Source organism: Algibacter lectus (genome assembly GCF_004368925.1).
GTDB classification, from domain to species: Bacteria; Bacteroidota; Bacteroidia; order Flavobacteriales; family Flavobacteriaceae; genus Algibacter; species Algibacter lectus.
Genome location: NZ_SORL01000008.1, coordinates 346,028 through 403,698, shown reverse-complemented (window position 1 = coordinate 403,698; position 57,671 = coordinate 346,028). Strand labels below are relative to the sequence as shown.

Annotated in this window: 51 protein-coding genes and 1 tRNA gene (1 of these 52 cut by a window edge); 32 read left to right on the top strand and 20 right to left on the bottom strand. The window is 33.5% G+C overall.

Annotated elements, in window-relative coordinates; all coding sequences use genetic code 11:
- The first annotated feature begins 417 nt into the window (after positions 1-417).
- The 6 genes from DFQ06_RS10140 (at position 418) to DFQ06_RS10115 (ending at position 7,355) form a co-directional block, all read left to right on the top strand.
- A complete protein-coding gene (locus tag DFQ06_RS10140) occupies positions 418-771 on the top strand; it encodes a hypothetical protein (RefSeq protein WP_133967527.1) in 354 nt (117 codons plus the stop codon).
- A gap of 280 nt (positions 772-1,051) precedes the next feature.
- Positions 1,052-1,843: a type IV toxin-antitoxin system AbiEi family antitoxin domain-containing protein gene (locus DFQ06_RS10135; RefSeq protein ID WP_133967525.1), complete on the top strand. Its 792-nt coding sequence runs from the start codon at positions 1,052-1,054 to the stop codon at positions 1,841-1,843.
- Positions 1,840-2,631: a nucleotidyl transferase AbiEii/AbiGii toxin family protein gene (locus DFQ06_RS10130; RefSeq protein WP_133967523.1), complete on the top strand. Its 792-nt coding sequence runs from the start codon at positions 1,840-1,842 to the stop codon at positions 2,629-2,631. Before DFQ06_RS10135 ends, DFQ06_RS10130 begins: the two co-directional genes overlap by 4 nt.
- Positions 2,632-2,635: 4 nt before the next feature.
- Positions 2,636-4,828 carry a type I restriction-modification system subunit M gene (locus tag DFQ06_RS10125; RefSeq protein WP_133967521.1) on the top strand — a complete coding sequence of 731 codons (2,193 nt, stop codon included), beginning with the start codon at positions 2,636-2,638 and terminating at the stop codon, positions 4,826-4,828.
- Positions 4,829-4,833: 5 nt separating this feature from the next.
- The gene (locus DFQ06_RS10120) at positions 4,834-6,261 is read left to right on the top strand and encodes a restriction endonuclease subunit S (RefSeq protein WP_133967519.1); all 1,428 of its coding nucleotides are present in this window, start codon (positions 4,834-4,836) and stop codon (positions 6,259-6,261) included.
- Positions 6,261-7,355 (top strand): hypothetical protein, encoded by a 1,095-nt coding sequence (locus tag DFQ06_RS10115; RefSeq protein WP_133967517.1) that lies wholly within the window; start codon positions 6,261-6,263, stop codon positions 7,353-7,355. Before DFQ06_RS10120 ends, DFQ06_RS10115 begins: the two co-directional genes overlap by 1 nt.
- Before the next feature lie 97 nt (positions 7,356-7,452).
- On the opposite strand, the gene DFQ06_RS10110 is transcribed toward DFQ06_RS10115, so the two are convergent.
- Positions 7,453-7,532, bottom strand: a tRNA-Leu gene (locus tag DFQ06_RS10110).
- Positions 7,533-7,678: 146 nt separating this feature from the next.
- Between DFQ06_RS10110 and DFQ06_RS10105 the strand changes: the two genes are divergently transcribed.
- The 3 genes from DFQ06_RS10105 (at position 7,679) to pth (ending at position 10,173) form a co-directional block, all read left to right on the top strand.
- Entirely contained in the window at positions 7,679-8,620 is a 942-nt protein-coding gene (locus DFQ06_RS10105) for a ribose-phosphate pyrophosphokinase (RefSeq protein WP_042496101.1), read from the top strand.
- Between the two features lie 56 nt (positions 8,621-8,676).
- Complete coding sequence (locus DFQ06_RS10100) at positions 8,677-9,291, top strand: 50S ribosomal protein L25/general stress protein Ctc (protein WP_042496099.1); 615 nt, start codon at positions 8,677-8,679, stop codon at positions 9,289-9,291.
- Positions 9,292-9,606: 315 nt separating this feature from the next.
- Positions 9,607-10,173 (top strand): aminoacyl-tRNA hydrolase, encoded by a 567-nt coding sequence (gene pth / locus DFQ06_RS10095; protein WP_133968012.1) that lies wholly within the window; start codon positions 9,607-9,609, stop codon positions 10,171-10,173.
- Positions 10,174-10,182: 9 nt separating this feature from the next.
- Here the strand turns inward: pth and DFQ06_RS10090 are convergent, their stop codons facing one another.
- Entirely contained in the window at positions 10,183-12,891 is a 2,709-nt protein-coding gene (locus DFQ06_RS10090; protein ID WP_133967515.1) for a zinc-dependent metalloprotease, read from the bottom strand.
- 220 nt (positions 12,892-13,111) lie between these two features.
- Between DFQ06_RS10090 and DFQ06_RS10085 the strand changes: the two genes are divergently transcribed.
- The 4 genes from DFQ06_RS10085 (at position 13,112) to DFQ06_RS19610 (ending at position 17,041) form a co-directional block, all read left to right on the top strand.
- Complete coding sequence (locus DFQ06_RS10085) at positions 13,112-14,044, top strand: bifunctional riboflavin kinase/FAD synthetase (protein WP_042502399.1); 933 nt, start codon at positions 13,112-13,114, stop codon at positions 14,042-14,044.
- Positions 14,037-15,359, top strand: a complete 1,323-nt coding sequence (locus tag DFQ06_RS10080; RefSeq protein WP_133967513.1) for an HTTM domain-containing protein — start codon at positions 14,037-14,039, stop codon at positions 15,357-15,359. Before DFQ06_RS10085 ends, DFQ06_RS10080 begins: the two co-directional genes overlap by 8 nt.
- A 122-nt stretch (positions 15,360-15,481) precedes the next feature.
- Positions 15,482-16,753: a serine--tRNA ligase gene (gene serS, locus DFQ06_RS10075; protein WP_133967511.1), complete on the top strand. Its 1,272-nt coding sequence runs from the start codon at positions 15,482-15,484 to the stop codon at positions 16,751-16,753.
- 165 nt (positions 16,754-16,918) lie between these two features.
- Positions 16,919-17,041: a hypothetical protein gene (locus tag DFQ06_RS19610; RefSeq protein ID WP_262480557.1), complete on the top strand. Its 123-nt coding sequence runs from the start codon at positions 16,919-16,921 to the stop codon at positions 17,039-17,041.
- 491 nt (positions 17,042-17,532) lie between these two features.
- On the opposite strand, the gene DFQ06_RS10070 is transcribed toward DFQ06_RS19610, so the two are convergent.
- From DFQ06_RS10070 to DFQ06_RS10060, 3 genes are all read right to left on the bottom strand, one after another.
- Positions 17,533-23,046, bottom strand: a complete 5,514-nt coding sequence (locus DFQ06_RS10070; RefSeq protein ID WP_133967509.1) for a LamG-like jellyroll fold domain-containing protein — start codon at positions 23,044-23,046, stop codon at positions 17,533-17,535.
- A 246-nt stretch (positions 23,047-23,292) separates the two neighbouring features.
- On the bottom strand, positions 23,293-25,635 hold the full coding sequence (pbpC, locus tag DFQ06_RS10065; protein ID WP_394345341.1) for a penicillin-binding protein 1C: 2,343 nt from the start codon (positions 25,633-25,635) through the stop codon (positions 23,293-23,295).
- An 81-nt stretch (positions 25,636-25,716) separates the two neighbouring features.
- On the bottom strand, positions 25,717-26,019 hold the full coding sequence (locus DFQ06_RS10060; protein ID WP_042496082.1) for an antibiotic biosynthesis monooxygenase family protein: 303 nt from the start codon (positions 26,017-26,019) through the stop codon (positions 25,717-25,719).
- Between the two features lie 154 nt (positions 26,020-26,173).
- Between DFQ06_RS10060 and DFQ06_RS10055 the strand changes: the two genes are divergently transcribed.
- Entirely contained in the window at positions 26,174-27,973 is a 1,800-nt protein-coding gene (locus tag DFQ06_RS10055; protein ID WP_133967505.1) for a T9SS type B sorting domain-containing protein, read from the top strand.
- 17 nt (positions 27,974-27,990) lie between these two features.
- Here DFQ06_RS10055 and DFQ06_RS10050 read toward each other — a convergent pair whose 3' ends face one another.
- The 3 genes from DFQ06_RS10050 to DFQ06_RS10040 form a co-directional block, all read right to left on the bottom strand.
- Positions 27,991-28,761, bottom strand: coding sequence for a UDP-2,3-diacylglucosamine diphosphatase (locus tag DFQ06_RS10050; protein ID WP_133967503.1), 771 nt, complete (start codon positions 28,759-28,761; stop codon positions 27,991-27,993).
- 133 nt (positions 28,762-28,894) lie between these two features.
- Positions 28,895-29,404, bottom strand: coding sequence for an acyl-CoA thioesterase (locus tag DFQ06_RS10045; protein WP_074936743.1), 510 nt, complete (start codon positions 29,402-29,404; stop codon positions 28,895-28,897).
- A 75-nt stretch (positions 29,405-29,479) separates the two neighbouring features.
- Entirely contained in the window at positions 29,480-30,415 is a 936-nt protein-coding gene (locus DFQ06_RS10040) for an HU domain-containing protein (RefSeq protein ID WP_133967501.1), read from the bottom strand.
- Between the two features lie 104 nt (positions 30,416-30,519).
- On the opposite strand from DFQ06_RS10040, the gene dprA reads away from it, so the two are divergent.
- The 3 genes from dprA (at position 30,520) to DFQ06_RS10025 (ending at position 33,602) form a co-directional block, all read left to right on the top strand.
- Complete coding sequence (gene dprA, locus DFQ06_RS10035) at positions 30,520-31,623, top strand: DNA-processing protein DprA (protein WP_074936748.1); 1,104 nt, start codon at positions 30,520-30,522, stop codon at positions 31,621-31,623.
- Positions 31,624-31,715: 92 nt separating this feature from the next.
- On the top strand, positions 31,716-32,624 hold the full coding sequence (locus DFQ06_RS10030) for an ABC transporter ATP-binding protein (protein WP_133967499.1): 909 nt from the start codon (positions 31,716-31,718) through the stop codon (positions 32,622-32,624).
- A 357-nt stretch (positions 32,625-32,981) separates the two neighbouring features.
- Positions 32,982-33,602, top strand: a complete 621-nt coding sequence (locus DFQ06_RS10025; RefSeq protein WP_042496075.1) for an HAD family hydrolase — start codon at positions 32,982-32,984, stop codon at positions 33,600-33,602.
- On the opposite strand, the gene DFQ06_RS10020 is transcribed toward DFQ06_RS10025, so the two are convergent.
- From DFQ06_RS10020 to pdxA, 7 genes are all read right to left on the bottom strand, one after another.
- The gene (locus DFQ06_RS10020; RefSeq protein ID WP_042496072.1) at positions 33,597-34,058 is read right to left on the bottom strand and encodes a 3-oxoacyl-ACP synthase; all 462 of its coding nucleotides are present in this window, start codon (positions 34,056-34,058) and stop codon (positions 33,597-33,599) included. The genes DFQ06_RS10025 and DFQ06_RS10020 overlap by 6 nt on opposite strands.
- Positions 34,059-34,444: 386 nt before the next feature.
- Entirely contained in the window at positions 34,445-35,797 is a 1,353-nt protein-coding gene (gene accC, locus DFQ06_RS10015; protein ID WP_074936753.1) for an acetyl-CoA carboxylase biotin carboxylase subunit, read from the bottom strand.
- Positions 35,798-35,888: 91 nt separating this feature from the next.
- Positions 35,889-36,368 (bottom strand): acetyl-CoA carboxylase biotin carboxyl carrier protein, encoded by a 480-nt coding sequence (gene accB / locus DFQ06_RS10010; RefSeq protein WP_042496068.1) that lies wholly within the window; start codon positions 36,366-36,368, stop codon positions 35,889-35,891.
- Positions 36,369-36,393: 25 nt separating this feature from the next.
- On the bottom strand, positions 36,394-37,392 hold the full coding sequence (locus DFQ06_RS10005) for a beta-ketoacyl-ACP synthase III (protein WP_042502415.1): 999 nt from the start codon (positions 37,390-37,392) through the stop codon (positions 36,394-36,396).
- Positions 37,393-37,572: 180 nt separating this feature from the next.
- Positions 37,573-37,773 carry a 50S ribosomal protein L32 gene (rpmF, locus tag DFQ06_RS10000; protein ID WP_042496062.1) on the bottom strand — a complete coding sequence of 67 codons (201 nt, stop codon included), beginning with the start codon at positions 37,771-37,773 and terminating at the stop codon, positions 37,573-37,575.
- Positions 37,774-37,782: 9 nt separating this feature from the next.
- Positions 37,783-38,325 carry a YceD family protein gene (locus DFQ06_RS09995; protein WP_042496061.1) on the bottom strand — a complete coding sequence of 181 codons (543 nt, stop codon included), beginning with the start codon at positions 38,323-38,325 and terminating at the stop codon, positions 37,783-37,785.
- Between the two features lie 127 nt (positions 38,326-38,452).
- Positions 38,453-39,526, bottom strand: coding sequence for a 4-hydroxythreonine-4-phosphate dehydrogenase PdxA (gene pdxA / locus DFQ06_RS09990; RefSeq protein ID WP_133967497.1), 1,074 nt, complete (start codon positions 39,524-39,526; stop codon positions 38,453-38,455).
- A 76-nt stretch (positions 39,527-39,602) separates the two neighbouring features.
- On the opposite strand from pdxA, the gene DFQ06_RS09985 reads away from it, so the two are divergent.
- The gene (locus DFQ06_RS09985) at positions 39,603-40,190 is read left to right on the top strand and encodes a riboflavin synthase (protein ID WP_042502417.1); all 588 of its coding nucleotides are present in this window, start codon (positions 39,603-39,605) and stop codon (positions 40,188-40,190) included.
- Here DFQ06_RS09985 and DFQ06_RS19660 read toward each other — a convergent pair.
- The 4 genes from DFQ06_RS19660 to DFQ06_RS09965 all read right to left on the bottom strand — a co-directional run bounded on the left by DFQ06_RS19660 (position 40,176) and on the right by DFQ06_RS09965 (position 43,221).
- Positions 40,176-40,235 (bottom strand): hypothetical protein, encoded by a 60-nt coding sequence (locus tag DFQ06_RS19660; RefSeq protein WP_369441092.1) that lies wholly within the window; start codon positions 40,233-40,235, stop codon positions 40,176-40,178. The genes DFQ06_RS09985 and DFQ06_RS19660 overlap by 15 nt on opposite strands.
- A gap of 472 nt (positions 40,236-40,707) precedes the next feature.
- Positions 40,708-41,841, bottom strand: coding sequence for an ATP-binding protein (locus tag DFQ06_RS09975; RefSeq protein WP_133967495.1), 1,134 nt, complete (start codon positions 41,839-41,841; stop codon positions 40,708-40,710).
- Between the two features lies 1 nt (position 41,842).
- The gene (locus tag DFQ06_RS09970; protein ID WP_235833519.1) at positions 41,843-42,472 is read right to left on the bottom strand and encodes an HD domain-containing protein; all 630 of its coding nucleotides are present in this window, start codon (positions 42,470-42,472) and stop codon (positions 41,843-41,845) included.
- Complete coding sequence (locus DFQ06_RS09965; RefSeq protein WP_074936762.1) at positions 42,469-43,221, bottom strand: SDR family NAD(P)-dependent oxidoreductase; 753 nt, start codon at positions 43,219-43,221, stop codon at positions 42,469-42,471. The genes DFQ06_RS09970 and DFQ06_RS09965 overlap by 4 nt, the downstream gene beginning before the upstream one ends.
- A gap of 274 nt (positions 43,222-43,495) precedes the next feature.
- On the opposite strand from DFQ06_RS09965, the gene DFQ06_RS09960 reads away from it, so the two are divergent.
- The 12 genes from DFQ06_RS09960 (at position 43,496) to DFQ06_RS09905 (ending at position 56,357) form a co-directional block, all read left to right on the top strand.
- Complete coding sequence (locus DFQ06_RS09960) at positions 43,496-44,497, top strand: AAA family ATPase (RefSeq protein ID WP_042496053.1); 1,002 nt, start codon at positions 43,496-43,498, stop codon at positions 44,495-44,497.
- A gap of 102 nt (positions 44,498-44,599) precedes the next feature.
- Positions 44,600-45,466, top strand: a complete 867-nt coding sequence (locus DFQ06_RS09955) for a DUF58 domain-containing protein (RefSeq protein ID WP_133967493.1) — start codon at positions 44,600-44,602, stop codon at positions 45,464-45,466.
- Between the two features lie 103 nt (positions 45,467-45,569).
- The gene (locus tag DFQ06_RS09950) at positions 45,570-47,183 is read left to right on the top strand and encodes a BatD family protein (RefSeq protein ID WP_133968008.1); all 1,614 of its coding nucleotides are present in this window, start codon (positions 45,570-45,572) and stop codon (positions 47,181-47,183) included.
- Positions 47,183-48,190, top strand: a complete 1,008-nt coding sequence (locus DFQ06_RS09945) for a vWA domain-containing protein (protein ID WP_042496052.1) — start codon at positions 47,183-47,185, stop codon at positions 48,188-48,190. The genes DFQ06_RS09950 and DFQ06_RS09945 overlap by 1 nt, the downstream gene beginning before the upstream one ends.
- An 89-nt stretch (positions 48,191-48,279) precedes the next feature.
- Entirely contained in the window at positions 48,280-49,317 is a 1,038-nt protein-coding gene (locus DFQ06_RS09940; RefSeq protein ID WP_042496050.1) for a vWA domain-containing protein, read from the top strand.
- Positions 49,318-49,373: 56 nt separating this feature from the next.
- The gene (locus tag DFQ06_RS09935; RefSeq protein WP_133967491.1) at positions 49,374-50,234 is read left to right on the top strand and encodes a tetratricopeptide repeat protein; all 861 of its coding nucleotides are present in this window, start codon (positions 49,374-49,376) and stop codon (positions 50,232-50,234) included.
- Positions 50,235-50,299: 65 nt separating this feature from the next.
- Entirely contained in the window at positions 50,300-52,066 is a 1,767-nt protein-coding gene (locus DFQ06_RS09930; RefSeq protein WP_042496042.1) for a BatD family protein, read from the top strand.
- Between the two features lies 1 nt (position 52,067).
- Positions 52,068-52,826, top strand: a complete 759-nt coding sequence (locus DFQ06_RS09925; protein ID WP_042496039.1) for a tetratricopeptide repeat protein — start codon at positions 52,068-52,070, stop codon at positions 52,824-52,826.
- Between the two features lie 66 nt (positions 52,827-52,892).
- Positions 52,893-53,189: a hypothetical protein gene (locus DFQ06_RS09920; protein ID WP_074936773.1), complete on the top strand. Its 297-nt coding sequence runs from the start codon at positions 52,893-52,895 to the stop codon at positions 53,187-53,189.
- 100 nt (positions 53,190-53,289) lie between these two features.
- Positions 53,290-54,882: a SulP family inorganic anion transporter gene (locus DFQ06_RS09915; protein ID WP_074936775.1), complete on the top strand. Its 1,593-nt coding sequence runs from the start codon at positions 53,290-53,292 to the stop codon at positions 54,880-54,882.
- Between the two features lie 11 nt (positions 54,883-54,893).
- Positions 54,894-55,709, top strand: coding sequence for a universal stress protein (locus DFQ06_RS09910; protein WP_042496033.1), 816 nt, complete (start codon positions 54,894-54,896; stop codon positions 55,707-55,709).
- Between the two features lie 21 nt (positions 55,710-55,730).
- A complete protein-coding gene (locus tag DFQ06_RS09905) occupies positions 55,731-56,357 on the top strand; it encodes a carbonic anhydrase family protein (protein ID WP_042496030.1) in 627 nt (208 codons plus the stop codon).
- A gap of 5 nt (positions 56,358-56,362) precedes the next feature.
- Here DFQ06_RS09905 and DFQ06_RS19565 read toward each other — a convergent pair whose 3' ends face one another.
- Positions 56,363-56,410, bottom strand: a complete 48-nt coding sequence (locus tag DFQ06_RS19565; protein ID WP_227805568.1) for a hypothetical protein — start codon at positions 56,408-56,410, stop codon at positions 56,363-56,365.
- On the opposite strand from DFQ06_RS19565, the gene DFQ06_RS09900 reads away from it, so the two are divergent.
- Both DFQ06_RS09900 and DFQ06_RS09895 read left to right on the top strand, forming a co-directional pair.
- Positions 56,397-57,044, top strand: coding sequence for a DUF2490 domain-containing protein (locus DFQ06_RS09900; RefSeq protein ID WP_231961834.1), 648 nt, complete (start codon positions 56,397-56,399; stop codon positions 57,042-57,044). The genes DFQ06_RS19565 and DFQ06_RS09900 overlap by 14 nt on opposite strands.
- 71 nt (positions 57,045-57,115) lie before the next feature.
- Positions 57,116-57,671, top strand: the 5' end (the start) of a protein-coding gene (locus DFQ06_RS09895) for a SulP family inorganic anion transporter (RefSeq protein ID WP_074936778.1). It continues 1,307 nt past the right edge of the window; only the first 556 of its 1,863 coding nucleotides appear in the window; its start codon is at positions 57,116-57,118; the stop codon falls past the right edge of the window.

The following is a 57,671-nucleotide window of genomic DNA, read 5'->3' as shown; positions in this document are numbered from 1 at the left end:
CATTATCCGTACAAATTTTTCAAATTTCGGATAATAACAAACCTTGCTTACTTCGTAAGAGTGCTTTTTTCGGAACTCAAAAATCTAAAAAAATGAAAGATTTATATAAAAAAACAAGAATAGAAATTAGAGTATTTGAAGTGATTAAAAATAACAACTATAAATTTCAACATTATAAAAGTTTGCTTAAATTTGAAACAAATAAATAATATAAGAAACAAATACAAGTATAAAATATACATATAAAGCGTTTAGCTTTTGATTTGGTTTTAGAAACTCGCCAGTTAATAAACCCTCCAATATCAAAGTTAAGACGCCCACGTCCTGCGTGGGCTGTTCTTATTTGGAGGGAAGGTTTCTGGCGAGACCACTAAGACCGATAAGATTCAGTTCCACGTTTTTTTGTGCTCAAAACTTATGAAACAATTAGGAATATTATCAAATAGCAATGCTACTAAAGAAGAGAAAAAGATGTTAGCAGATTACTGGGAAGTAATAAAAGGAAATGGTTCTGAAACTTTTCTCTTTTCAGATAGCGAGTTTTTTAATAAATATAATACTGAAAATCATTTCTCAAATTTAAGGGTTATGGAGGCTTTTACTATTTATCAAGTAAAGCAATGTAGTGTTTGTTTAAAGCCTTTTAAAGTAGTTATAAACGATAGAGCTCACTTAAAGTCTTATATGCAATCTACAAATAAATGTTGCCGTGTTTGCGGACATTTTGACTCTTTCTCAAAAAAATCAAATACTAAAACCCTAGAGATATAAATAACTTAATAAAATAATTATGAAAATGAGATTAATACTATTTAGTACTTTCTGTTATAACATTTGCATCTTGCAGCAGTGAAATATTGTCCCAAATAGTTACTAAATTTGGGACACAAATAAAAGTGACTGAATCAATTAAAAATAGAATTTATTGTTCTTTTACAAAACAATCCTCTTCAAAACTCCCAACTCAATACTTGATTCACTTTAAAATACAATAGTATAAATGCGAGATTATTAGTAAAATTCACTAAATTTATCGAAAAATCACTAAATATTGTACCTGTCAGATTTTATAAAAGAACGTCTTTCGCTTGAAGAGTACTCGTTCTCAAAGGATGAGCTTCATTTAATTAGTAAAAAAGAGAAATCGAAACTAACAACAGATTTATCTTATTTAGTTAAAAAAGGAGATATTATTTCTTTAAGAAAAGGTTTTTATTTAATTATACCTCCAAGATATTCGAAATTAGGAAAGTTACCACTTGAATTATATGTAGATAAATTATTTAAATTTATAGATAGACCCTATTATGTTGGTCTATATTCTGCTGCAAAATTTCACGGAGCCAGCCACCAACAAATACAGAGAGAATATATAGTTACTATTAAGCCAACCTTATTAGATATTACAAAAGAAGGTAACGATATTCATTTTTTTACAACTTCAAAATGGCCATCAAAAAATATTGTAGAAAAAAAATCGGATGCAGGGATTTTTAAAATTTCAAGTCCAGCACTTACAGCGGTAGATTTAATTCATCATCATAATAAGTTAGGCGGAATTAATAGAATGTTAGCCATTTTGGAAGAATTATCCGAAGAAATCACTAAAAAGGACATCGAAGAATTACTTACTTGGTATCCACATAAAAGTACTTTACAACGATTTGGTTTTTTATTAGAAGAACTCCAAGTAGAAGAACTCCTTTTAGAACCAATAATACAATACTTAAAAAAATCGAAATACTTTCCGGTATTATTAAGCCCAAAATCTAAACAGAAAGCTGGTGCTGTAGATAATGATTGGAAAGTAGATATAAACATTAAACTAGAAAGCGATTTATGATTCCGAAGCCTTACATAGCAAAATGGCAAGAACAAGCACCTTGGAAACAGTTTTATCAAGTAGAGCAAGACCTTGTAATTAGCAGAGCTTTAGTAGAAATTTTTTCTGATGATTTTTTACGAGAAAATTTAGCTTTTAGAGGTGGTACAGCTTTGCATAAGTTGTATTTAAATCCTGCTCCAAGATATTCGGAAGATATCGATTTGGTTCAAATTAAACCAGGACCTATAAAGCCAATAATGGAACGGATTAAAGAGGTTGTTACCTTTTTTGAAGAGCCAAGAAGAACGCAAGTAAAAGGACACGGAGCAAAAGCAACATACCGTTTTACATCAGAATATGAAAATATTAGATTACGCTTGAAATTAGAAATTAACTGTAAAGAGCATTTTAATGTTTTGGATTGGGTAGATTTTCCTTTTGAAGTAGAAAGCGAATGGTTTTCTGGAAGTGCTAAAATAAAAACCTATAGCATTAACGAATTATTAGGTACAAAATTACGTGCCTTATACCAACGTAGCAAAGGAAGAGATTTATTCGATTTAGATTATTCTCGATTGAATATGGAATTAGATATAGAGCAAATTATAAAATGTTTTAAGGAATACACAACATTTTCAACAGGGAATAGACCACCAAGCCAAAAAGAATTTTCATTAAATATTGAAGAAAAAGAACAAGACCCAGATTTTACAGGAGATATGGAAGCTTTATTAAGAACAGGTGTGAAATATAATCAAGAAGAAGCTTTTAACTGGCTTAAAAGCGAATTGATAAATAAAATATAACATAATGAGTTTAATTGAAAAAGGAATAGAAAAAGGATTTATCAGGTTTGATGAGGATAGAAAAAACATTTACTACATACACCAAGACGACAAGCGTAGAAATTACAATAATCCTGAAGAAAAAGTACAAGCAGAAGCTTACTTAAAACTCGTTTTAAATTACGGTTATTCTACTGAAAGAATAGTACAATTCAAATCTGTAACAATGGGATCTTCTGTAAAAGAAGTAGATATTGTAGTTTACAATGATGATGAATGTACACAACCACACATTGTAGTTGAATGCAAAAAAGAAGATGTTTCTGAATTAGAATTCGAACAAGCTATTAAACAAGGAGCTAGTTACGCCTATGCACTTTCTGGAACCGTAAAATATCTTTGGGTAACTTCTAAAATTAAAAACGAATCGTTTTTAATTGACAAGGAAAGTGACGAAAGACAAACTATTCCAGATATACCAAGATATGGAATTACAGAAATACAGAAATACAAATATGCTAAAGGTGGTAGAATTGGTAGTGAAGAGGCAACTGACGATATTAAGAAAAAGTTTTTTGAACTAGAAGAAATTAGCGAAGAGGACTTAACTAAAGCATTTAAATCGGCTCACAATTCACTTTGGGCTGGTGGAGAATTAAATCCGTCAGAAGCTTTTGATGAATTAGATAAACTAATTTTTTGTAAAATCTGGGATGAACGAAAACCTAGAAAAAATGGAGAACCTTACGATTTTCAAGTTTTTAGCGAACCTATTCCTAAACACGCAAGCAAAGAACAAAAACAAAAAATTGAAGAGAAAATAACCAATGATTTATATAAACGTGTAGTTGATTTATACGCAATTGGTAAAAAAGAAGACCCAGAAGTTTTTAAAGATAATATCAGATTATCAGCACCAAAAGTAAAAACCGTAGTTTCTTATTTAGAATCTATAAATCTAGGAGACACAGATTTAGACAGTAAAGGTCGTGCATTTGAGGTTTTTATGGGTAGTTATTTCAGAGGAGATTTTGGACAATATTTTACACCAAGACCTATTGTGAAATTTATAGTAAATTCCTTATCAATAGATAATAAATCAAAGGTTTTAGACACTTCTTGTGGTAGTGGTGGTTTTTTACTTTACGCATTAGACAAAGTAAGAAGACAAGCAGATAAAATGGCAGAAGAAGGTTATTTTGATAAAAATACACCTGCTGGTTACTCTCAATGGCATAAGCATTGGCACGATTTTGCTTCTAATAACCTTTTTGGAATTGAAATAAATGAACAGATTGCTAGAACAGCCAAAATGAATATGATTATTCACGATGACGGTCATACAAACGTAATTTCCTCAGATGGTTTGGTACGTGCAGATGTTATACAAGAAAGCACAGACAATAAAGGTTTTGAATACGGTACTTTCGATTACATAATTACCAATCCACCATTTGGTAGTTCTGTAAAACAAACCGAAAAAGCATATTTACATCAATACAGTTTAGGTAATAAAGATGTTAGTTGGTTAGATACTAAAAACTCAGCAGTTAAAGGTCGTGCAAATCAAAGTACAGAAGTTCTATTTATTGAACAATGTCATAATTTTTTAGCAGAAAACGGGTTTTTAGCAGTTGTAATTCCTGATGGAATTTTAACCAACAGTAGCTTACAATATGTTCGAGATAATATTGAAGAATGGTATAAAATAATTGCAGTTGTTTCTATGCCTCAAACCGCTTTTGCACATACTGGTGCTGGTGTAAAGAGTTCTGTTTTGTTTTTAAAAAAATGGCCAAAGGCTATTACTGAAAAATACCAAACACTAAAAGCAGAACTACAAACTAAAATTAAAACCGACAACAAGTATTTAGCGGAAGTTACACGAATAGAAAGAGAAAAAAAATCAACTTTAAAAAACCATACTGGTTTTGAAAATACAACTGGAATAGAAGATAAAAAATTATTAGAAAAAACAGAATTATTTTTGTCTTGGAAAAAAGAAACTGGAGATGGATTCAACCAACAAATTAATGATTTAAAAGAAGATTTAGCAGACAAGTACATTGCTTTAAAACAAGAATCATTAGATGATTATCCAATATTTATGGCAATTGCAGAAGATATCGGATATGATGCAACTGGTAGAGAAACTGGTAACAATGAATTAGAGTTAATTGAAACTGAATTAACACGTTTTATCAATAATTTAAATTAACAACTATGGCAGAGTTTAAATTAAGTGATAAGGTAAATCCAAACAAAGTTTTTCTTTTAAATACTTCTGAAATAGAAAAAAGGCTTGACCCTTTTTATTACATACCAGAACTTAAAGAACTAGAAGAAAAGGTAAGAGAAAAAGATGTAAAACCATTGCGCCATTTTGTGAAATCTGTTTCAAGTGGTGCAACACCAAAAACCGCAGAGAAAGAGAAATATTATTCCGACAAGGAAAATGGAATTCCGTTTTTAAGAGTTCAAAACCTATCACCAACAGGAATTTTAGATTATGAAGATTGTAAATATATAAATAAAGAAACTCACGAAGGATACTTAAAGCGAAGTCAAGTAAAAGGCGGAGATTTATTAGTTAAAATAACCGGTGTTGGTCGTATGGCTGTTGCTTCTGTAGCACCTGATGATTTTATAGGTAATACAAACCAACATATGGTAGTTATAAAAACTGGTAGTAAAGAGGTAAGTACAATTTTAGCTTCTTATCTTAATTCTGACATAGGAGAAAAACTAGCTAGCCGAAGAGCAACTGGCGGTACTCGTCCTGCACTTGATTATCCTGCTTTGTTATCAATTCCAATATTATTTGACGAAAGAATTTTAACAATTACAAAAAAGGCTGTAGACGAAAAAAACAAAAAACAAAAAGAAGCTAAAGACTTAATAACCAGTATTGATAATTATTTATTAGATGAATTAGGTATTGAACTACCAGAGAAAGACAATTCACTTGAAAATAGAATTTTCACCACTTCATTAAGTGAAATTAGTGGAAGTCGTTTAGATTCCAGTTTTCATTCTTCATATAATCGTCAATTATTAGAATCCCTTAACAAGTCAAAATATAATCTTGATTCTATAAAAAACAATATTAAGTTTATTCCTGGTTACGCATTTAGTTCTAAAGATTATTTAGATGAATCAGATTGCTATCTCATTACAATCAAGAATATTTCTAAAAATACCGTACGACTAAAAAACGTGACTTATTTGCCAAACAATTATTTTGATTTATATAAGCAATATCGAATTAACGAAGATGATTTGCTAATTGCAATGACAGGTGCAACTATTGGAAAAGTAGGTCTTTATAATAGCTCTAAAAAAGCTCTAATTAATCAAAGAAATGGAATAATAAGACCTCATAAAACACTTGACACACAATATCTTTTGAGTTTATTGAACACTTTATTATATCAAGAATTAATTCTTAAAAATTCTGTAGGTGGTGCACAACCAAATATAAGTGAAACGGATATAGCAAAAATAAAAATTCCACTTCCACCAAAAGAAAAGCAAATAGAAATAGCGAAACATATAACTGAATTAAGAAATCAAGCAAAACAATTAGAATTAGATGCTGACCAAATAATGACAGAAGCAAAAACAGAAGTTGAAAAAATAATTTTAGGATAATGAGTATTGTTAAAATACAAATAAACCATACCAAAAATCTAAACAAAGAGGTTTTGGCTTCTCATTTATATAATTTAATTGGAGAAGAATACAATTTAAGCGAAGATGATGTAGAAGATTACTTTGAGGTTGAAAATGTGTACAAACTGCCTAACGATAGTTTTATTAGCATTTTTATAATTGACTTTCCAGCCTTAGAACACAACAGAGATTTTCAACCAAAAGATACTGTAAAGTCCTATTTAGATACAATAAACAGTTTAGAAGAAGTAATTGGTTTAGTAAAATTGCAAGATGATTTTTTACAAGAAATTGCAATTCAATATTTCAATAAACTCTTCACCATAGAAATGGAATTGAGAAATGTATTAACATACATTTTAACATATGATGAAAAGGCTATTGAGAAAGGAATTTTCAAAGAATTTGGCGTACAGTTGGCGGAATCTTATAACAATAATAATGTTTCCGACAATTATGAAAACGGTTTGTATTACATACTTTTCAATCATTACGCAAGTTTTGGAGAACCTAAAAGATTAAAAGCAGAACAAATTTCAGAAATATTACAAGATGTAAGTTTATCCGATTTTCAAGAGTTCAAGAATCGACTTCAACAAAGATATATTTCGGAAGAAAGACATACAGAGTTTTTGTTTTCAATTAAGCAGAAATTAAAACCTTTAGAAGATATGCGTAACTCTGTTATGCACATTAGGAATCTTTCAGATACAAAAATAGCGAATTTTGATAAAGCAGTTAATGATGATGATTTAGAGAAAGGAGTTCAAAGTCTAATTTCAGATTTTTGGACGGCTGAAAATAAAGAATTAAAAGAGCATACTTGGTTATCATTAGCAGAAAGAGAAATTGAAAAATACCAATTAAGACAAGAAGAAGAAATTTGGTTTGTAGATATTAATTATGGTACATTCATTTTGAAAAATGACACAGACGAATTTGAAGATATGGACGAAGTAAAAAATTACATTTATGAACAGCTAAAAGATTCAGTTGAAATAAATGATTTTGAACCAGATTGTAAAGAACAGATAGATATTTGGATTGATGAAAAAATTGTTTCTAAAGAATAATAAACAACAAACTACTATTTGATAGATTAAGTAGCCCTGTAGGTAGCCCTAAAATATTAAAAACCCTTTAAAAATGTTGTTTTTAAAGGGTTTTAAGTACTCAAGGCGGGAATCGAACCCGCACTCCGAAGAATCGGATTTTGAATCCGACGTGTCTACCAATTCCACCACTTGAGCATTTGGAGCAGCAAAAATATAGATTTTTTCGATATATAACTCAAAAAATACGCATCAATATACATTTTAGGTAAAAATAAATCCATAAATTTGCAGCTTGTTTAAAACAAGAGATGTTTTTATCCCTATAAAACAACACATTAACCATGCCCATAGTAGTAACAGAAGCTAAAATTTTTGCGTGTACTCAAAGTAAAGTCCTTGGCGAGAAAATCGCTAAAGCATACGGAGCTAAACTAGGTAAAGTAATTACCTCAACTTATAGCGATGGAGAATTCCAGCCGTCTTACGAGGAGTCTATACGTGGAGCACGTATTTTCATCATAGGTTCAACAAACCCTGGTCCAGAAAATTTAATGGAAATGTTGTTAATGATTGATGCTGCAAAACGAGCATCAGCAAGACACATTACAGCCGTTTTACCATACTTTGGTTGGGCAAGACAAGACAGAAAAGACAAGCCAAGAGTGCCAATTGCGGCAAAATTGGTAGCGAAAATGTTAGAAGCAGCAGGTGCAACACGTATAATCACTATGGATTTACATGCTGATCAAATACAAGGGTTTTTCGAAAAGCCAGTAGATCACCTTTTTGCATCTACTATCTTTTTACCATACTTACGCAGTTTAAATTTACCAAATTTAACCATTGCATCGCCTGATATGGGAGGATCTAAAAGAGCTTATGCCTATTCTAAAGCGTTAAAAAGTGATGTAGTAATTTGTTATAAACAACGCGCAAAAGCCAATGTAATTTCACACATGGAACTTATTGGTGACGTAACAGGTAAAAACGTTGTGTTGGTAGATGATATGGTTGATACAGCCGGAACACTAGCAAAAGCAGCCGATTTAATGATGGAGCGTGGCGCATTAAGCGTTAGAGCTATTTGTACACACCCAATTTTATCTGGTGATGCATACAAGAAATTAGAAAACTCAAAATTAGAAGAACTTATTGTAACCGATTCTATTCCGGTAAAACCATTAAGCGATAAAATTCGTGTATTAAGTTGCGCAGATTTATTTGCTCAGGTTATGGATAAGGTACACAACAATACGTCTATTAGTTCAAGTTTTGTAATGTGATTTTTCCTGAAAAGGAAAACACAAATTAGAGTATTAATTAAATATATATATTAAAAATGAAATCAATTACAATCAACGGATCTCAAAGAGAAAGCGTGGGCAAAAAAGCAGCTAAAGCCTTACGTAATGCTGGTCAGGTTCCTTGCGTATTATACGGAGGAGACAAACCAGTACATTTTGCAGCAGCAGAATTAGCCTTCTCAAAACTAGTATACACGCCTAATGCGCATACAGTTGTGATTAATTTAGAAGGTGGTGAAACTTTTAGTGCAGTACTACAAGACATTCAATTTCACCCAGTAACAGACAGAATTTTACACGTAGATTTCTACCAGTTATTCGAAGACAAAGAAATCGCTTTAGATATTCCTGTAAACTTAGTAGGAAACTCGAAAGGTGTTAAAAATGGTGGTATCTTACGTAGAAACAACCGTAAATTACGTGTTAAAGCACTTCCAGCAAACCTTCCTGATTTTATTGAAGTAGATATTACTCCATTAAAAATTGGTGATAAAGTTGCTGTTAGCGAATTAGCAAACGAAAAATATACTTTCTTACATACTGATAACACAGTTGTATGTCAAATTAAAACTTCTAGAACAGCAGTTGTTGAAGATGACGAAGAAGAAGAAGGTGCAGAAGCTCCAGCAGCAGAAGCGGCTCAAGAATAGAACATATTCACTTCAAAATACAAAAAGCATTCTGTTAATTCAGGATGCTTTTTTATTTTTACACAAAATAATAATTTGGGCGTTACCCGAAAAGGGTCGGGCTTTACGCTGCAAGTCCTCGCTCCACCAATTACCATTGGTAAAGCTGTGGGCTTTTCACTGCAATCCCTAACGCAAAGGCAAACTTATCAACAATAGTTAGGCACGATAAGTTAGGTGTGTATTGGTTGTGTTTGTTTAAAAGAAAACAATAAAATGCGGCAATTTTTATTAAAAATATTTAGAAAAGAAAATAACAAAGAAGCGCAAAATCCTATGAAAAAATATTTAATAGTTGGTTTAGGAAACATTGGGGCAGAGTATGCAAATACCCGCCATAATATTGGTTTTAAAGTATTAGATTACTTAGCAGCTCAAGAAGATTTAACCTTTACCACGCAGAAATTAGGAGACCTTGCAACTTATAAGTTAAAAGGACGCACCTTTATTTTACTAAAGCCAAGTACCTACATGAATTTAAGTGGTAAAGCGGTACAATATTGGCTTACCAAAGAAAAAATTCCTTTAGAAAATCTATTAGTAATTACCGACGACCTTAATTTACCCTTTGGTAGCATTCGTGTAAAAGCAAAAGGTAGCGATGGTGGCCACAACGGGTTAAAAGATATCCAAAGCACGCTAAACACGACAAAATATAATAGATTCCGTTTTGGTATTAGCGATGCCTTTAGTAAAGGCAAGCAAATCGATTATGTTCTTGGCGAGTGGAGCGAAGAGGAAAACAAAACTATGAAAGAGCGTTTAACAAAATCGGTAGAGCTTATTAAATCTTTCGGTTTAGCAGGAATGAGCAATACCATGAATAATTTTAACGGTAAGTAAATTAGTTATTTATTTTACAATAATTTTTCTGGTGGCTTGTTTAAAGCCATCGGTAACATTTAAAATATACATACCCGATTGTACATGGTTTAAATTAATGTTCTCATTAACGCCTCCATTGCCATCAAAGGCTTGTTCGTAAATTCTACGTCCGCGAATATCATAGACTTCAACATTAACCTCTTGTGATACTGCAGCTAACTTAAGCGTGAATTCACCATTATTTGGATTAGGGAATACTTTAAGTTCATCTAGCGTGAAAGAAGTAACGCTTAGCGGTACTAAAGTGGTTTCGCAAATTTCAATAAACCAAGAGTTTAAAACTCCGGTATCACCATCGGCTAAATCGGCATAAGCAAGTGTCCAAATTCCAGAAGAGTCTTCACCATTAAAATCAGAAAGGCTTCCTAAAGGTTGATAGCTTTCATTACTTACTGTATTATTACAGTCCATAGCAGTTGTGTTATCATCAAACTGAATAATTAAACTTCCTGTAGTACAAAACAGTGGTTTTATTAAATCAATAAATTGATTGGTAGGGCTTATTAAACCTAGTTGTAGATCTCCTTTATAAGTGTGTGTAATGTCGACACCCACATTAATATCTGTTATAGTTGTAGATGGACTTATATTAATAGTACTATATTCAAAAGCTGTTGCATTATCAGGAATGCTCGCGTTTGGCGATGCGCTATACTGCGTACAAGTTTTAGTTATTGTGTAGCCAATAGCAAAATCTTCGGTGTTTATCGCAAAAAAGATGTTGCCGTCTGCCTCAATCATTATTCTACAGTTTTGTGCTGTTACGTTTGGTACCGTTATATCTTCCGATCCATCGTTATCCACGATAGATGCTAATGTAGTTGGGTATGTTAATCCTCCATCGGTAGATAAAAGAATGTTTACTTTTGCGGTGTTTACGCCATTACTATCTGTTCCTGCTACATCCCAAGTAATGGTTTGCGTAGTATTTTGTGTCCAGCTTATACCAGAGGTGTTTTGTGATGTAACAACAAAAGGTCCAGCAGCAGCAACGGTTGTTACAGTCATGTCTGCGGTTGCTATTCGGCCATATTCTTCGTTATCTCTTACTATTAATTTAAAATTTATATCGCGGTCTACGGAAGCTAATTTTTCCCAAGTTGTAGAACCGTTAAAATAAGATAAATCTTTTAAGTTAGGAATGTATCGCGTAGAGTTTGTTGTACCTTGATATGAGCGAACTAAAGGGCCTGTAGTATTAGTTGAGTATGGTAAGCCTGAGTTTCCTAAGTCATATTGTTCCCAAGTGTAGGTGTGTGAAGCTATGCCATCGGCATCTGTTGATGATCCAGAAAGTTTATATGGTGTAGATTGTGGTATCGTGTAACTTGTTCCATCTACAATAGCTTCTGGCTGGGTATTTCCGCTTGCAGTTTCCGTTGCGCAGGAACCATTAGTACTGTTTATATGATCCCAGATAAGTTGTAAGCTATTAATATGAAAATAATCGTCACTGTTTGCTTGAATGTTGTCTGGAGCACAAAGTCCAGCATAAGCCATTATGGTTGTTCCGCTCCCGGTTTCGTACGCGCTAGTAGCACTACGGTTGCCATCGGCACATAGATTTTGGATACTGTTAAATGTGTGGGGTGCTCCAAATTGATGTCCTAGCTCATGTGCTACATAATCAATATCGTACGCATCGCCTAGAGGCGATGATGACCCCGTAATACCTTTTGCTTTTCTGCTAGATACACAAACAGAACCTAACTGAGCTAAACCACCACCACCAGTGCTAAATGTATGACCAACATCATAATTTCCGTTACCTATAATAGCGTCTATTTCCGTTTGGCTTTCATCTATTAAATTTTCTGCATCATCATTAGAAAATGAATCTGAATCTATGAAAATAAGGTCCATATTATCTGCTACAAACTCCATGGTAACAGATAGTTCTCTTTCGTAAATACCGTTAACTCTTGTCATGGTTACAATCATGGCATCCATTACGGCATTTTTTTTATCAGCCTCAGTGTCGCTAGAAGTTAAACCTGCTGCCGTCCAATGAAATTCAGAATATTCAATAGTGCTCGCAATTGCTATACGGTAAGTTCTAATAAATCCATCATTTAAAGCCACTGCGGTTGCTTTGGTTCCTGCAGATTTTCCGGCAATCTCTTTGCTAATAACTTCACAAGAAAAGTGATCTTCTAATTGTGGTAAATCACTTTTGCTATATACTAAATAGTTGTTTTCACCATAACTTATGGGGTCTATATATTGGGTGCTTTGACCGGCAGACATAAGCATCGTGTGTAAACCTTGTGGAGTTATACTAAAACGAATCGTGTTTTCTGGATTTTCAATACTTTTTCCAATATAACTTCTAGAGTCTGGCATTTTTGCCTGAAGATCTGGGTGTAAAACAGAAGCTTCTTGTATTTTAAACTCCTCAAAATTCCCGTTGGAAACAGGGAAACTTAAAATAACATCAGATGTGGTTTGAGTTTCACGTTGTGGCGCATTTTTTAAATAAGATTTTAGTCCCTCAATATTTAAACTGTATTCTAACGCTTTTTTGGGAGTAGATTTTCGTGCTAGTTTTTTTGAGTTAGCCGATTTACTTTGAGCTGTTTTTCCCCATAAATCTCGCCCATTTTGGCTATTTCCAAAATTAGAAAAGAAAAAAAATACTAATAAAAATAATATCGATTTAGGGTATAAATGTTTCATTCTTATAAATTTAAAAAAGCATAGACAATAAAAATAGGTCGTTAAGTTAGGAATAACAAAAAAATCTTTGAATGAAACTTAAATATTTCTGTTTATTACGATAAACCTTACCTTTTAACCTGTTTTTTAAATGAACAACTTTGGTTTCTAATTTAAAATAGTCGCTTTCTTTAATGGTTTAATACAGACTTAATAAGTAAATTTGTGCAAAATTGATACGTTGAAGTTAAGTAATTCTGCAAATGCCATAGAAAACCACGATACCATTGTAACCATTGGTACCTTTGATGGTGTGCATATTGGGCATCAAAAAATAGTAAAGCGGTTAATTAATGCTGGAAATTTACAAGGATTAAAATCTGTGGTTCTTACCTTTTTTCCACATCCGCGTATGGTGTTGCAAAAAGATTCTAACATTAAACTTATAAATACAATCGATGAGCGCCATGATATTTTGGAGGCTTTAGGTTTAGATTATTTATTGGTTAAAAAATTTACAATGGATTTTTCTCGCCTTTCGGCAGAAGATTTTGTAAAACAAATACTGGTCGATAAGTTGCATGCTAAAAAAGTAATTATTGGTTACGATCATCGATTTGGCAGAAATAGAAATGCGGATATTAACGATTTAAAAGCTTTTGGAGAGCGCTTTGGTTTTGAGGTTGAAGAAATTTCGGCTCAAGATATAGACGATGTTTCCGTGAGTTCTACAAAAATTAGAACTGCTTTAATAGATGGAGATATTGCCAAAGCCAATAGTTATTTAGGTTATCCATTTATGCTAAATGGAAGTGTAGTAAAAGGCAAAGGTTTGGGGAAGCAACTCGATTATCCTACAGCAAATATTAAAATTGAAGAAGATTATAAGTTGATACCAAAACAAGGTGCATATATAGTAAATGCTACAATTAATAACCAGTTGGTTTATGGTATGATGAATATAGGTGTGAACCCAACAGTTAATGGGAGCAAGCAAACTATTGAAGTTCATTTTTTAGATTTTGATGCCGATCTTTATGATAAAACTCTTCAAATTAATTTATTAGAGCGTATTCGAGATGAAGAAAAATTCGAATCGGTTGAGGCTTTAAAAACACAACTTTCAAAAGATAAAATTTTTACACGCGACTATATTCAAAAGCTACATGGTTAATAATTGGTTGTTTAAACATATAGATAATTCGGCACTTGTTGTATTTCGTATTGTGTTTGGATTACTATGTTTTTTAGAATCGGTTGGCGCCATATTTACTGGTTGGATTACTAAAACCTTAGTAGAACCAAAATTTACATTTTCATTTATTGGTTTCGAGTGGTTGCAACCGCTTCCCGGAAACGGCATGTATTTTTATTACGGCATCATGGGGATTTTTGCCTTGGGCGTTATGCTAGGTTATAAATACCGTTTTAGTATTATAGCCTTTACGTTTATGTGGTCGGCTACATATTTAATGCAAAAATCATCATACAATAACCATTATTATTTATTAATGTTGCTTAGTAGTATTATGGTTTTTATGCCCGCAAATGCCTATGCTTCCATAGATGCTAACCAAAATAGTAGTATTAAGAGTTTTTCAATGCCACAGTGGTGTAAGTTGGTTTTTATACTGCAACTACTTATTGTTTACACTTACGCATCGGTTGCTAAATTTTATCCCGATTGGTTAGATACTACGGCTGTTGAGCTTTTAATGCGTGGTAAAAAGAATTTTGTTTTAGTTGGTGAATTGCTTCAACAAAAAACGGTGCATTATTTTCTGGCCTACGGAGGTATTTTGTTTGATGGATTAATAATTCCGTTATTACTTTTCAAGCCTACAAGAAAGTATATGTTTTTTGCATCTATATTTTTTCATTTGTTTAATGCGGTTGTTTTTCAAATCGGAATCTTTCCTTTTTTATCTTTAGCGTTTTCCCTTTTCTTTTTTGAAGCTGAAACGGTTAGGAACATATTTTTAAAAAAGAAGCCTTTATATGTTCAAGGCGCTGTATTTCTTCCGAAGAGAAAAACGTTTTTAATAGGTTTGTTTTCAGTATATTTTTTAATTCAAGTGGCATTACCGTTACGTCATCATTTTATTGAAGACAATGTGCTCTGGACGGAAGAAGGTCATCGATTATCTTGGCGTATGATGCTAAGAGTTAAGCACGGCAGTACCTCTTACGTTGTTGAAAATAAAAAAACAGGAAAACGATTTGTTGTTAAGTTGAACGATTATTTAACCGTAAAACAAAAACGATCGGCAAGTACTAAGCCCGATGTTATGTGGCAGTTTGCACAACGACTAAAAGAAGAATATCGCGAAAAAGGTGAAGACATTGCAGTCTATGTAAATTCTAAAGTGAGCATAAACGGCAGGAAATATCAACTTTTTATAGATCCTAAAGTTGATTTGGCAAGCTTAGGGTGGAGTGCTTTTAAACATAATGATTGGATTTTAACTTCCAATTTACAAGCTAAGTAAGTGGCGCTGTTTACTTTTAATTGTCACGAATAAGAGATTAGAACTTATTCGTGAAATTCGTTGCTACTAACCCCTCAAAATAATTCCCAATTCCCTAAATTTGTTGCTTAAATTTTCAGCACATGTTACAAGTACCTTTTATTAAAGAAAACAAAGATTTGGTTATTAGTCGTTTGGAAAAAAGAAACATCGACGCCACCAGCATGATTAACGACGTTATTGCGCTAGATGAAGATCGTAAACGCATCCAGACGGAATTAGACAATACGCTAGCCGAATCGAATTCCCTTTCTAAAGAAATTGGAAACTTGTATAAATCCGGACAGGCTCAAAAGGCAAATGTTTTAAAAGAAAAAACGAGCCAACTAAAAGAGGCTTCAAAAGAATTTAGTGATACGTTGAATACTACGGTAGAAGCTTTAGCGCAATTACTATATAAAATCCCTAATGTACCTAATGAAACGGTGCCTAAAGGAAGTACTGAAGATGATAACGAAGAGATTTTTAAAGAAGGCGAAATTCCTGTATTACACGATGGTGCATTGCCACATTGGGAGCTTGCTAAGAAATATGATATTATAGATTTTGAACTTGGAAATAAAATTACAGGTGCAGGATTTCCAGTATACAAAGGTAAAGGCGCGCGTTTACAACGTGCTTTAATTGCTTACTTTTTAGACAAAAATACAGCAGCTGGATATACAGAATATCAGTTACCACTTTTAGTGAACGAAGCCTCTGGTTTTGGAACTGGCCAATTGCCAGATAAAGAAGGGCAAATGTACCACGTTGGAGAAGATAACTTATACCTAATTCCAACAGCAGAGGTGCCAGGAACTAATATTTTTAGAGATACCATTCTTGATGAAAGTGAATTACCTATCGGCATTACAGGTTATACACCTTGTTTTAGACGTGAAGCTGGTAGTTATGGCGCTCATGTTCGTGGTTTAAATAGACTACACCAGTTTGATAAAGTTGAAATTTTACGTGTAGAACATCCATCAAACTCTTATAAGGCTTTAGATGGCATGGTAGAGCATGTTAAGGGTATTCTTCAAGAGTTAAAATTACCTTATAGAATTTTAAGACTTTGTGGTGGGGATTTAGGTTTTACATCGGCGTTAACTTTCGATTTTGAATTGTTTTCTACAGCACAAGACCGTTGGTTAGAAATTTCGTCTGTATCGAATTTTGAAACGTTTCAAGCAAATCGATTAAAACTTCGATTTAAAAATACTGAAGGTAAAAATGAACTTGCACATACTTTAAACGGAAGCTCATTAGCTTTGCCTAGAGTTCTTGCAGGTATTTTAGAAAATTACCAAACAGAAGAAGGTATTGTAATTCCTGAAGTACTTCAATCTTATACAGGTTTCAAAATAATTGATTAGTAGTAAGTTATAGTTGAAAAATAGGTTAATTCCTACTTTTTAACTGTATTTTATCGATGAAATACATGAAAAGTTAGTTTTTGTGTGGATATTCTGTGGTTTTCTTTGCTTTTTCGAAATTATTTTTGACTTTAGCATAACCAATCTACCAAAACCTACTCAATCATGAAAAATTTTATGCGTATTTTATTACTTGCCGCACTTGCTTTTGTAGCGAGCCAGGTGTTATTTTCTGATTTTGAAATAGTAAAAACTGAAAATAAAATTGCGGCAATAGTAAACGAGTAGATTTTATACTATTTAAAATCGTAAAATTAATCAACCCAAACAGCATGTAGATCATGTTGAACTTGTCCCCAATTAAATATGATCTAGTTTTTGACTTGACAAAACGTTAATATAGAACTTTATTTTTGGTTGGTTATGCCCGAATTTTATTCGGGCATTTTTATGCGGTATACTCAAATTCGTATTAACAGATATTCAGTGTTATAAATTCTAAAAGTATTGAATTTTTAAAAAAAAACTCAATACCGTTTTCAGTAAGTATAAACATGACTTTTGCACACCGTTTAGTATGGGTTATACTAGGTACAGAATCATCTAGATTTAATCTTATTTTCCCTGCATAGTTGTCGTAATCTGTACTAGCTGTTATGGCTGTAGATGAGGGCGTTATAGGTTTTTAAGAAAAGGCCATGCCGGAATATGCCAAAAATAGGGGTAGTAGCTTTTTTTTTCACGTTAGACTTGGTCAGTTAATGTTCGTTAGGCGTATTTTACTTAATTATCATTTTTTTTGTAATTGTAGAATGGTCTGTTTCAATAGTGAAAATATAAACACCTAAAGTTAAATTAGCAGGTAAGGTTATATTTTTATCAGAAGAATTAAGTAGTTCGCTCAATACGTTTTGCCCTAAAATATTAGTACCTGTGATGTTTTCAATTGAAAAATTATCAGGGTTGGTTATATGTATTGCAGCATCTGAAGGATCGTAATAGATGCTAATAATGTCTTGAGTAATCTCATTATCTGAAATACCTAAAGTATTTGTAGGTTTAGCGAATACAATTTCAAATCTATTAGCAGTAATACCTTCTTCAACTGAAGTGGTGTAGCTTGAGTTTTCTAATAAATCGTGATACGTTTGCGTTAAATTATCTTTTAAGTATAATTCAAAACCGTCCGTAGGGTATTTTAACTCTGCTAAACTAATTACAACTTCACCAGCTGTTTGTGTTTTTACAGAAAGTGGTAATGCGGTTGTTTCAGAAGCTTCATCTATACCTTGAATTACAAAACTGTTGTCGCCAATAGTCCAGAACATATCTTCTTCATTGTCTTCAATTAAAGGTGCATCGTAACCTCTGTCAATTTGTAAAGTTGCGTTTTCGTCTATAGTCGTCAATAATTGTCTCGTGTATCCGTCGGGCGAGTTATAGTTTAAACGTAGTTTGGTACGCAAATCTTCTAAGCTAGAGTCTGTTGCAGCTGTTGTAGTTTTTTTGGCTGTTCCTCTCACGAATAAAGATGTTGTACTGCTTGCTTCTGTCTCGAAAATACGTTGGTTATTATTAAACGTTACATTTCCTCCTGATGTTGCTTTAACAAAAAATCCTTGACCTACTGGAACATATCGTGCAGGGGTTTTCGTTGATGAACCAGTTTGGGCTACATCGGCATCTGGTGTTGCCTTTGCTATAGTTGGAACACCTCCTGAATAATTGTATGTTGCGTAACCACCTTCATAATTTTTTAATATATGAGAATTGCCTCCGTAATGTTCCCAGAAATAAAGTGTGCCGTCTAAGTGTGGATTGTCATTTATAAAAGCATGGGCATCAATAGCAGAAGGGTATGGGTTTCCTACTAAAGACGCATTGCCAGCAGTAATAGGAAGTGCTATTGTACCGTTGTTTGGTTTACCTTGGAATACGTAGTTTTTATCTGTTGATACAGATCCAGTTCCAGGTCCTTTCATGGTATAACCTTCTCCGGCTTTAAGAGTCCCGTTGCTTTTTGTTTGCTCCCAAGCGTAGTAATTATCAAAAGATTTATCGTCAAACTTCCAAATCCAGTAGTCTGCTATTTGTATTGGAGAGGTTGTGTTATTACCATCATAACCGCCTACAAAACTAATAGATCCGGGATTGTTAGCATCTTCACCATCTCTTAAAATACTTGCAACAGTGTAAGTTTCATCTCCATCAATATCAGCATTTGGGTTTGAGGTATGTACTGGTGAAGACCAATAGTTATAAGTGTATAGGTTTTCTGTACCTTGTTGGTCTCTTTCTATTACGCCTGTTGCAACTAACTTACTTTCGTTTGTTTGTATTAATTGCGATTCACCTTGAAGATCGATTGTGCCCTCTAGGTTTAAATACCAACTGTTGTTTAATTCAACATTGTCATTAATTTCTAACTCGATACCAGAATCTACAATTAAACCAAGTGTAGAGTGGTTTACAGAGGTTTCTACGCTATTTTTAATATGTACAATAGACCATGGTTTATTAGTAGTTTCATCTGCTATATCCCAAACATCTCCGTGTAACCAAGTGTTTTTATCAGACCAATCTCCAGGTTGTGTTGTTTCGTATGGAAGTGGCGCTGTTTGAAAATAAATATCTTTGATATTATATAGTCTGGCACCAGAACCAACATCAATAGTTAATGTGGTCGCATCATCTAAAATATCATTTTTTATGATATCCATTTTAAAATACCTTTTTAACGTTGAGCTGAAAGTATTTGATACGTTAATATCTAATGGTATTATCGATCCTTGATTAAATGATTGAAAATCGTTTAGTTCTTGATAAACCATTCTTTGTACTTCTTTCTCGCCAAGTGCTTCGCTAAAAACACGAACTTCGTCTAGTTCTCCATGGAAATAATTACTGTCTATATTTGAAGATTTTCCTATAGTAAAGTTAGAGGTATCTGCATTGATGCTTCCCGTTGTTAAAGGTGTTCCTTGTAGTTCTCCGTTAACATATAATGCCGTTTCGGTAGCACTTGTAGTTGCTGCAACGTGTGCCCAAATACCGTTAGTTATTAAATCTGTTGAGGTTAAAACAGCTGAGCCATTTAGCATAAGTGAAACTGAGTTATCTGAGTTGATAACTAAATAGAAATTACTCTGCCCTGCTACACTTTTACTGGTGTTTAATGAATTGTTTCCTTCAGATTTAACCCAAGCCATAATAGTTCCATTTCCGTTTGGAAGAACATTATCATCTTCTACATAGTCATTTCTTCCATCGAAGAAAAGAGTATAGCTGTCACTTAGGTCTCTTGGTGAGCCATAAACCGTATTGTCTGTATCGAAAGCATCAAGTATGCCGTCGCCATCTGTATCGGTAGCACCATCGATAATACCATCGTTATCTGCGTCTAGGTAAGCGTAAATTTCTAAGTTGTCTATATCGCTCCCGTCTGTAGTGTTATTACTAGCATCATTACTATCAATATCTAAATAATCTGGTGTGCCATCAGAATCAGAATCTAAAGGAGTATCATAAGTAGACGTTCCATGATCTGCACTATCTGTATCTGTATCATTTCCATCGGCTATGTATAAAATGCCATCACCATCAAAAGTATCATTAGCTATAGCATCTCCGTTTGTGTCATATATTTGGCGGTCTTGTCCATCACCATTTCCATCACCATCAATATCAATATCTCCTTTATTATCATATTCAACAGCGTCAAAAATACCATCGTTATCAGAGTCTAAGTCTAAATAATCAGGAACGCCGTCACCATCGTTATCGTATTTTGGATCGGTTAAATCAATAGGAGTTCCTAAAGAACCTGTAAAACCAGTCTCTCCTGGATTTCTTCCATCAGCATCTTGATGGTCGTACAAATCCATTAATCCATTATTATTAATATCGACCCAAGTATTAATACCAGAATCATTATTAACAGTTGCGTCTTTATCTGTGTCTGGCAATTGAAGCTCTACAACGTTAGGTATACCATCATCATCATTATCAAGGTCTACAGCATCTTCTACTCCATCACTATCTAAATCACACAATGTTTGTTTTACAAAAATATCGTCGATAGCTAAATCGTTACCTAATCCTCCTGGGCTCTCATTCGTTAATCTAACAGTAAATTGAGTGTAAGGCGATGAAAACGATGCACTAACATCAATCCAGTCACCAGTTGTATAATTGGACGTTGGTGGGATTAAGCCTGTTGAAGTCGATGTAATTAATGCGCCTGTAGGATCTATAATTTCGATTAAAACAGAAGGCTTTTGTCTTGAATTTACATTCGATAGATCTGCTCTATCTAAGTTTATTGCAGAAAAACCATAGGTAATATCTACACTAGAAGTAACACCTGTAATAGTTGTTTCATAAAAAACACCAGGATCATCTTCGGCATTAAACATAGCCATTCTTCCGTTGGTATCGCTAGGTGTGTGATCTAAACCAGGGTACCAAACCTGATCGGCCCAACTAGCAACCTCTCCATTAGGTGTTTGGTTTGTGCCATCTCCATTTGCAGCTTGGTAATATACAGTATATTCACCATCATTTAAATCAGGAGAGCTATTGCAAGATCCAAAACCATCTTCCCAGCAGTATGCCACACCATCAATAGTGCCTCTATCTGTACCCGTTCCGAAATCTTCAAATAAAAAGATAACGTCGGTAGTATTAGCAATTGGGTTTGTTACGCAAGAGGTTTGTTCGTATAAGTCTGGTAATCCATCATTATCATCGTCTAAATCAATATTATCAGCCACACCATCTCCATCAGTATCGAGAAAGGTTTGTGCTCCTTCACCTTCTACGGCAAAAGTAAATGGATTTTCATCTGTATCATTCGATAATATGGAAACTACAGCACTAGAAGACCCTATGGTATCTGGATCGAAAGCTATGGTAAATGTTGTAGATTGACCAGGCGTTAACGTTGTTTGTGCTGGCTGTGTTTGCACCGTAAAAGCTGTAGAGCCTGTTGTGCTTACATATGGTGTTTGTAAAATTAAATCTGCTGAACCTACGTTTTCTATAACATAATCTTTAGTTATAGCTCCAGAATTAATATCGTAAACACCAAAATTGGTGTAATTATCACTAGAGGTTGTTGTGCTACCAGAAATAATATTATTACTGTTTCCTGATACTTGAATTTCTTCGGTTGGAGAAGTGTTTTGTGCAATTACGGTGTAATCTTCAAATTCTCCGGAAGCGTAGTTTATATCACAGGATAATTTGGATGTTCTAAGGTCACTAATTAATGCTACTCGCATTTTAATATTTCCAGAGGCAATGCTAGAGGGTATATCAATGCTAATAGGTACAGTTACGCTGTTCATTCCTGTAACATCGAATTCAAATTCTTCACCAGAATCTTCTAAGTCTCCGTTTTTGTTAAAATCTAACCAAACAAAAAGCTTTGCTGTTGTATTATAATTATTCAGCATTACAGTTACATCACCTGCAACAGTAGAACCTGCATTAACATTGGCTATTTCTGTAGGGTAATTTGTGTAAGCACCTCCGGTTCCTGATGTTGAGTTATTAATGTTTTCAAAATCAACATTAGTTATATAGTAAGTGTTCCAGTTTCCTATATTGCTAGGAACACAATATGTAGTACTGCTAGAAGTTGTTCCTGAATCTGCCGTTAAAAACACATCATCTATATATATAGCTTCATGCCCTCCATTATCTGTAATTAATTCTAATTCAAATTTAAAGTTTGATGCTGTATCTGGAATATTTAAAGTATAAGTATTAGCTTCTCCAGTACCATTGTTTGATGGAGAGCCAAAGTTAACTTCACCGTTACCTCCTTGTATTAAAGTAACTCTTGTAGAAATTCCATCTATATAATAGATTAAATCTAATTTATCATTAGCGCTTAGTAGATTGTTAGAAGCATAGCCAATAGAGAAATCTACATCTGTATAACTTGTAATATCTATTTGATTAAAAGATAAAGATTCTGTGTCGGTCCACCAATCTTCTAGAGCTAAACTTGTCCCTGGAGAAATAAATTTGTCGTTTGTATAATATATATAACCATTGTTCGCATAAGCTGTATAGCCCCAAGAATCATCTGACATGAGAGTAGGTGTTGCAGACTTAAAATCTCCAGAACTATTACTTCGTATTACAATAGTGTCATCTGTATTTTCAAACTCATTTTTAACAATAGTGGTTTGAGAAAACACTTGAAAAGAATACAAAAATATAAAAGAAACAATAATCCTTAGACGGATTGAGCCTAGGTTGGCTATTAAGTAGGTTGGTTTCATTAGTTTACTATTTTAGTAGCGAGGGAGCTATTTTAATATTTGGGGGTTGTGGTTTTAATTTTTTTAGTGTCCACAAAAACACATATTGTTTGTCTGTATTTTTTTACAAGCTTACATTAACAGAAAATTTATTGGGGAAACTTTCGATATAATGAAATATTGTTCACAAAATACTTGGCAAGAATAAAATATAATTTAGAGAGTTTATAATAAATTTGTTATAGAACCAAAAACATCGGTAAGTAGTTATAAACTAATGGTAAAGGCTTGTTTTTGTTGGTTTCCGAGCTCGTCTGCAACAGTAATAATATGCTGACCCGCGGTAGGAATAATTGACATTTCGTGTATGTCTTTAGTACTGCCCATATATTGTTCGTCTATCGACCAATAGACAATATGTTCGGGTTTAGAATGTGCAATTTTTAAAATTAAATCGTTTGTTTTTCCATCAAAATCTTTAGGAAGAAAAATTACGCTATTCTTTTTAGGGTAAATAAACTCTATAGAAACGGCATTTTCGCCAAAACAATCAGGCTTAAATTTAGGTAATGGTTTGTAAAATGGGTTTTTAGTTTTGTAGTAATAGCTCATTAATGGAGGTAAAACAAACCAAGATTTATGAGTAATATTACCAATGTCTTCGCACGAGGAATTTACCTGATAAGTTTCATCTTTATTTAAATGAATTAAAACATGATATGGACAAGGTTTGGTTTTTAAACCTGCTAACTGAATGTATTTCTCTTCCGCAGTATCACAATATTGCGATGCACGGTGCCCACTTTGTTTACAGATTGCTACTTTTTTCATTTCATCAAAAGGTTCTGGAAACCAATCGCTGTTAGGTAAGCTTTCAAAAACATCAAACATTATTGGGGCAGCTGCTTGTACACCAACCAAACCAGGGCGACCTTCACCATCGGCATTACCAACCCAAACGCCTACAACGTAATCTTTTGTAGAACCAATAGCCCAAGCATCTCGAAAACCAAAACTAGTACCTGTTTTCCATGCAATTTGTTTTGATCCATCAAAAAACTCCCAACTTTCGTCACTTTCTGGTCGGTTAACTTCCTTTAGGCTTTGGTAAGTTAGGTAGGTAGAAGCGGCATCAAATAGCGTTTTGTCTGTGGTTTGCTTTCCGAAGTTAATTTTAGTTGAAGCTAAAAAAGTAGGTTCGCAAAATTCGTTTGAAAAATAAGTGCTCGAGTTTTCAGAAAAATGATTTAACGTAGAAGATAGTGCGGCGTAACTTTTACATAAATCCCATAGGTTACTTTCTGCACCACCAAGTATAAGCGATAAACCGTAGTGGTTAGCATCGTATTTTAAATCTTTTAATTTTAGAAATTTTAAATATTGATAAAATCTATCTAAACCAAAATCTTGCAACATTCTTACTGCTGGTACGTTTAATGACCTTGATAAAGCACGACTTGCTGGTACGGCACCATCATAAGTTTTATTGTAGTTTTCGGGATTATAACTACCATATTGTGTAGGTACATCGGCCACTAAGGTATTGGGCAGTAAATCGCCAGAATCCAACATGGCAGCGTATAGAAAGGGTTTTAAAATACTACCAGTACTTCTTGGTTTATCAATGATGTCGACATCTTTTTGGTGCGCTCTATCGGTAGGTGTATTGCCAATATAGGCTAGAACTTGCCTTGTTTTTACATCTAAAACTAAAACGGCAGCATTGTAAATTTCGTTTTGACTTAATTTATTATAGTGGTTTTTTACAATGTAGTTTATACGGTTTTGTAATTTAATATCAATAGTGGTTTGTACGCGGGCTCCACTTTGTGTTTGTGCTACTTTTTGTAATAAGTGTGGTGCGGTTTGTGGCAACGGGTAGGGTTTTTGTGGTAAACCTTCGGCAACAGAAAGCTCGTAAGTAAGTGTGTCTATTTTCGAGTTTTCTAGAAGTTTTTTTAATAAGCTATTTCGCTTTTTTAATAAACGTTCTTGGTTTTTTCCTGGGTAAATTAAACTTGGCGCATTGGGTAAAACGGCTAATGTTGCACTTTCTGCCCAAGAGAGGTTGTTGGCATTTCGGTTAAAATACCGCCACGATGCCGCATCGAGACCAACCACATTTCCCCCGAAAGGGGCATTACTAGCGTAATGCGTTAAAATGGTATTTTTAGATGCAGATAACTCTAGGCGTGTCGCCAATATAATTTCAATAATTTTTTCGAAATAGGTTCTACTTTTCCCTTTCCGCGCTAAGCGAATTACTTGCTGCGTAATAGTACTTCCGCCACGTTTTATACCACCAGATTTTAAATTTTCTTTTAAAGCTTTAAAAATTGATATAGGATTAAAACCAGGATGTTTATAGAAATATTCGTCTTCAAACTGAACAATGCAGGTTTTAAATTTATTAGGAATAGAATCGTTATGCGGAAATCGCCATTGTCCGTCTTTTGCAATTTGCGCGCCAAGCAATTGGTTGTTCGAACTCGTAATTACCGTAGCTGTAGGGTCTTTAAATAGTGGGTTGGGTAAACAAAAATAGTAGGCTACTAGAATTAGCGCCACTATTGCCGATTTTACTTTATGTTGTTTTATGTAGTTTAACATGATCATCACTTAAATTATATACTCTAAGCATGTTTGTTTAGATGTAAATTTGCATAATTTTATGATGAATTTTAGTCTGAATTAGCGAAAGCTGTATTCGCGTTCTACCTTACAAATTTTTACATTGTACCAGCTATACCAATTGTTTTTTCCTTTTTGTTGAGCTTCTAAATGGTCCGTTTGGGCTTTCCAGTTTTTTATAGCTTCTAAACTTTTCCAGTAACTTACAGTAATTCCAATTTGGTTTCTAGCGCTATTTATGCCTAAAAAACCATCTTGTTCTTTAGCTAAGGCTTCCATTTTTTCGGCCATAGCGTTGTAGCCTTCGGTATCTTCGTTTAAAGTTGATGTAAAAATAACCGAATAATAAGGTAAATGGTTCATTATAGGAAGATTTAGTTAATTGTAGCGATTTTTTTTACTAATATAGCTATTCGTATTATTTAAAATACGAAGCATAAAGAAAAATAGTAAAGTCATTAAAAAAGAAATTCTAATATTATTTATTTTTTTACTCGCTGTAAAAGCCCAAGCTCAATTGGGGTTTTGTGGTGGTAATTCTGGCGACCCTATTTTTACTGAAACCTTTGGAGTGGGTACAACCAATGCGCCTTTACCTGCCGGAACAACAAGTTATACTTTTGCTAGCGGACAACCAAATGATGGCTCTTATACCTTGTCTAGCAGTACAAACTGGTTTGGTTGGCACAATATTGGCGACCATACACCTGGCGATACTAATGGCCGAAATCTAGTAATTAATGCCGATTTCACTTCTGGTGAATTTTATAGAACAGCCATTAGTGGTTTATGTGAAAACACAACCTATGAGTTTTCGTCTTGGATGATAAATTTACTACCCGCCAACCATAGTTGTGGTACAGGAATACCTATAAATGTAAAGTTCGAAATTTGGGATAGCACCGACACCCAATTATTGGCAAGTGGAGATACTGGCGATATTTTTGGAACATCTAGTCCCGATTGGAGACAATATGCTTTAGTGTTTCAATCTAAACCTGGACAAACTGCTGTTATTTTAAAAATGTTGAATAATGGTGTTGGTGGTTGTGGTAACGATTTAGCTATAGACGATATTGTTTTTAAAACGTGCGGAGACACCGTTATTATAGAAGATACTTTAAATGAAACATATGTTGCCGTTTGTGAAAATAATGTGCCATTCTCGACCGAGTTAAAGGTAACACCCGATTTTTCTATTTTTTCTTCGCATTTTTATCAATGGCAAGAAAGTAGCGACGGTACAACTTGGGTGGATGTTGTTGGTGAAAACACCGATAATTATACCACACCTCCGCTTTTTAATACAACATTTTACAGGGTTAAAGTAGCCGAAGATGCTGTTAATTTAGCTAACGATTCATGTAATTCTACCTCCGATATTTTTGAAGTTCAAATTATTCCGCAACCTAATGCGCCAACTAGTAATGGTGACGTTATGGTTTGCGAAAATGATACAACACCGCTAAGTGTTACTGTACCTTCTGGTGTAACCGTAAATTGGTATTCTGCGGCTACTGGCGGAACTTTATTACAGGCAGATAGTAGAACTTTTAATGCTACAACCAGCGGAATATATTACGCTGAGGCGGAAACCGAAATAGGAAATTGTACCTCTAATACACGAACAGCAGTACAAATTACCTTTTCTGAAATTCCTGATTTTGAAGATGAAACCTTGATGTTTTGCGAAACCGAAACTATAGAATTACATGCCGATACGAATATTTCTACAGCTACGTTTTTATGGAATACGGGCGTTACAAGTGAATTTATAACGGTAGATCAGGCCGGGATTTATACCGTAGATATTACTAATGAAACCTGTACAGTAACAAAAACAATAACGCTTGCGCGGATAGATTTACCTCGTATTAAATCTGTAGAGTCTGTTGGGAAAAGTATTGTGATAACCACTGAAAATACGGGTGATTTTTTATATTCTATTAACGGAAATATATTTCAGCCAAATCCAATTTTCACTAATGTTGAAGGTGGTAATTATACTATTTATGTGAAGCATCAAAATTGTGATACGTTGGTCTATGCGGACTTTATTCACTTTTTTATTCCTAAGTTTTTCACGCCAAACGGTGATGGCGTAAATGATAATTTTGATTTAAAAGGCATTGAGTTTTACCAAACCTCGCAAGTTTCTATTTTCGATAGATATGGAAAGCTTTTAAAATTTTCTAAAAATGCTGCATTTTCATGGGATGGATTGTTTGCAGGGAAGCTTCTTGAAACAGACGACTATTGGTACGTTGTTGAAATTAATTCGCAACAATTTAGAGGGCATTTTACTTTAAAGCGATAAGAAAAAACAAGAGTTGTTTAGTTGTCTGTGTTAAGTTCGTATGTTTTCAGCTCAAGTTGTTCACCATCAAAAACACCATAGGTAAAATATTGAATCCAATCTCCAATATTTAAATAATTAGAGTTGTTACCTAAATCAATATTCATTGGTAAGTGTCGGTGACCAAAAATAAAGTAATCACGATGTTTATCTTCTAGTTTTCGTTTGGCATATTGTACAAGCCATTCGTTTTCTTCTCCTAAAAATGTAGCATCGTCGTCGCCAGAAATAAGTTTGTTTTTAACCGATAAGTATTGTGCAATTCCTACGCCAATATCTGGGTGTAACCAACGGAATAACCATTTAAAAACCGGATTAGTAAACACTTTTTTCATGCGCTTATAACCCTTGTCATATGGGCCTAAACCGTCGCCATGACCAATAAAAAAGGTTTTGTTATTAAAAACAAACTCCTTGGGTTTATGGTAAACTGGTATGTTAAGTTCTTCTTGAAAATAGCCATCCATCCAAAGGTCGTGGTTGCCCACAAAATAATGGATCGGTATTCCAGAGTCTGATATTTCGGCAAGTTTCCCTAAGGTTCTTGTAAAACCTTTTGGGACTACTGTTTTGTATTCAAACCAAAAATCGAATAAATCTCCCATCAAAAATATTACAGCAGCATCATGCTTAATTTCATCTAGCCAAGCCACGAATTTTTTTTCACGTGGATAAGAGGCTTCCTTTGTTGGAGCTCCTAAATGATTGTCTGAGGCGAAATATATTTTTTTTCCTTTTGGAATTTGCATGCTGTAAATATAACTTTTTTAGGAAGAATGTGTGTTGTTGCAATCATCCTCTGTAAACGGATTCTCTGAGCTTTAAGTGTTCTGTATGCGCATCTTAATTATAAAAAGATGAACATACAGATGTTTTTTGATTTTAGTCAAAAAGAGCTTTAAGTTCCGAGGCTTGGCTTGGTTTTATTTTTCCAGCTAATAATAAACTTAATTGTTTACGACGCAAAGCTGCATCAAAACGTTCTTTTTCAAGTTTGGTTTCTGGTTGTACTTCTGGCACAGGGATTGGGCGTCCAGTTTCATCTACGGCAACAAAAGTGTAAATGGCTTCGTTAGCTTTGGCGCGGTCGCCAGATTCGCGATCTTCGATCCAAACATCTAAAAAAACTTCCATTGAGGTTTTAAAGGCGCGAGATACTTTAGCTTCTACTGTTACTACGCTACCAAGTGGTACGGCACGGTTAAAAGCAACGTGGTTTACCGATGCGGTAACCACAATACGACGTGAGTGTCTACGTGCTGCAATGCTGGCTGCGCGGTCCATTCGGGCCAATAATTCGCCACCAAATAAGTTGTTTAACGGGTTGGTTTCACTAGGTAAAACCAAATCTGTCATTATAGTTCTAGATTGTTCAGGTGTTTTTACTTGCATCAAAAATAATTAGGTTTATGATGTGGCAAAGTTAACAATTATGCGAGTAAAAGAACCGCGGTTTTGTAAAAACTACTAGTCTAGTTTTTTTACAAGTAACCAAGCGTCTTTATTGTGCGAAGTTTTAATGTTTTGCAAAGCTTTTCTAGCTTCTGCACGCGTTTCAAAACTAGCGTAAACAACTTGGTGTAAACCGTATTTATTTGTGCCAATTTTACGTGCACTAAAACCATCTGCTTTAAGTTGTGCTACTGTAGTATCACAATTTTCTTCTACTCTAAAAGCACCTGCTACAATATGGAAGTTACCCGTTTGTTTAGAAACGTTTAGCGTTATTGCTGGCAATGGATTTAAATTAAAAGTAGCTTGTTGTATTTTAGTGTCTAACTGCTTTTCTGCTTCTTGTTGTGCTAATTGGTTATGTGTTTCAATTTGATTCACATAAAAATTAGAAGCCACTAAACCTCCAAGTGTTAAAGCAACTACAGCTATTGCAGCATATTTTAAATATGGTCTGCTTTTGCGTTTTTCTGAAGTAACAGTAATTGGTATTACTTTTTCAATGCGTTCAGCTTCTTCTTTGTAAAGCTCACGTGTTACTGCTGGCGATTCAAATTGAGATAATCCAAAAGCATCTGTTAAATAATTTAATTGGTACGATGGCTCGAATGTAATTTTACCTTCAGTATTAAAATCAAGGTCCCCAATATTTTTGAAGTTTACGGTTTTACCATCGCTTAAATTATCTTTTAAAGCAGCAACAAGTTTTGCAATCTTTTTATTTGCAACCTCGAAAGGTATTTTATCTACATCGGCAATATAATGCGCTAATAAACCGTCGTTTTTCTGAATTTGCTCATTAAAAGATAAAACTTTTTTTGGCGGAAAAAACGCGTTTGTAGTTTCGTTTATCGTTGCAGATACAGTTTGTGTTAAAAATGAACCCAACTCAGGGATAGTAACACATTCATATCTATATAGTAAGTCGCTTATGTAGGTATCTAATTGCATAGATACAAAGTTAGAAAATTATAGTTTTCGATAAAATTTATCGTGATGTTTTTATTAACAGATTAAAAATTCTTTTATTGTAGATTGAAATTAAGCCTTTTACGATGACAGAAAATGACTTGCTTTACGCTCTAGCCTTACAACATGTGCCCAATATTGGAGATATTACGGCAAAAAGACTCATTTCTCATTGTGGTTCTGCGGAAGCTGTTCTAAAAGAAAAGAGAACAAATTTACTTAAAATTGATGGTGTTGGTCAGGTTATTTTAGAAGGTTTGGCTAAACCACATCATTTAAAAGAGGCTGAAAAGGAAATGCGCTTTATTGAAGAGAATAATATTAAAGTCTCATATTTTGAGAATATAGATTATCCCGAAAAGCTAAAGCACTGTATTGATGGACCAATTTTATTATTTCAATCTGGAAATATTGATTTAAAGAAGCAGCACTTAATTAGTATTGTTGGTGCTCGAAAAATTACCACTAATGGTATTGCTTTTTGCGAAAAATTGGTTGAAACCCTTAAACCATATAATCCGGTTATTATTTCGGGTTTTGCATATGGAACCGATATTACTGCACATAAAGCAGCTATAAAACATGGTTTGCAAACCGTGGCATGTTTGGCACATGGTCTGGATCAAATTTACCCAAAAGTACATAAAAAGTATATGGTAGATATGGAGAAAAATGGTGGCTTTTTTACCGATTTTTGGAGTACTGATAATTTTGATAGAAATAATTTTTTAAAGAGAAATCGTGTTATCGCGGGTTTAAGTGAAGCAACTATTGTAATAGAATCGGCAGAAAAGGGTGGGAGTTTAGTAACCGCAGATATTGCGAACTCTTATAATCGGGATGTGTTTGCAGTACCAGGCCGTACCACTGATAGCCAAAGTGTGGGCTGTAATAATTTAATTAAACAGCAACGTGCACACATGCTCACTACCCCTTTAGACGTGCCCTATATTTTAAATTGGCAATTGCAAGATGCTCAAAAACCAGCCATACAAAAACAATTGTTTGTAGAGTTGGACACTACCGAAAAAGTGATTTATAATTATTTAAAAGAAAACGAAAAACAGCAGTTAGATATTATAGCTATTAATTGTAATTTGCCTATTTTTAAAGTAGCCGGCATTTTGTTAAACATGGAGTTGAAAGGTGTGGTACGACCACTACCTGGTAAATTGTTTGAGATTCTTTAAAACATAACCGCTGTTACTGTTAATCGATTTAATCATATAAAACGAGTATTAAAATTAAGGCCTTTTTGGTCTCATTTCATTAAAAAACTAAAATGCTGCAAGTCAATAATATTTCTTTTTCTTATCAAAAAACAGAGATTTTAAAAAATATTTCTTTTTCAGTAAAAGCAGGAGAACAGCTTTCTATTATTGGAGAAAGTGGTTCTGGTAAAAGCACGCTTTTAAAATTGCTTTATGGTGAATTCGATTTAAATTCAGGACGCCTTTTTTGGCGAGACACTGAAATTCTTGGTCCTAAATATAACTTGGTAGTTGGTTACGATTTTATGAAGTATGTAGCGCAAGAGTTCGATTTAATGCCTTTTACCTCGGTTGCCGAAAATATAGGTGCTTTTTTATCTAACTTTTATCCTGAAGAAAAACAAGAACGCATTAAAGAATTGCTTGAAGTTGTAGAACTTACTGCTTTTGCGAAAGTGAAAGTGAAAACCTTAAGTGGCGGACAAAAACAACGTGTTGCTTTGGCTAGAGCTTTGGCTAAAGAACCTGAAATTATGTTGCTAGACGAACCGTTTAGTCATATTGATAACTTCAAAAAACAGTCTTTACGCCGTAATGTTTTTAAATATTTAAAACTGAAAAATATTGCTTGTGTTGTTGCCACCCACGACAAAGAAGATGTATTAGGTTTTGCTGATAGAATGTTAATTTTAAATAACCATGAAGTAGAAGAGGAAGGCGCTCCCGAAGATCTTTTTGAAAACCCTAAAACACCTTTAATAGCATCATTTTTTGGAGAGTTTAATGTTATAGATAATAAAATTATTTATGCTCATCAGCTTGAAGTGGTTGAAGATTCTAGTTTGAAAGTTAGAGTGAAACAAACTTATTTTAAAGGCCATTATTATTTAATAGGAGCTGATTTAAATGGAGAGCTGGTGTTCTTTGAGCATAAAAAACCTCTTGATGTAGATACTGAGGTTTGCCTTGTGATTAACTAGATTAAAACAAAAAAAGAATGAAGATTATGGGGGCAATCGTCACTCTTTTTTTGTTGATAATAGGTTAAAATTAATATAGGTTTAGTAAGGTAGATTTATGTTTTCTTCTTCTTAATTTTTTTTCTTTTATTCTGTATTACTATTCGTGTAATCGATTAATGATACTGTAAAAGTAAATAAAGGGCACGTTTATTCGGTTAGGGCATTGCCCTATATTAAAAGGGTGATTTTCCTGTTTTTTTGTAAAAATTTTAATAATAAAGTATTGGGCGTGCGCTTTATTTGTTTCATTCTATTTCTTTATTTTTGGTTACGTATTGAGCTTAGCGCTATTATTCACAAAGAAGAAACTTACAAATGAAAACTATAAAAAATATTATTTTCGATTTAGGCGGTGTTATTTTGAATTTAGATGTTCCGAAAACCATTAGTGAATTGCAGACTATTGGAATTGATAATATTGTGAATAAAACAGGACACCATTACGAGTATTCGTTTTTTTATGATTTTGAAATAGGTAAGATTTCTAAAGAAGAGTTTCTCGAGGCTTTATTTAAATTATCGAGTAAAGCACCAAATCATGAAGCTATTAAAGTCGCTTGGAATGCTATGATTTTAGATATGCCAAAAGCGCGTATTGCATTTATAGAAAGTTTAAAAGGAAAGTATAATCTTTATCTTTTGAGTAATACAAATGCTATTCATCAGAAGCATTTTTTAGATGAATTTGAAACTGCAAATGGTTATAAATTCAATAATTTGTTTACAAAAGCATATTATTCACACGAAGTAAAGATTAGAAAACCAGATGCAGGTATTTTTAATTTTCTTTTGAAGGATAGCAATTTAAAACCGGAAGAATCTATTTTTATTGATGACTCGATTGATAATATCAAGGCTGCGGAGAACTTAGGTATACAGACTTTCCATGTAAAAGATTATAATTTACTGTCTGATTTTGCGAGCCAAGTATTATAATACCGATTTTATTTTAAAATTTTGCACTCTAAATGTAATAGCGTCGTTAATTGTTTTGCCCATTAATAATATACCAATGGGTGTGTTAGGAGATATGGCGTAGAATTTTTGATTGTTGTACGTTAACTCGCCAGCACTAATTGCGATATAATAATTAGCTTGATTAGTATAAATTACACTGCCTAAACCTACTGTTTGTGATGTTGTTGATACATCAATTTTAGAAAGGGCTACTTTGGTTTTGTTAATTTCGGCTAATTGATTTCCTGCTTTTTCACGTTCTAATTGCAACATAGCTCGGCCTGTTTCGTGCTTGTCGCCTGCGCTACTTTTGGTTTCGGAAGTTAAAGATTCCTGGATTTCGTTAATGGTATTTTGTATGGTTTGGAATCTAGAATCTATAGACTCTAAACAGAGGTTAAATAAGTTTTGCTTAATGTCTAATGCTTCTTTCATGAGGTTTTGCGTATTCCGGGCGACTAAAATAATGTATTTTTATTGTAATAATGAAGATGCTTATAGGGTTTTGTAAATACCGTAGTTGTTATGATAAATGGATTGTTTTTTTTCAATAAAACGGCTGTGTCTTGTTAATTTACTGTTTTTTGATGTAGCCTAAATTTGCGTTAGGGATTGATGCGGCATCCTTTTTTTATGCTAAAAAGACCTACAAGTTTGTTGTGAAGCCTTTTATTTGATGTAAAAAAATAGTGATAGTTTATGATATGGAATTGCACAAATAAAGATATAGCGGAAAGCCCGACCCTTGTGGTAACGCCCGAATAATATGCTGATTTTTAAGCAAAAAAAACTCCGAAAATGATTTCCGGAGTTTTAAATATTTATTCTTCAATTTGTTTTTGCATTACAAAATCGTCCATGAAGGCCGTGGTATAGTTACCTGCCAAATAATCTGGATGATCCATTAATTGTCTATGGAACGGGATAGTTGTTTTGATGCCTTCGATAACGAATTCATCTAACGCACGTTTCATTTTGTTAATGGCTTCTTCTCTAGTTTGCGCTGTTGTAATTAACTTTGCAATCATAGAATCGTAGTTTGGTGGGATAGCATAACCTGCGTAAACATGAGTGTCTAAGCGTACACCATGGCCTCCTGGCGCGTGTAGTGTAGTTATTAATCCTGGTGAAGGTCTAAAGTTGTTAAATGGATCTTCAGCATTGATACGACATTCTATAGAGTGTAATTTTGGTGTGTAGTTTTTACCTGAAATTGGCACGCCTGCAGCTACTAAAATTTGCTCACGAATTAAATCAAAATCGATTACTTGCTCTGTAATTGGGTGTTCTACTTGGATACGAGTGTTCATTTCCATGAAGTAGAAGTTACGGTGCTTATCCACTAAGAATTCTATTGTTCCTGCGCCTTCGTATTTAATGTATTCTGATGCTTTTACAGCAGCTTCTCCCATTTTTTTACGTAAAGCTGTCGTCATGAATGGCGATGGAACTTCTTCTGTTAATTTTTGATGACGACGTTGGATTGAGCAGTCTCTTTCTGATAAGTGACAGGCTTTACCGTTAGAATCGCCTACAATTTGGATTTCGATATGGCGAGGCTCTTCAATAAGCTTCTCCATGTACATATCGTCATTTCCAAAGGCTGCTTTAGATTCTTGTCTAGCAGAATCCCAGGCATCTTTAAGATCTTCTGGTTTAAAAACGCCACGCATACCTTTACCACCACCACCGGCAGAGGCTTTTAACATTACAGGGTAGCCAGTTTCTTCGGCTATACGTATGCAATCTTCAAAGGTTTCAATAATACCATCACTTCCTGGTACGCAAGGTACACCGGCAGCTTTCATGGTTTCTTTAGCATTTGCTTTATCTCCCATTCTATCAATCATCTCTGGAGATGCACCAATGAATTTAATACCGTGTTCTTCACATATTTTAGAAAACTTAGCGTTTTCTGATAAAAAACCGTATCCTGGGTGAATGGCATCTGCGTTTGTTATTTCTGCCGCAGATATAATATTTGACATTTTTAAGTAAGACTCGCTACTTGCTGCTGGGCCAATACATACGGCTTCGTCTGCAAATTTTACGTGTAAACTTTCGGCATCTGCAGTAGAGTATACGGCAACCGTTTTTATGCCCATTTCTTTACAGGTTCTGATAACACGTAGTGCTATTTCCCCTCTATTGGCAATTAATATTTTTTTAAACATATCTTTTTATGAGTTTAAGAGTTTATGGTTTATGAGAATATAAGTTTAACACGCGGTGCTAGACTTTAGACTTTAAACTTTAAACTTCAAATTAAGATGGATCTACTAAGAATAATGGTTGGTCGAATTCTACTGGTGAAGAATCGTCTACTAATATTTTTACTATTTTACCAGAAACTTCAGATTCAATTTCATTGAAAAGTTTCATAGCTTCAATAATACAAAGTACGTCACCTTCTGCAATAGTTTGACCTACTTCAACAAATAAAGGTTTATCTGGAGATGGTTTTCTATAGAATGTACCAATAATTGGTGACTTAATAGTTATATATTTTGAATCTTCGTCTGCCGGTGCTGCAACAGGAGCTGCTGCTTCTGTTTGTACAGGAGCTGCTACTGGTTGTGCTATTTGTGGCATTTGATGAGTTGCAGGAACTTGGTGCACGATAGTTGTATCGGACTCTGAACCTGTTCTAATGGTGATTTTAATATCATCCATTTCTAGTTTAACCTCGCTTGCTCCAGATTTTGCAACAAATTTGATTAAGTTTTGAATCTCTTTTATATCCATAATTTTGGTGTTTTAAGGTTGGTTATTACTTTGAATTATAAGCCCATTTTAAATAAATTGAACCCCAGTTAAATCCGCCTCCAAAAGCGGCAAAGATAACATTATCTCCTTTTTTAAGTTGCGATTCGTAATCATTTATTAACAATGGAAGGGTTGCAGATGTTGTGTTACCGTATTTTTCTATGTTAATCATTACCTTTTCAGGTGCTAATTCCATACGGTTTGCTGTAGCATCAATAATACGTTTGTTTGCTTGATGTGCGGCTAACCAATCTACAGTGTCTTTATTTAAGTTGTTACGCTTTAATATTTTTTCGGCAGCATCGGCCATATTAAAAACGGCATTTTTAAAAACGGTTCTACCTTCTTGAAAAGCGTAATGTCCGCCTTCGTCTAATATATCGTGAGTTAAGGCATGTGATGATCCTCCGTAAGTAGCTTGTAAAAACTCACGTCCGGTTCCATCACTTCTTAAATACTCATCTTGTAAACCTAGGTTTTCCTCGTTTGGTTCAAAAAGAACGGCTCCAGCGCCATCGCCAAAAATAATGCAAGTGGCTCTGTCTTTATAATTAATAATTGAAGACATTTTATCGGCTCCAATTAATAATACGTTTTTGTAACGGCCAGTTTCAATATAACTTGCAGCAACAGACATACCAAATAAGAAACTAGAACATGCTGCATCCATATCGAAAGAAAAAGCATTTGTAGCACCAATTTCTGATGCTGTAAATGATGCCGTAGAGGCAGCTTTCATATCTGGAGTTGCCGTAGCAACTATAACAAGTTCTATATCTTTGGGATCAATACCTTTTTTGTTAATTAGGTCTTGGGCAGCTTTTATAGCGAGGTACGAGGTACCCTTACCGTCGTCTTTTAGAATACGACGTTCTTTAATTCCTGTTCTAGAAGTAATCCATTCATCGTTTGTATCAACCATCGTTTCAAGGATCTGATTGGTTAATACGTATTCGGGCACATAAGCGCCAACAGCTGTAATGGCTGCAGAGATTTTACTCATAACTTTTTAGTTGGTTTGACTGAAAAATCATTAAAATTGAACAAAAACGCTCAAAATTGTTTTAAAAACCACGCAAATTGAGTGGAATTTTACGCAATTTACGTTTTTTTGCTATTCGAAAAGTCATTTCATAAAAAAAACACTCATAAATGAGTGTTTTATTATATGCGTGCATAGTTATTATGCTACGTTTTCTACTTCTGAGTTGTCAATTAATACTTGACCTCTATAGTATAATTTACCTTCATGCCAATGTGCTCTGTGGTATAAATGAGGCTCACCTGTTGTAGGGCAAGTAGCAATCTGTGGCGCAGTTGCTTTGTAATGTGTTCTTCTTTTATCTCTTCTTGTTTTCGAGATTTTTCTTTTAGGATGTGCCATTTTATATGTTTATTTATCCGTTAATAATTTCTTTAATGTATTCCAGCGAGGATCTATATCATCCTCGTTTTGTTCGTTTTTTTCTTTAAGCCCAGGGCTTAATTCTTCTAGTTTTTCAAGTATGTCGGAATCTAATGTCCCATCTTCTACACCTGGATGAACACGTTTAATTGGTACAGCTAATACAATTAGTTCGTAAATGTATTGCTGTATGCTAATTTCGTAAGTACCGTGAGGTAATATTAGAATATCGATATTTTCATCGTTGTATTCATCTCCAAAATTAACTACCAAATTGAAATCGTTTTCAATAATTTGGTCGTAGGGTTCGTTTGTTAAATCACAATTTATGTTAACAAAACCAGAGATTTTAAAGTTCAGCTCAAGCAATGTTGATTTTTTTTCTAAAATCACATCTGCTTTAACCTTTACACTGTTAAAATCTTCATACTCAAAATGTTCAAAGAACGTTTCTTTAATATCAAAATTAAATTGATGTTTGCCGATCTTTAACCCTACAAATGGAATTGTAAACTCTTTTAATGGCTTCATTATCACTTCTAATTTGAGCCTGCAAATATATAAATTTTTATTTACGTGGCGTTACTTATAAACATTTTTTTGTTTATATCTTTCTTTTATGTTGCAATACAGCGTATTTGCTATGGAAAACAGCTACTTACTGCCTGTCTTTATAGTTTTTACTGCGTTCGTTTCGTGGTGCTTTTTTTAATGGGTTTGAAGTTAGCTCTTCAAATTGACTTCGGTTCTTGTATATTTTTAAAGCACTGAATAAAGCTTCTTTAAATGAGTTTTCGTCTGCATCGCCTTTTCCTGCAATTTCGTAAGCTGTACCATGGTCTGGTGAGGTGCGAATTTTATTTAAACCTGCTGTAAAGTTCACTCCTTGACCAAAAGATAATGTTTTAAAAGGTATTAAACCTTGGTCGTGGTATGATGCAATTATGGCATCGAAATTTTTATAGTTATTAGATCCAAAAAAACTATCGGCAGCATAAGGGCCGTAAACAAGTTTGCCTGATTCTTTAATTTTTTTCAATGTTGGTCTTAATACATCGTCATCTTCACTACCAATAACGCCGTTGTCTCCTGTATGTGGATTTATACCTAGAACAGCAATTTTGGGTTTTTGTATGTTGAAATCTGTAACTAAAGATTTGTACACGGTTGCTATTTTTTGCTGAATTAACTCGGCTGTAATATGTGTTGAAACATCTTTTACCGGTACGTGATCTGTAAGTAAGCCGATTCTAAGCGTATCGGTTACCATAAACATTAAGCTTTCGCCTTCTAATTCTTGTGCTAAATAATCGGTATGTCCTGGGAAATTAAAATCTTCAGACTGAATATTGTGTTTATTGATTGGAGCGGTAACTAAAATATCAACATCACCATTTTTTAAGGCTTGTGTTGCCGATGCTAAAGATTTAACGGCAAATTCTCCGATTTTTAAGTCTTCTTGACCGAAATTAATTTTTACAGGTTCTTTCCATGCGTTAAATACATTTACTTTTCCTGTAGTAATTTGGTTTACGCTATTTATACTGTGGAAATTTATGCTTGAGTTAAAATGAGTTTTTAAAAAACTCATTACTTTAATAGATGCAAAAATAACTGGTGTACAGAAATCTAAAATTCTTTCGTCTTCAAAAGTTTTTAAAACAATTTCTCCACCAATACCATTTAGGTCTCCTATAGATATTCCTACTATTATATTTTCTGCTTGCTTCATTAAAAAAGACAACTTTTGTTTGTAATTTTGAAATTCAATTGCTGTTGCAAATTTAACTAAATAAACAGATAATACTATGTTTACCGGAATAATTGAAGATATAGGTGAAGTTTCAAGCCTAAAAAAAGAATTAGATAATCTGCATATTACCGTTAAAAGCGGAATAACTTCGGAATTAAAAATAGATCAGAGTGTGGCTCACAACGGGGTTTGTTTAACGGTTGTTGCTATAGATAATGACGAATATACCGTTACAGCAATTAAAGAAACACTTGATAAAACAAACTTAAATACCTTAAAGGTTAATGATAAGGTGAATTTGGAGCGTGCTATGAAGTTGGGGGATCGCTTGGATGGGCATATTGTTCAGGGGCATGTAGATCAAACCGCTATTTGTACAAATGTTGAGGAAGCTAACGGAAGTTGGGTGTTTACTTTTAGTTATAATTTTGATGAAAATAAAAACTTAACTATTGAAAAAGGGTCGGTAACTGTAAATGGTACAAGTTTAACCGTTGTTAATTCTAAAAAGGATAGTTTTAGTGTAGCTATTATTCCGTATACTTATGAGCATACCAATTTTAATACCTTTAAAAAAGGTAGTGTGGTTAATCTAGAATTTGATGTATTAGGGAAGTATGTGGCTAAACTAGCTTCGCTTTAATAGTTTTTTTGCACCATATAATATGGCGAAGCATGCTCCTGCTATTACTCCTCCGTCTATAGGTAAACCTATGGGTGGTGTAACTGGTGGGGGTGGCATACCTCCTCCTTGAGCGGTGCATACAAAACTTATTAATACAAATAAGATTGAGGCAAATATTCTTTTATTTTGTATTGTCATTGTGCGGTAAAAATATTAAAAAAAGCCAAATTACAAAGCATAAAGCTCATAAATTAAAAAAATATATCCATAAAACCACTTAAAACATCGATGAAATACGTTTTTTTGAAGTTTGAAAATGGTATTTGATTAACGTTTTTATTTGTTGAAAAGTATGTTTATGATTAAAATACAGGTGGTTGTGTCGCTCTATTGCAAAAAAAAACCTTGAACTGTGTTTAAAAATTAAAAACAGAATCAAGGTTTATATCTTAAAAAGATTAATAGCATTACAAAAATAGTGTTATTTTTTGAAGTAAATGAATTTCTAGGTTAATATATGGTTAACAATTTTACTTTAACTGTATTTAATTTTTCTTAAGACTCTTATCGTTTCTTTATATAAGGTGTATATTTCTCCGTTGTATGTTTTTAAATAAGGCTTGGCTTCGTTGAGTTTATCTATAGCTTCATGAAATAGATTTAAATAACATATTAAGTAGGTTACGGGTAGGTTTTTTAGATCGGTCTCTTCTGCTTTGGTTAATTGATGTCCTTTTTTTAGTTTTTCTAAAATGGCATTGTTGGCGTTGTAAATATGATGCAGGACTTTTTTATCATATTGTGGTGGTTCAAAGAGGAGTTTGGTGTCAATGCTATAGCTCGCATTATTTTCAAATTTAATAATGGTTTCTTCTAAAGGATAGTATTTATTAGAATTCTGAAATCCAAGATTAACGTATTCAATAATTTTAAAGGCGTCCTCTGTTATATTGATAGATACTTCGTCTAATGCTGAAAAAAACAACAAAACTTGTTCGTTTATAAGTTTAATGTCAACTCGTGAATAGTAAGTTTGATCTTTTGTTGTTTTCTTTTGTCCGGCCCAGCACATTACAAAATATTCTTTAAATACTTTGTATTTTGGGTTGTAGTCTACTCGTTTCTTCATAAAATCGAAAACACCGTCTAATGTGTGTTCTATATTGTTTTGCGCATTTTTCTCTATAGCTTCAACAATTTTAGAATTTACATCTTTAATATCTGTATCGAACACTTTTGGCATACTTATGCTGCCGTCTCTAAAAAATACAGAGCCTCCGTAATATTTCCATACATTTTTACGTAAAGATGTTAATTTTCCTGTTGGTCTAATGGTTACTAAGCCAACAACTTTATGGTCTGGTAAGTGTGGGAACGGAATGTTTTCGTATTGTACTATTGGTGGGTTTGTTAAATAGGCGTTTATTAAATTCTGAATTTTGCTGTCATCAAAAAAATCTACACCTATAATTTTGTTGTCTTCATCTTCAACACCTATAACTATATACGAGTTGTTTTTTGGATTGCTATTTGATAAAGCGCAAACGTGTTTTAAAAATTTCGCTTTTCCTTCTTTGTGTCCAATATCAATTTTTCGCTTTTTATCATAAAAACTGTTCTCGTCATTGTGAGCTAATAGGTGTTTTATGAGAAGGCGTTTATTAATCATTTTATAGGAGTTCTATTTCTTTTAAAATATTTTTTCTAGCTTGAGTTTCAAGTTTAGATTGATAAGGTTGTGTAAAAAATAAGGTTTCGCGTTGTAAGAAGTGTTCTAGTACTTGTTTTCTTCCTTTATTATAAATGAAACTAGGGTAAATGCGATACTCTTTCCTGATGTTCTCTGTGTATTTTTGGTAGGTTTTCCAGTCGCTTCCTAAAATTGATAAATCGATATCTAGAAGGAGTGCGTTGTCTTTATTTTTATCTAAAATAATTTCATGTTTTTTAGTTGAAATGATTAATTGTTCAATGTTTTCTAATGTGTTTTGCTTTAAATGTAGTTTTTTAAGTCTTTTTTTAGCTAAAACAGCGCTTTGAGATTCATTGTCTTGTTTGGTTGGTTTGTAAATAATATCATGATACCAAATTACAAATAAAAAAGCGTTGTAATTTTCTATAGTCTCTTTGTGTGTTTCAGCTTGCTTTAGCATGGCATCTATATGTGAGAAATTGTGGTAATACCTCGCATTAAGCTCATATTGTGTTTTAATTTCTATCCATAAAGATTCAGTTAAAATATTATCTTTAGTATATTTTGTTGCTAACTGAAACCATTGATGTTTTAGGGAATCGATCATGACTCTTTATTAACAATAGTGCTGCTTGCTTGTGCAGTACAAAACATTAAAATGTCGGCAAGGTTTACGTGTGCGGGTCTGGAAATTGCGAAATAAATTACATCGGCAACATCTTTAGCTTGTAGCGCTTTAAAGCCTTTGTAAACATTGTTGGCTGTAGGATCGCCTTTAAAACGTACTTGCGAAAATTCGGTTTCTACCATGCCAGGGTTAACAGCGCCAACTTTAATTCCGAACGGATTTAAATCTATACGCATACCTTCGGTAATAGCCAAAACAGCATGTTTTGTTGCGCAGTAAACATTTCCGTTAGGGTAAACTTCTTTTCCTGCGGAAGATCCTATGTTTATAATATGTCCAGATTTTCGAGCCGTCATTTGTGGAATAATAGCTTTGCTTACATAGAGCAGGCCTTTTACGTTGATATCCATCATGGCGTCCCAATCATCAAGGTTTCCTTCGTTTATAGGGTCTAATCCGTGGGCGTTACCAGCATTGTTAATTAGTATGTCTATGTTTTTAAAGGCTTTTGGTAGATTTTCAATAGCGTCAATAACGCTTTGCTTATTGCGAATGTCGAAATTTAAAATGTGTACATCGGTTAAGCGTTCTAGTGCTTTTTGTATCGTGTTTAGTCGTTCTAGTCGTCTGCCGCAGATTATTAATTTTATCCCGTTTTTAGCGAATTCATAGGCTGTTGCTTCACCTATGCCGCTTGTTGCGCCTGTAATTAGGGCTGTTCTTGTCATGCTTGTTAATTTATCGTCATTTAATTCTTGTATAAAAATACTTAAAACAATTTTATGATAATAGCTTTGATGAAAAATTATGGATATATGTCTTTTTTGTAAAACGAATTGAAAAATAATTAAGAAATTCTTATCATAATAATAGGTTAAAGTGCGAAAACATTGAATTTACTTTAATTTTTAACCAATTTTTAACAGCATCTCACGAAAAAAATTAACAATTTGCACGACTCAAATAAGGGCTGTATATTAGGCTTTTTAATTAATAAAAATAATGGAAGATACAGGTACAATTGATATTAAGAGCATAAACGAGAAAATCGAAAAAGAAAGTGCTTTTGTTGATTTACTGATGCTGGAAATGAACAAAGTAATTGTGGGCCAGAAACATATGGTCGAGCGTTTACTTATTGGTTTGTTAGGGCAAGGACATATTTTATTAGAAGGTGTTCCAGGATTAGCAAAAACATTAGCTATTAATACCTTGGCACAAGCGGTTGATGGTAGTTTTAGTCGTATTCAGTTTACACCAGATTTATTACCAGCCGATGTTACGGGTACATTAATTTACAATATGAAAATTAATGATTTCTCGATAAAGAAAGGACCTATTTTTGCAAACTTTGTATTGGCCGATGAGATTAACAGAGCGCCAGCGAAAGTGCAATCAGCACTCTTAGAGGCTATGCAAGAAAAGCAGGTTACTATTGGTGATGAAACCTTTAAATTAGATAAACCATTTTTAGTAATGGCGACTATGAATCCGGTTGAGCAAGAAGGAACATATCCTTTACCAGAAGCTCAAGTCGATCGTTTTATGCTAAAAACAGTTATAGATTACCCAAAATTAGATGAAGAACAACTTATTATGCGTTCTAATCTAAAAGGATCTTGGGAAAAAGTAAATCCTGTGGTTTCGGTAGCGCAAATATTAAGAGCGCAAGAAGCTTCTCGTGAGGTTTACATGGATGAAAAAATTGAAAAATACATATTAGATATTATTTTTGCGACACGTTATCCAGAAAAATATAAGCTTAACGATTTAAAACCACTAATCTCCTTTGGAGCATCACCACGTGGTAGTATTAACTTAGCAACTGCAGCTAAATGTTACGCTTTTATTAAACGTCGTGGTTATGTAATACCAGAAGATGTTCGCGCTGTAGTTTACGATGTGTTACGTCACAGAATTGGTATTACTTACGAGGCAGAAGCAGAGAATGTAACCTCTGTAGATATTATTACTAAAATTGTAAACGAAATTGAAGTACCATAAAGATGTTACTGGTAGTAAATCAGTTTTCAGTAGGTAGTCGCTTACTTGAATTCTGATATGTTCTGACTGCTAACTGAAGACTGCACACTGCAAACTGAAAACATGGATACTAAAGAATTACTAAAAAAAGTACGAAAAATTGAGATTAAGACGCGTAGGCTGTCTGATCATATTTTTGGAGGCGAATATCATTCGACTTTCAAAGGACGTGGTATGACTTTTAGTGAAGTTCGCCAATACAATTTTGGCGACGATGTTCGAAATATAGATTGGAACGTAACCGCTCGTTACAATGAGCCTTATGTAAAGGTTTTTGAGGAAGAGCGCGAACTTACCATGATGCTTATGGTTGATGTTTCTGGATCAGAACTTTTTGGAACCGAAAATCAATTTAAGAATGAAGTTGTAACAGAAATTGCAGCAACTTTAGCTTTTTCTGCAACACAGAACAATGATAAAATTGGACTTATTTTGTTTTCCGATAAGGTAGAGTTGTATATTCCGCCTAAAAAAGGACGTTCGCATGTACTTCGTATTATTCGTGAATTAATAGAGTTTAAGCCAGAAAGCAAACAAACCAATTTAGTCGAAGCTTTAAAGTTCATGCAAAGTGTTATGAAGAAAAAAGTGATTGCTTTTGTGCTTTCAGATTTTATTGCGGACGATTACCATCAAACCATGAAAATTGTGGCTAAAAAACACGATGTTACTGGTATTAGGGTTTACGATAAACGTGAAGAGGATATCCCTAATTTAGGTATTGTACAAATGCAAGATGAAGAAACAGGCGAGCTTATGCTAGTCAATACATCATCTAAAACCGTACGTAAGAATTACAACAAGTTTTACCACGAAAAGGCAAAATATTATAAAGAAAGTTTCACCAAATCGGGAGCAGGCGCTATAGATTGCCGTGTTGACGAAAGTTATGTAAAAAAATTATTGGGCTATTTTAAACATAGAGCATAATTAGTATTAGCAGTTAAAAAAAATAAAAGTGAGACAAATTACGCTACATAATATAGAATTAAATAAACAGGAGTTGGCCGTAGGTCGCTCAAAAATTACCAGAATGCGTGCTGTAATCGCCTTTAGTTTCTTTTTTCTATGTTCTCTATTGTCTTTTTCTCAAGTTACATCGGCAATAGATTCTACATCTATAAAAATTGGTGAACAAATTACGTATCATATCCAAGTTGAAACCGATACTACAAGTTTAGTTGTTTTTCCGGAAGGGCAATCGTTTTCTCCTTTAGAAATGATTGAATCTTATGCGGTAGATACTTTAAAAAATAAAGACAAATACAATCTTGTTAAAAAATACGGCTTAACTCAATTCGATTCGGGTTCTTATACTATTCCTAGACAAAAAATTATTATTGGTACAAAAACTTTTTTTACCGATTCGCTTAAGGTTGAAGTTAATAATGTTGTTATAGATACAACAAAACAGGGGCTTTACGATATTAAACCCATTATTGAAGTTGAAAAATCGGCTAGTAATTGGTGGAAGTATTTATTAATTACGCTTTTAATTATTAGTGCAGTAGGTTTTCTTTTGTATTGGTTTATTTGGCGTAAAAAACCACTTTCCGAAGAGGAAAAAATAGCCTTATTACCACCGTACGATCGAGCAAAATTAGCTTTAAAGAATTTAGATGAAAGTCCATATTTAGAACAAGAGAACTTAAAAGATTACTATTCTGAATTAACTTTTATTATTAGAAAATATTTAGATGAAAAGGTTTACGATCGCGCCTTAGAAAGCACAACTGATGAACTTATTAAACGATTAAACATCCTAAAGGAAGGGAATCAAGTCGATTTAAGTAAAGAGGATATTAAAAATTTAGAAAGCATATTAAAACGCGCCGATTTAGTGAAGTTTGCTAAATCTGCTCCGGATATTGAATTGGCAAAAATTGATAGAACTACAATTGATATAGAAATAGATCACGTAAAAGAAGCCTTGCCAGAACCTACAGAGGAAGAAAAGCTTTTAGACGAAAAATATAGAGAAGAACAAGCACGTAAAAAGAAGCGTAATAAAATTATTTTAACCGTAGTTATTGCTGTGTTTTTAATGATTGCAACCTTTGTTGGTTTTTCTTTAAAATATGGTTTTTCTTATGTTAAAGATACCATTATTGGTCACGATAGTATTGAGCTTTTAGAGGGTGATTGGGTAACTAGTGCATACGGTGTGCCTCCAATTAATATTACAACTCCAAAGGTTTTAAAGCGTAATACGGTAGAGCTTCCAGAAGAAGCACAAGCTCAAATGAGTGTTACGAGTTTTAGTTACGGTAGTTTGTTAAATTTCTTTAGTGTAGATGTATCTACAATAATTTTAAAACAAGCCAATCCAGAAGAAGATATCGATTTAGAACAGGCTCAAAATGGTGCAATAAAACAATTAGAGCAAGCTGGTGTTACCGATATTTCTGTTTTAAACGATAAGTTTACAACTCCAAACGGTGCTGAAGGTTTAAAAACTCATGGTACGGCGAGTTTCCCTATTTTAAATTCCGATGAATTTTACGAAGGACAATATGTTATTTTACAATTTTCATCTAAAAATATTTTACAACGTATTTCCATTGTATGGAATAAAACTGATGAGTATGCCGACAAAATTGTGGAGCGTATTTTAAATTCAGTTGAACTTAAAAAAGCAGAAGAATAATGTTTGAAGGGATCGAGTTTGTAAATAAAGAGTTTTTCTGGTTGTTCTTGCTTTTGCCTTTGGTAATTGTATGGTATGTGTTTAAACGCAATAAGCAAACGGCAGAGTTAAAAATGTCTAGTTTAAAAGGTTTTAAAGTAACTAGTTCTTGGTTAACTAAGCTTAAGCCTATCATGTTTGTGTTACGTTTATTGGCTTTAACGTTGTTAATTATGGCGTTGGCTAGACCGCAAACCGTAGATGTTTCGTCTAAAACCAAAACAACACGTGGTATCGATATTGTAATGGCTATAGATGTTTCGGCTAGTATGTTGGCTAAAGATTTACGTCCAAATAGATTAGATGCCTTAAAAGAAGTTGCTGCAGAATTTATTAAAGGCCGTCCCAACGATAGAATTGGTTTGGTGGAATATGCAGGAGAAAGTTATACCAAAACACCAATAACTAGTGATAAAGCTATTGTATTGCGCTCTTTAAAAAGTATTGAGTATAATAATATTATTGAAGGCGGAACCGCTATCGGTATGGGGTTAGCTACATCGGTAAATAGATTAAAAGATAGTAAAGCGAAAAGTAAAGTTATTATTTTGCTAACCGATGGTGTTAATAATTCAGGATTTATAGATCCAAAAATTGCTAGCGAATTAGCTATAGAATACGGTATTAAAACTTACACTATTGGTTTAGGTACAAATGGTATGGCATTATCACCTGTGGCTATCGACCCTAGAACTGGGCAGTTTCAATACGGCAGAATTAAAGTAGAAATAGACGAAACGCTATTAAAAGAAATTGCTACCGCAACTGGTGGGAAATATTTTAGAGCGACAAATAATAAAAAATTAGAAGAAATTTATAGCGAAATCAATAAGCTTGAAAAAACAGATGTTGAAGAGTTTAAATTTTATAATTACGAAGAAAAATATAGGCCATTAGTACTCTTAGCAGGGTTCTTGTTGTTGTTAGAATTACTTTTACGTAATACATTATTTAAGAGTTTTGTTTAAACAGAAGTTAGACAGCGGCAAACTCGATAAACAAATTTAAGCATCGAGCTTAACTGCGAAATGAATATTGAAAAACTGAAAACTGATACATGTTTCAATTAGAAGAAAAAATATGGTTTTGGACGCTAGCAATTATTCCTGTAATAATTGTGCTGTTTTTGTTACTTCAATTTTGGAGATACCGTACACAAAAAAAGTTTGCCGATAAGGAACTCTTAAAGCGTTTAAGCCCGAATAAATCGTTGTTTAAATCCATTTTAAAAGTGGTAGTTTTAAGTTTGGCTTTTTTGTGTTTAACTATTGCTTTGGTAAACCCAAAAGTGGGTACAAAACTAGAAACGGTTAAACGTGAAGGAGTCGATATTGTTTTTGCAGTCGATGTTTCTAAAAGTATGTTAGCCGAAGATATTGCACCAAACAGGTTAGAGAAATCTAAACAATTGGTAACGCAAATTATCAATAATTTAGCTAGTGATCGTGTTGGTATTATTGCATACGCAGGTAAAGCATTTCCGCAGTTACCTATAACTACAGATTATGGATCGGCTAAAATGTTTTTAAACAACATGAATACCGATATGCTGTCTTCGCAAGGAACAGCGATAAACGAAGCCATAAAATTAGCAACCACTTATTTTGATAATGAAGAGCAAACCAATCGTGTTTTAATCATTATTTCAGATGGGGAAGATCATAGTGAAGATGCTTTAGCTTACGCTGAACAAGCTAGTGAGCAAGGTATCAAGATATTTACCATTGGTGTGGGAGATTTAAAAGGAGGCCCAATTCCTATTAAAAGAAATGGTATTGTTTTAAATTATAAAAAAGACAATCAAGGTGAAACGGTAATTACGCGTTTAAATGAAGACACCTTAAAGAAAATTGCCGAAGAAGCTAATGGTGCTTACATTAACGGGAAAAATACAAATGATGTTGTTGAACATATTCGTGAAATATTAAACGGTATGGACAAAACAGAGTTTGAAGCCAAACAATTCGCCGATTTTAAAGATCAATTTCAATGGTTTTTAGGGTTAGGGATTTTCTTATTACTAATAGATGTTTTCTTGTTAGAGAGAAAAACAGGTTGGTTGAAAAAATTGAATTTATTTAATGAGAATTTATAGTTTCATTAACAACAAAAAAAATCTGAGTTTTTTATCTTAGATAGAAGGATTTAAAAATGAAATACTTAGCAACACTTATAGTTTTATTGGTAAGTCTTTCTTCTTTTTCTCAAGAAGAAGAAAAGACACAGTTATTAGCGCTTAAAAAGGCGAACGATTTTGTTTACGAAGGGAATAACTTAGTGAATGAGGACGATTATGTTTTAGCCGAAATGGAATATAGAAAAGCGATTTCCGAAAACCCAAAAAGTATTGCAGGCGCTTATAATTTAGGTAATGCTTATTACACCAAAGGAAGTTTTGATGAGGCTATTTTTAGGTTAGAGCAGGCTGCTACGACAACAACATCGAAATCTGAAAAACATAAAGCCTTCCATAACATAGGAACTATTTTAATGAAAGGTAAAAAATGTAAAGAAGCTGTTGAAGCTTTTAAAAGTGCCTTAAGAAATAATCCTGCCGATGATGAAACGCGGTATAATTTAGGTTTGGCTAAAGAGTGCGCTAAACAGCAGCAAGATCAAGAAGACCAAAATAAGGACGATAAAGAAGATAAAAACGAAGATCAAAAAGACGAGAAGGATAATAAAGACAATAAGGAAGACAAGGAAAATAAAGATAAAGGCGACGACGAGAATAAAGACGATAAAAAGGACGAAGGCGATAAGGACGAGAAGGAAGGCGACGATAAAAAAGATGATGAGGGCAAGCCTAAAGATGAAAAGGAAGATAAAGGTAAAGATGGTGATCAAGATAAAAAAGAGCAACAGCAGCCAAAACCACAGCCCGGACAAATGTCTCCACAGCAAATAAAAAACTTGCTGGAAGCCATGAATAATCAAGAACAAGCCGTTCAAGAAAAAATGAATGCCGAAAAAGTAAAGGGTGTTAAGGTTAAAACCGATAAGGATTGGTAGTTTAGCAGTCCGTTTTCAGTTGTCTAGAGTATTTTAAAATTCGGAAAGATTTTTAAATTTAAAACATGAAATTAGTAAAACACATATCTATAATATTTTTCATACTAATTACAAGTATGGCTTCTGCTCAGGTTAAATTTGAAGCCAAAGTCAGTAAGAAATCATTAGGCGTAAACGAGCGTTTACGTATCGATTTTGAAATGAATAAAGATGGCGATAATTTTACGCCACCCGATTTTTCAAGCTTTAATGTAAGTGGCCCTAACCAATCCGTAAGTAACTCTTGGATTAATGGCGTGCGTACTTATAAAAAAACATATACATACTTTTTAACGCCAAAAAGCCGAGGTAATTTTACCATTTCTCAGGCTACCATTGTTATAGATGGTACGGTGTATAAAACGGTTCCAGTAAAAGTTACAGTTACTGCAGCTGTAGATAAACCTAAGGATCCTAACGATCCAAATTTTATTGCTTCAGAAAATATTCATTTGGTTGCCGAAATATCTAAAACCAATCCATATTTAAATGAAGCTATTTCTGTAGTTTACAAACTTTATGTATCGCCAAATATCGCAGTGGATAATTGGAATGAAGTAGATAGTCCTAGATATAACGATTTTTGGAGCCAAAATATTAACACGCAGGGTCAAAAAGTTCAAAACGGAACTTACAAAGGTGAAGATTATCGCTATTTAGTACTTCGTAAAACAGTATTGTATCCACAAAAAACAGGAGAATTAAATATAGAACCGCTTACCTTAAATCTTTCTATGCGTGTGCCAACCAATCGTCGTGATATTTTTGGTGGCGCTATAATGACGCGCGTTAGCAAAGTTGTATCGGCAGGTAACCAAACTATTTCTGTTAAGTCATTGCCAGAACAAGGCAAGCCAGCAGATTTTACAGGTGCTGTTGGTAGTTTTAGTTTCGATGTATCAAGTTCTAAACAAGTGTTAGATGCTTCGGAATCACTTCAAATAAAAGTAGGAGTAAAAGGTAATGGGAATTTAAAACTGTTTAAGCTACCTAAGCTGTCATTACCGAGTTCTTTAGAGGTTTATGAGCCAGAACATACCGAGAATGTAAAAACGAATTCAGCGGGTATGCAAGGTGATATTTCCGATAGTTATACGGTCGTGCCGCAGTATAAAGGTAAATATCCAATACCGAGTATTTCTTTTTCTTATTTCGATTTAAAGAGCAAGTCGTATAAACGATTAAACTCCGATGAAATTATTATAGATGTTCAAAACGGTCCGTTAAACAATGTAAGTACTAGTGAAACTAACACTACAAGTAATAAACAAGCTGTGGTTTTAAGTAACGACCAATTTGCTTTTATAAAAACTAAAACAAATTTTACGAGTATAAGACCAAGCTATTTCTTTAAAACCAATTTATTTTGGAGCTTGTTGTTGCTGCCGTTTTTATTGATTCCAATTGCAATTGTTTTCCGTAATAAAAAAGCAAGTCGCGATGCCGATGTTTATGGAAACCGTATTAGAAAAGCAGATAAGCTAGCTAAAAAGTATTTAAGTAATGCTAAAAAATCTTTAGGTCAAAAAGAAGCTTTTTATATCGCCTTAGAGAAAGCCTTGCATAATTACTTAAAGGCAAAATTACATATAGAAACCAACGAATTAAGTAAAGATAAAATTGAAGAATTACTATTGAAGAAGCAAGTGGATGCTGAGGTAATTAAAGATTTTAAAGGTATTTTGGAGAGTTGTGAGTTAGCGCGTTATACTCCAATCGACATTGTAACTATGCAAGACGATTTTGATAAAGCAGCTAAAACTATTTCGTTAATTGATAAACAAGCTCGTTAATATGAAGAAGTTATTATACATACTTTCGTTTTTGTTCAGTTTAGGGTTATTTGCTCAAAGCGATGCGCTTTTTAAGCAAGGTAATGCTTTGTATAATGAAGGTAAATACGCTGAAGCTATCCAGAAATATGATGCAATTTTAAATACTAAAAAGCATTCTGCCGATTTATATTATAATCTTGCAAACGCACATTATAAGCTTAATAATATTGCGCCAAGCATATTTTATTACGAAAAAGCGTTGCAATTAGCTCCAAAAGATAAAGACATTAAAAATAACTTAGCCTTTGCTAAAAACATGACGGTAGATGCCATAGGTGTGGTGCCAGAGGTTGGGTTCTCAAAGTTGTTTAAAAGCATAACGCACAGCATGAGTTTTGATGCTTGGGCGAAAACAGCAGTAGTGCTAGTGTTTCTGTTTGTAATATTGTTTTTAATCTATTATTTTGCTTATACTACAGTGCGTAAGCGTTTAACTTTTGTAGGTAGTACTATATCATTAATCTTGTTGTGTGTAAGTTTAGTGTTTGCTTTTCAAAAGTATGCTTTAGATAAAAAAGATAAACCTGCTATAGTTTTTGCTCAAGAAACTCAGGTTAAAAGTGAGCCTAATTTACGTAGTGAAGAGTCTTTTAGGCTTCATGAAGGTACTAAGGTTCAGGTTATAGATTCTGTTGATAATTGGAGGAAAATTAAGTTATCCGATGGTAAAACAGGATGGCTTGCATCCGAGGATATTAAAACATTAACAGCATTTTAATAGGTAAATTTTTATCACCATAAAATTTAAATAGTATATTAGCGGTTGATAAAATTTTAAAAATTAATGTCGAGAAACGTAGTTTCCATATTCTTTTTGTTTGCGTTTGTGGTGTTTTTATCGACACCAACCATAATTGCTATGGTTGATAATTCGGTAGATATATCGTTGTTTTTCTCTATGGCAGAGGAAGAAGAAAACGGCCATCCAAAAAGTAAAAATGTACAAGACATTATTTTAGAAAATCAAGATCACGAGGGTTTTATAAGCTTAGCTGAAGAAGCAATTCATTTAAGTTATTATGTTAAAAACTACTCGAAACCGTATCTTAATTTAATTTCTCCTCCCCCAAAATTCGCTTAATAATTTATTAGTTATTGAACTATTGTGCTCAATAACATTCGAGTATTAAAAATTATTAAAATTGCTGAAGAATAACGCTTCGGCCAAAGTGAATTTATCTATGTTTAAAAATATTAAGAGCGACTTACCTGCGAGTATAGTTGTATTTTTCGTTGCATTACCATTATGTTTAGGTATTGCATTAGCTAGTGGTGCGCCACTGTTTTCAGGAGTTATTGCCGGTGTTGTCGGTGGTGTTGTTGTTGGTAGTTTAAGTGGGTCTAAACTAGGAGTTAGTGGTCCAGCTGCCGGATTAGCTGCTATTGTTTTAGCTGCTATTAGTAGTTTAGGGAGTTATGAAAACTTTTTGGTTGCAGTTGTTTTAGGTGGTGTTATTCAAATTATTTTTAGCATTTTAAAAGCTGGGGTTATTGGGTATTATTTTCCGTCTTCAGTAATTAAAGGGATGTTAACCGGTATCGGTATTATTATTATCTTAAAACAAATCCCGCACTTTTTTGGTTACGATGCCGAGTTAGAAGGTGCCGATAGTTTTGTTGAAAGTTCTGGTGAAAATACCTTTTCGGCTATTTTCAATATTACAGATCATATTATTTTAGGATCTTTAGTTATTGGTTTAATTGGTTTAGGAATTATCCTTTTTTGGGATAAGGTACTTGCTAAAAAGGCTAAAATATTTCAAGTAATTCAAGGGCCTTTAGTAGCTGTTGTTGCTGGTATTGTTTATTTCGCATTAACGCAAAATCACGATACATTAGGTATTGCATCATCTCATTTGGTAAGTGTGCCAATTCCAGAAGATTTTTCTTCTTTCCTTGGGCAATTTAGTTTCCCAAATTTTGCAGCAATTACAAATCCAGATGTTTGGGTGGTTGCTTTTACAATTGCTTTAGTTGCTAGTTTAGAGACTTTATTAAGTGTTGAGGCTACCGATAAATTAGATCCGCATAAAAACGTAACACCTACTAACCGTGAATTATTAGCGCAAGGTACAGGTAATATTATTGTTGGTTTAATAGGTGGTTTACCTATTACACAAGTAATTGTGCGTAGTTCTGCAAATATTCAATCTGGTGGTATGTCAAAATTATCGACTATTATCCACGGTTTTTTATTGTTAATATCTGTAGTGGTTATCCCGAAATTACTAAACATGATTCCGTTGTCTGTTTTAGCAGCAATTTTATTAGTGGTTGGTTATAAGTTAGCTAAGCCGAGTTTGTTTGTTAAAATGCATAAATTAGGCTGGAAGCAATCTATTCCTTTTACGGTAACTGTTTTAGGTATTGTTTTTATCGATTTACTTTGGGGTATTGGTTTAGGGTTAGCTGTTGGTATTGTGGTTATTCTTTTAAAGAGTTACCAAAACTCGCATTTTCTTCATATTGAAGATAATAGTAACGGAAAACATAAAATTAAAATGACCTTAGCGGAAGAAGTTACTTTTTTCAATAAAGGAGCCATTTTAAAAGAATTAGATAGCTTACCTATTGATACTTATTTAGAAATTAACTTAATAAAAACAAGGTACCTAGATAATGATATTATTGAAATTTTAGAAGATTTCTTGCTAAAGGCTGAGGAAAGAAACATCGATATTAAACTTGTCTCTAAACGTGGTGTAGTAGAAAACCCATCAAGTTTTATTAAGTTTTTTAACGAAAGAGAAAAGTCTAACCTAAGTTTAAGCTAAATCAAATCACTATGAAAAATAAGAAATTTAAAATCTTAGTACTTTCAGATTTGAAAAAGGATACAAACAGCACGATTATAAGTGCTGTTAGTTTATCAAAAATGATAAATGCTGAGGTCGATTTATTTCATGTAAAGAAACCAACCGATGTTATTGCTAGCGACAGTCAATTATCGGCTATGCGCACATTAAATCAGGAGCAAAACCAATCTCGAAATAAAATTAAAGAAACCATAGCGCCTTTAAACAAAGCGTATAATGTTAATATTACTTCTAATTTTGGAATTGGTAATGTAAAATCGGAAATTGAGGCTTACATAAAAGCAACAAAACCAGATGTTATTGTTTTAGGTAAAAGAAGTGCTAAGGTAATTAACTTGATAGGAGATAATGTAACAGATTTTGTGTTAAAAATGCATGAAGGACCTGTATTAATTACTTCTAATAAAAATGAGATTGCTCCAGAAACCGAATTACAAATTGGTTTATTAAATGGGAAATCTCAAGTTTTTAATCAAGCCTTTTCGGAAGATGTACTTGCTAATACTACCAAACCATTAAAGTCTTTTAATTTGGTAAATAGTAAAAATGAAGCCGACGATAAAAATGCTGTAAATGAAGCTATTGATTATGTGTTTGAAAAAAACGATAACACCATTAAAAAATTAGCCGATTATTTAGAGAAAAACCATGTAAATTTATTGTTTGTAAACCGTGCTGATAAAGCAGATGCCGCAGCAAATGATAAATCTGAAATAAAAAACTTAATTAACAATGTTAACGTGTCACTATTTATAACGGGTAGTACACAGAAATTAGCTGTTTAAAAAATTAAATAATAAGATATTATGAAAGCACATACAAAAGAAACACAAGCAACATTAACACCAGATAAAGCTATTGCATTTTTAAAAGAAGGAAACGAAAGGTTTCAAGGAAATTTAAAAGCAAATAGAAACCTTTTAGAGCAAGTAAATGATACCAGTGAAGGGCAATTCCCTTTTGCTACAATTTTAAGTTGTATCGACTCGAGAGTGTCTGCAGAGTTAGTTTTCGATCAAGGTTTGGGTGATGTGTTTAGTGTACGTATTGCAGGTAACTTTGTAAATGAAGATATTTTAGGAAGCATGGAGTTTGCTTGTAAACTTGCTGGTACTAAATTAATTGTAGTATTAGGTCATACAAGTTGTGGTGCTATTAAAGGTGCTTGTGATGGTGCTGAAATGGGTAACTTAACTAAATTAATTGAAAAAATAACTCCAGCGGTAAATGCCGTTTCAGAGCCTAAAGATGAAGGTTTAAGAAATTCTAAAAATTTAGATTTTGTTGATAGTGTATCTAAAAAGAATGTTGAATTAACAATCGATAGAATTCACGCAGAAAGCCCAATACTTACCGAAATGGAAAAGAATGGAGAAATAAAAATTGTTGGTGCTATGTATGATATCAATACAGGAGCAGTTAATTTTTATTAAAACTTTTAAGTATAAAAATACATGAAGAAGAAGTTGAATATGGCAGCATTAATTTTAGTATTAATGCTGCCTTTATTTTCTCAGGCCCAAGAGAGCGATTTAGGGAATTGGCTTGTTTACATAGGCAACAAAAAACTAAATAGTAAATGGAACATTCACAACGAGGTACAATACAGGAACTATAATGCTGTTGGTGATCTAGAACAGCTGTTGTTACGTACTGGTTTGGGGTATAATATTGATGAGAAAAACAATGTTTTGTTAGGTTATGGATATATCCTTTCGAAAAATTATATTGGAGACACAGACGAAAAAGTATCGGTAAACGAGCATCGTATTTTTCAACAGTTTACTACAAAACAAAGTATTGGTAAGGTTGGTTTAAGCCATCGTTATCGTTTTGAACAACGTTTTGTGGAAGATGATTTTAAAATGCGTTTTCGTTATTTTTTAGGTGTCAAAATACCACTTCAGTATAAGGAAGATGGTAATAATCCATTATATCTATCTGCCTATAACGAAATCTTTTTAAATACCGAATCTTCGGTGTTCGATAGAAATCGTGTTTATGGAGGTTTAGGCTATACTTTTTCCAAACAATTACGTATGGAGCTAGGATACATGAATCAGTTTTTCGAAACCTCTGGTAGAGACCAAATTAATGTCATTGCTTTTGTTAATTTCTAATAAAATGTGAGTTTAATTTTTTAAATCGTTAAAAATTTAAGCTAACTTAGGGAAAAGTTTAAAATTAGTATATGAAGAATTTATTTTCAAATATAAAAGGCGATGCCTTTGGTGGAATCACTGCAGGAATTGTAGCACTGCCATTAGCTTTAGCTTTTGGAGTCTCTTCTGGTTTAGGACCAGAAGCCGGATTATATGGTGCTATATTTATCAGTTTTTTTGCAGCGTTATTTGGAGGTACTAGTACTCAAATTTCTGGTCCAACAGCTCCAATGACGGCCGTAAGTATGGTTGTTATTGCTGGTATTGTAGCCGCGAATGATGGGAGTGTGGAAAAAGCACTACCTGCTATTTTAACCGTTTTTATGTTAGCGGGTTTAATGCAAGTTGGTTTGGGTCTTTTAGGTCTAGGAAAATATATTAGATATATTCCTTATCCGGTAGTTTCAGGGTTCATGACGGCTATTGGTGTTATTATTCTATTAACACAAATTTTACCATCTATTGGGTATTATCCAAAGGAAGATGTTGAGTTTGTAGAACAATTTAAACCACTAGCAGAAGAGGTTATACTCGAAAATATTTTAAAAGAAGAAGCTGGCGAAGGTATCTTAGTTCTTGAAAACT

Excerpts from the sequence above, each read along its gene's own strand:
- DFQ06_RS10140 (WP_133967527.1), top strand. The coding sequence starts at position 418 with ATGAAACAATTAGGAATATTATCAAATAGCAATGCTACTAAAGAAGAG.
- DFQ06_RS10130 (WP_133967523.1), top strand. The coding sequence starts at position 1,840 with ATGATTCCGAAGCCTTACATAGCAAAATGGCAAGAACAAGCACCTTGG.
- DFQ06_RS10125 (WP_133967521.1), top strand. The coding sequence starts at position 2,636 with ATGAGTTTAATTGAAAAAGGAATAGAAAAAGGATTTATCAGGTTTGAT.
- DFQ06_RS10120 (WP_133967519.1), top strand. The coding sequence starts at position 4,834 with ATGGCAGAGTTTAAATTAAGTGATAAGGTAAATCCAAACAAAGTTTTT.
- DFQ06_RS10115 (WP_133967517.1), top strand. The coding sequence starts at position 6,261 with ATGAGTATTGTTAAAATACAAATAAACCATACCAAAAATCTAAACAAA.
- DFQ06_RS10105 (WP_042496101.1), top strand. The coding sequence starts at position 7,679 with ATGCCCATAGTAGTAACAGAAGCTAAAATTTTTGCGTGTACTCAAAGT.
- DFQ06_RS10100 (WP_042496099.1), top strand. The coding sequence starts at position 8,677 with ATGAAATCAATTACAATCAACGGATCTCAAAGAGAAAGCGTGGGCAAA.
- pth (WP_133968012.1), top strand. The coding sequence starts at position 9,607 with ATGAAAAAATATTTAATAGTTGGTTTAGGAAACATTGGGGCAGAGTAT.
- DFQ06_RS10090 (WP_133967515.1), bottom strand. The coding sequence starts at position 12,891 with ATGAAACATTTATACCCTAAATCGATATTATTTTTATTAGTATTTTTT.
- DFQ06_RS10080 (WP_133967513.1), top strand. The coding sequence starts at position 14,037 with ATGGTTAATAATTGGTTGTTTAAACATATAGATAATTCGGCACTTGTT.
- serS (WP_133967511.1), top strand. The coding sequence starts at position 15,482 with ATGTTACAAGTACCTTTTATTAAAGAAAACAAAGATTTGGTTATTAGT.
- DFQ06_RS19610 (WP_262480557.1), top strand. The coding sequence starts at position 16,919 with ATGAAAAATTTTATGCGTATTTTATTACTTGCCGCACTTGCTTTTGTA.
- DFQ06_RS10070 (WP_133967509.1), bottom strand. The coding sequence starts at position 23,046 with ATGAAACCAACCTACTTAATAGCCAACCTAGGCTCAATCCGTCTAAGG.
- pbpC (WP_394345341.1), bottom strand. The coding sequence starts at position 25,635 with ATGTTAAACTACATAAAACAACATAAAGTAAAATCGGCAATAGTGGCG.
- DFQ06_RS10060 (WP_042496082.1), bottom strand. The coding sequence starts at position 26,019 with ATGAACCATTTACCTTATTATTCGGTTATTTTTACATCAACTTTAAAC.
- DFQ06_RS10050 (WP_133967503.1), bottom strand. The coding sequence starts at position 28,761 with ATGCAAATTCCAAAAGGAAAAAAAATATATTTCGCCTCAGACAATCAT.
- DFQ06_RS10045 (WP_074936743.1), bottom strand. The coding sequence starts at position 29,404 with ATGCAAGTAAAAACACCTGAACAATCTAGAACTATAATGACAGATTTG.
- DFQ06_RS10040 (WP_133967501.1), bottom strand. The coding sequence starts at position 30,415 with ATGCAATTAGATACCTACATAAGCGACTTACTATATAGATATGAATGT.
- dprA (WP_074936748.1), top strand. The coding sequence starts at position 30,520 with ATGACAGAAAATGACTTGCTTTACGCTCTAGCCTTACAACATGTGCCC.
- DFQ06_RS10030 (WP_133967499.1), top strand. The coding sequence starts at position 31,716 with ATGCTGCAAGTCAATAATATTTCTTTTTCTTATCAAAAAACAGAGATT.
- DFQ06_RS10025 (WP_042496075.1), top strand. The coding sequence starts at position 32,982 with ATGAAAACTATAAAAAATATTATTTTCGATTTAGGCGGTGTTATTTTG.
- DFQ06_RS10020 (WP_042496072.1), bottom strand. The coding sequence starts at position 34,058 with ATGAAAGAAGCATTAGACATTAAGCAAAACTTATTTAACCTCTGTTTA.
- accC (WP_074936753.1), bottom strand. The coding sequence starts at position 35,797 with ATGTTTAAAAAAATATTAATTGCCAATAGAGGGGAAATAGCACTACGT.
- accB (WP_042496068.1), bottom strand. The coding sequence starts at position 36,368 with ATGGATATAAAAGAGATTCAAAACTTAATCAAATTTGTTGCAAAATCT.
- DFQ06_RS10005 (WP_042502415.1), bottom strand. The coding sequence starts at position 37,392 with ATGAGTAAAATCTCTGCAGCCATTACAGCTGTTGGCGCTTATGTGCCC.
- rpmF (WP_042496062.1), bottom strand. The coding sequence starts at position 37,773 with ATGGCACATCCTAAAAGAAAAATCTCGAAAACAAGAAGAGATAAAAGA.
- DFQ06_RS09995 (WP_042496061.1), bottom strand. The coding sequence starts at position 38,325 with ATGAAGCCATTAAAAGAGTTTACAATTCCATTTGTAGGGTTAAAGATC.
- pdxA (WP_133967497.1), bottom strand. The coding sequence starts at position 39,526 with ATGAAGCAAGCAGAAAATATAATAGTAGGAATATCTATAGGAGACCTA.
- DFQ06_RS09985 (WP_042502417.1), top strand. The coding sequence starts at position 39,603 with ATGTTTACCGGAATAATTGAAGATATAGGTGAAGTTTCAAGCCTAAAA.
- DFQ06_RS09975 (WP_133967495.1), bottom strand. The coding sequence starts at position 41,841 with ATGATTAATAAACGCCTTCTCATAAAACACCTATTAGCTCACAATGAC.
- DFQ06_RS09970 (WP_235833519.1), bottom strand. The coding sequence starts at position 42,472 with ATGATCGATTCCCTAAAACATCAATGGTTTCAGTTAGCAACAAAATAT.
- DFQ06_RS09965 (WP_074936762.1), bottom strand. The coding sequence starts at position 43,221 with ATGACAAGAACAGCCCTAATTACAGGCGCAACAAGCGGCATAGGTGAA.
- DFQ06_RS09960 (WP_042496053.1), top strand. The coding sequence starts at position 43,496 with ATGGAAGATACAGGTACAATTGATATTAAGAGCATAAACGAGAAAATC.
- DFQ06_RS09955 (WP_133967493.1), top strand. The coding sequence starts at position 44,600 with ATGGATACTAAAGAATTACTAAAAAAAGTACGAAAAATTGAGATTAAG.
- DFQ06_RS09950 (WP_133968008.1), top strand. The coding sequence starts at position 45,570 with ATGCGTGCTGTAATCGCCTTTAGTTTCTTTTTTCTATGTTCTCTATTG.
- DFQ06_RS09945 (WP_042496052.1), top strand. The coding sequence starts at position 47,183 with ATGTTTGAAGGGATCGAGTTTGTAAATAAAGAGTTTTTCTGGTTGTTC.
- DFQ06_RS09940 (WP_042496050.1), top strand. The coding sequence starts at position 48,280 with ATGTTTCAATTAGAAGAAAAAATATGGTTTTGGACGCTAGCAATTATT.
- DFQ06_RS09935 (WP_133967491.1), top strand. The coding sequence starts at position 49,374 with ATGAAATACTTAGCAACACTTATAGTTTTATTGGTAAGTCTTTCTTCT.
- DFQ06_RS09930 (WP_042496042.1), top strand. The coding sequence starts at position 50,300 with ATGAAATTAGTAAAACACATATCTATAATATTTTTCATACTAATTACA.
- DFQ06_RS09925 (WP_042496039.1), top strand. The coding sequence starts at position 52,068 with ATGAAGAAGTTATTATACATACTTTCGTTTTTGTTCAGTTTAGGGTTA.
- DFQ06_RS09920 (WP_074936773.1), top strand. The coding sequence starts at position 52,893 with ATGTCGAGAAACGTAGTTTCCATATTCTTTTTGTTTGCGTTTGTGGTG.
- DFQ06_RS09915 (WP_074936775.1), top strand. The coding sequence starts at position 53,290 with ATGTTTAAAAATATTAAGAGCGACTTACCTGCGAGTATAGTTGTATTT.
- DFQ06_RS09910 (WP_042496033.1), top strand. The coding sequence starts at position 54,894 with ATGAAAAATAAGAAATTTAAAATCTTAGTACTTTCAGATTTGAAAAAG.
- DFQ06_RS09905 (WP_042496030.1), top strand. The coding sequence starts at position 55,731 with ATGAAAGCACATACAAAAGAAACACAAGCAACATTAACACCAGATAAA.
- DFQ06_RS09900 (WP_231961834.1), top strand. The coding sequence starts at position 56,397 with ATGGCAGCATTAATTTTAGTATTAATGCTGCCTTTATTTTCTCAGGCC.